The sequence below is a fragment of the Magnetospirillum sp. genome (assembly GCA_027532905.1).
Taxonomy (GTDB): domain Bacteria; phylum Pseudomonadota; class Alphaproteobacteria; order CACIAM-22H2; family CACIAM-22H2; genus Tagaea.
In genome coordinates, this window is sequence record JAPZUA010000001.1 from 226,638 (window position 1) to 284,308 (window position 57,671).

Sequence of the window (57,671 nt, forward strand, 5' to 3'; positions counted from 1 at the left end):
CCATGTAGAGGATCTTTTGGTTGAAGCGGGTCGCCGCTTTCTCGAATTCCGGCCGCAGGAACCCGTGCAAGGTCCGAAGTTCAGTCTGCGATTTGACCAGAAACGGAACGCCCTCCGTGCCGAACAGCGGTTCGTCGCCGACCTGTTGCGCAGTCAAAATGTCGGCCATCGGCACCAAGCCGTCGCGCACGGCACGCAGCTGCTCGGGCCCTTTGAAGCCAAGCGAGCCGCCCGCGCGGATATTGATCACGACGTCGCCGTTCGTGGCCTTCTCGACCGTCTCGGCAAACTTCTTGGCATTGCGGACTTGGAAATTCGAATCCGGCAAAACGCTCGACAGGTTCAGCGTTGTTGCGGCGCGCGCAATGCGGATTCCGGGAGCGCCGATCGCGAGACCGGCACCTGCAGCTTTAAGGAGAGTGCGACGAGCGATTTTCATTGGGAGCCTCCTGTTTTGTTTGCGGTTCTGTTTTTTGGCGTCAGTCAGCGCGGCGTTCGAAGTTCAGGCCGCCGGGAACCTGAAATGTCGGAAGTATCTCGATATGTCCGATGTTGACGTGGCGCGGCGCTTCGAGTGCATAGGCAAAGGCGCCGACGATGTCTTCGACCTTCAGCGATTCATACCCATCGTAGAATTCGCGTTGCGCGCGCTCCATGTCGCCGATGACCTTCCCGAAAATCTCAGTTTCAACGCGGCCTGGGCAGATCTCCGTCACACGAACCCGCTTGCCGTAGGCGGCAACCCGCAATTGGCGGGACATCATGTGGAGGGCCGCCTTCGTCGCGTGGTAAACGGTGTTTCCGGCGAAGTTGTAGACGCCGGCGATCGAGCTTACGTTGACGATGTGGCCCCGATCTCGTGCGACCATTCCGGGCATCGCAAGCCGAACCAATTGGAGAACGGCTTCGATATTCACCTCGACCTGCTCTTCGACGCCGGATCTGTCCATCGACAGGATGTCGCCTGCGCGCGAGACGCCGGCGTTGTTCACAAGAATGTCGATGTTTTGAAGCTCGGCGAGCTGTTCGAGTGCATCCGTATCGCGGATGTCGAGTACATGGGGAATGCAACCCGTCTTGGCAGAGAGTTCCGCCAAGCGCTCGCCGTTGCGCGCCACCGCATGGACTTTGATTCCCCTGGAAGCGAGCCACGCGACGATGCCAGCGCCGATGCCGCCGGACGCCCCCGTCACAAGTGCTGTGGTGTAATCCGAAATCACGCGACGAACACCTGTCTGCAAGCGTTGATGATTGTGACGGTCCGATGATCCTTTATGATCGCGTTCGACACAAAGACAGGTTCGGCATAACATCATAAGATATGTGCATAGATAGAAAGGCCCGACCTTGGTCGATACCCGTCGCCTGCAGTCTTTCGTGAAGATCATCGATACAGGCAGCCTCACGCGGGCTGCCGATGTCCTTCACATTGCCCAGCCGGCGTTGAGCCAACAGATTGCAGCCCTCGAGCAGCAGTTCGGCCAACGCCTTTTGATTCGCAGCAAGCGCGGCGTAACCCCAACCGAAGCCGGCCGTGCGCTCTATCGGCACGCGCAGCTGATCTTGCGCCAGATCGCCCAAGCACAGTCCGACGTGGCGCAATCCGGCAGCCAGTTGTCGGGCTCGGTTTCGGTCGGTCTTGCGCCCTACAGCACGGGAGCCATGCTCGCCGTCCCGTTGCTGCGCCTTGTGCGCGCGCGCTATCCCAACATCGTCTTGCACATAAACGAGAATTTCGGGGGCGTGATCAGCGAAATGGTAATGACGGGCCGAATGGATTTGGCGCTGATCTACGACCCCGGGGTCATTCGCGGCGTGAAGTTCAAACCAATGTTCGTCGAATCCCTCTTCTTGGTGGCGCCGAAATCGACCGAGATAAACGGCGGCAATAGCGACACAGTCCCCCTCTCCGCTCTCGCCGAAATTCCGCTGATGCTGCCCAGCCGAATCCATACGATCCGCCAGGCAGTCGATGCCGCTTTCGCGCGCGCGCGAATAGGCAACAGGCTCGTCGCGGAAATCGAATCGGTCGCGACGCTCGCCAGTGCCATCGATGCCGGCGTTGGCGCCACCATTCTTCCCTGGTCGTCGGCGCGCCAAGTTGCCGCATCTGAGGGCGTGCTCTTGCGCCGGATCGTCCGCCCTGGGATCGAAGTCAAAGTTTCGCTCTGCACGCCGGATCAATTGACGGTGTCCGATCCCGCTCTTGCGGTTCGGGATCTGTTGTTCGAACTGCTCGAGACTTCGCCGATCTTCAGCGATCTTCAAGGCATCGCCCGCATCCCCGACGCCTGATCGAGGTCTGATCTACGCAAAGCACGTGACGCCGCCTTGACGTTGGTCTACCCTTGTCATAATCAGAATGCATATTTGAAGAAGGGGAGACGTCGATGTCGCCAGGCGAAAAGATGCGCGCTTATCTTGCTCAACCAGGTTTCGTTGTGATGCCCGCGGTGTGGGACGGGCTCAGTGCCAAGCTTGCCGCCAATGCAGGCTTCAAAACGGCCTTTCTCTCCGGCTCTTGCGTGGCGGCGAGCCGATTGGGCGGGCCCGACCTCGATCTCGTCTCGTTCGGCGAAATGACCGATTCCCTTTCGATGGTGCGCAATGCCGCACCCGAGACGTTCGTGCTCGCGGACGGCGACCACGGCTACGGCAACGCGATGAACGTGCACCGCACAGTCGCGACCTATGGCCGCGCGGGCGCGGCGGCCGTGCTGATCGAAGACAAAATCACGCCGCGTGCACTGACCGCTGCCGGCAAACCATGCCTCCCGTTCGAGGAGGCGCGCATGAAAATTCGCGCGGCAGTCGCTGCGGCGAAAGAGTCGGGCATTCTCGTTATGGCGCGAACCGATTGCCGTCCGACCCAAGGCATCGAGGAAGCCGTGGCGCGCATTGAAATGTATGTCGCTGAAGGTGCCGACATGCTTTTTCTCGACTCGCCTGCCGACGACAACGAAGTTCGCCGCGCCGTCGCCGCGGCAAAAGGGCGCCCCTCCTTTGCCGTATTGTCGCCCGGCGCGCCGCGCGCGACCCCATCGCAGAAGGACGCGGCGGCGTTGGGCCTGAAAATCGGAACCCACCCGACCGGCATGCTGTCGCCCGCAATCGCCGGCATCCAGGCCGGTCTTGCCGCATTGCTCGCCGGCGAGGCGCAAGCGACGAGTGCATTGGCGCCCAAGGCGCTGCGCGAAGTGCTCGGCTACGAAGACTACGATCGACGCGCAAAGCCCTACACTTTGGGAACGTGAGCGGAAAAGGAATGCAGACCATGGCAACCAATCCGCTTTTTGATCTCTCAGGAAAAACGGCGCTGGTGACAGGCTCCACCCGCGGCCTTGGCCGCGCAATGATCGAGGGGCTTGCGCGCGCGGGCGCCGCCGTTGTCGTCAACGGGACGAGTCCCGCAGGCGTTGCCGCTGCTGTTGCGGAACTTCGTTCTGCAGGCTTCAACGCGGATGGGGTCGCTTTCGACGTAACCGACGAGGCCGCCATCGTTGCGGCCTTTGAACGTTTCGACAAGGCAGGCACTGCTATCGACATTCTGCTCAACAATGCCGGCATCCAGTTCCGCAAACCGATGTTGGAACTCGCGACAGCCGATTGGCGTCGCGTGGTCGAGACGAATCTTACCAGCGCTTTTGTCATCGGTCGCGAGGCGGCCAAACGCATGGTCGCGCGGGGTACGGGCAAGATCGTCAATATCGGCTCGCTGATGAGCGAATGCGCGCGCGCGACGGTCGCACCCTATACGGTTTCAAAGGGCGGGATCAAAATGCTCACGCGCGCGATGGCGGCCGAATGGGCGGCAAGCGGCATCCAAGCCAATGCGATCGGACCCGGCTACATGGTCACGGAGATGAACAAGGCGCTGATCGACAATCCTGACTTCGACGCTTGGGTCAAAGGCCGCACGCCCTCCAAACGCTGGGGCAAGCCCGACGAATTGGTCGGTGCGGCAGTGTTTCTGTCGTCGCCGGCGTCGAACTACGTGAACGGCCAGATCATCTATGTCGACGGCGGGATGCTGTCGGTCCTTTAAGGGGGGAAATCCAATGCGCGCAGTCGTCATTCACGCGCCCAAAGACCTTCGTATCGACACCGTTCCGGAGGCAGCACTTGCGCCAAACGAGGTGCGCGTGCGGATCGGCGCCGGCGGCATATGCGGCTCCGATCTCCACTACTATCACCACGGGGGCTTCGGCACGGTGCGCGTGAAGGAGCCCATGACTCTCGGGCACGAGATATCCGGCACGATCGCCGCACTCGGAAGCGAAGTCGGCCATCTGCGGATCGGCCAGCGGGTTGCCGTGAATCCAAGCCGCGCATGCGGAAGATGCGCGTATTGCCACGCTGGCGTCCATAACCAATGTCTCGATATGCGCTTCATGGGCAGCGCCATGCGCTTTCCGCACATGCAGGGCGGATTTGCCGAGAGCCTGACGGTCGATGCACGCCAGGCGGTACCGATCCCAGACGACTTGTCGCTTGCCGAAGCGGCGATGGCCGAGCCTTTGGCCGTGAGCCTTCACGCCGCCCGCCAGGCAGGTTCGCTTTTCGGCAAGCGTGTCCTCATCACCGGCTGCGGACCGATCGGTGCATTGGCAGTGTTGGTCGCGAAGAATGCGGGGGCAGTCGAGCTCGTCGTGACCGACATCGCGACGCAGCCCCTAGAGATGGCAAAGCGCTTGGGTGCCACTCTCGTCGTCAATGCGGCCAAAGAGCCCGAAGCCTTGAAGCCTTACGCCGCAGACAAGGGGCAGTTCGACGTGCTGATCGAAGCCACAGGAAATGAGACGGCCATCCGCAGCGCGCTCGAGCTCGTCCGCCCCGGCGGCACGGTTGTGCAACTCGGCCTTGGTGGCGACATTACGCTGCCGATGAATCTGATCGTCGCCAAAGAACTAAACCTCAAAGGCACTTTCCGGTTCGATACCGAGTTCGAACTTGCCGTGCAGTTGATGGCACGAAAGGTAATCGACGTGCGTCCGGTCATTTCGGCACAGATCCCCTTCACCGACGCAATTGCGGCCTTCGAACTTGCGACCGACCGGAACAGAGCAATGAAGGTTCAGCTCGTTTTCTGACGAACCAACCCGGCGGCTGCAAGAGATCGCACTTTGAGATGTGAGACGTAGCCCTGACGGAAACGCAGAAATTTTTATTGGCCAATCGAAATCCAAAAGCGCGCGGAGCCGCACTGGATATGCGGGCTCTGCGGATGGTCGGAGCGAGAGGATTCGAACCTCCGGCCTCAAGGGCCAGAACTATTGGATTTTCCAATAAGATAAATGCCAATGGTAATTTTTTGCGCTCCTTTAGGGGCAAATAGCGCGCGAAAGCCTGCACGATGCGGTTCGTGGATCGTCAGGTCGATCGTCGGCGAGAATCTCCCGCCAACTTCCCGGCTTGTCGAGCGGCAAGAGGAAGAAGATGCCTTTCCACGAGTAACTTGGAGTTCGTACTGCTCGACGGCACGGCGCGTAAATAGAGCTCGGCCGCCGCGCACGGGTTTGCGTACACGAATCGACCCGTCGCTTAGGCGACGTTGAACATGTGCGGCCCCACAACTTGATTGGCCATTCCCGCCGAAACTTCGATTCACCCGCATGCTTCCTCAACGCGTTCTCGATAGTGCTGGCTCAAACGCCATCAATCGCGCGCTCCTTTTCGAGCATGTAGTCGCCTGCGCGAATTGGCATCGCGACCTCTTGCGCATCGCCCGCGACGGGGGCGATGAGCGCGTCGTGATTAGGATGGAGAAAATAGGCGATCGATTGGCGTGCACGCGACTGCGCGCCCGGCGGCGGGTTTGCCACACGGTGGAAGTTTGACGCCCAACGCCCGCCGGTCCAGCGCTCCATCATGTCGCCGATATTGACGACGAACAGTTCGGGTCGGCACGGAACGTCGATCCAATTTCCGTCGCGCAATTTTACCTGCAGACCGTCCCCGCCCGGCGCTTGCGCGAGGATCGTCAGCGCGCCGTAATCGGTATGCGCACCGGCACGCACTTGGCCGGGCAGAGGCGGAGCGGTCTGCGCGGGGTAGTGGATTGTGCTGAGGATCGAGAAATGTCGGTCGATCTTGTCGCCGAACCAGTCAGGTGTCAGTGCCAACGCGCGGGCAAATAGCTGCATCAGTTCCGCACCGAGCCGCTCCATGTGGCCGTAATAAACCGCGAGAGGCACGGCAAGTTCCGGCGGCAGACGATTGGGGCGGTGGAATGCGCGCGCCTCGACCGTAAGGAAATAGGGATCGTCGAGATCGAAGCGCCCCGCCATGAAATATTCGCGCAGATCAGGCGGCTGTTCCACACCCTCTTTGGCCGCGAGGCCCGAGCCTGCGGGTCGATGGTAGCCATGATGGCGTGCACCTAGCGCCGGGGCGAAACCCACCTTCTCGTCCGGCGCTCGAGCAAAAAAACGCGCGGACGCTTCGAAGGCAGCGTCCAGGACCGCAGCCGGAACGCCGTGACCGGCAATCGCGAAGAATCCGACTGTACTGTTTGCCGCGTCGATCGCAGCAGCGGTTGCGGCGATCGAATCGCCGGCGCGAAATCTGGTCAGATCGAATACGGGAATGCTTGGCAGCATGATTGCATTGCCCCCTATGGAAACGGCAAGCGCGCCGGAAGGAACGCCATGGAACTTTATCGCGGCATGGACCGCGCAGCACTCGACGTCGCATACAACAATCGTGCCGTCGTGCCGGATTGGCAGGGCTATCTCGACCGGTGGCGCACGCGCAGCGACGCGCTCTATGCCACGCGACCGGTGCTGCGCGATCTGCGCTACGGGCCAGGTCCGCGACAGCGGATCGACGTTTTCCCGAGCGGCAAGCGGGGTGCGCCCGCGATCCTGTTTCTGCACGGCGGCTATTGGCAATGGAACGACAAAGAAGGTCAGGCCTTCATTGCCGAAGGGCTGCTTGCGCAAGGTTTCGACGTGGCGATCGGCGAATACAGCCTGGCGCCTGAAGCGCCCATGTCGGCGATCTGCGCCGAGGTGCCCGCGATGGTCGACTGGCTTGCCGCCGAATTGCCCGCGCGCGGGCTCGGCGAAGGCGGGCTGTACCTGTCGGGAATCTCGACCGGTGCCCATTTGATGGCGCTCGCACTCGGGCATGCGGCCGTACGCGGCGCGCTGCTCGTCAGCGGCATCTACGATCTCGAGCCGATCCGTCTGTCGGCGCTCAACGACGCGATCGGCATGGACGCGGGCGAAGCGCGCGCCTGCGCGCCGCTGCACGCGGTTCCCTCACGCACGGCGTCCGTAATCCTCGCTTTCGGCGCCGACGAGCGGCCGGAGATCCGCCGCCAGTCGGCGGATTATGCCGCCTGTCTCGAAGCACTCGGTCGCCAAGCGCGTCCGATGCCTATTCCCGGCTGCGATCATTTCTCGGTGCTCGAAACGCTCGCCGATCCGAAGGGAGTTCTCGCCCGCGAGGCCGCCGCAATGACACGCGCTGTGCCGAGCTAGCCCAAAAAACGTCTAGCATTGCATAAAATTTAAGCACCGTTTCGACGTCGCATGCACGCACGCGCGCCGATGAAGCGATGGCATGTCGCTTGCAGCTTTCACCTTCGGAAACAAGGAGTAGCTTTGTCGCAGCAAGTCCGAAGAACGTTGATCGCGGGTGCACTGGTCGTGCGCGCTAAATTGCACGGCTACGCTTGGGAACGCGCCGATCTGCTGATCGACGGCGACAGCATCGCCGCTATCGAAGCGCCCGGCAGCGTCGCACCTGCGCGCGCGGACGAAACGCTCGACGGTGCGCGCCTGCTCGTGCTGCCGGGCCTCATCAACGGCCACGTCCATTCGTGGGACCATTACCTTAAGGGCTGCCTCGAAAATCTGACGACCGAGGTTGCCATGTCGTTGATCCGGCCGCGCAAAGCAGTGCCGATCACGCCACGGCAGATGTATCTGCGCACCGTCGTCGGCGCGCTTGAATCGCTGCGTACCGGGGCAACGACGATCGTGGACGATCTGTCGCTTGGCCAGTTCTTTTCGCGCGAACACATCGACGCAGCCTTCCAGGCCTACGAAGATACCGGCACGCGTGCAATGGTCGGCTTTTCGATGATCGATCGCGCAGTCGTCGATTCCTATCCGTTCGGCGAGGCCGAATTTCCGTCCACGCTGCTGGCCGAATTGCGCGGCCTGCCGCGCCCGACGGCCGACCAGTTGCTCGGCCTCGTGCGCGACCTCGTGCGCGCAGGCAAGCATCCCAAATCTGCGCGCGTTTCGACGCTCGTTTCGCCCTCGGCGCCACATCGCTGTACCGACGGGTTCCTGGTCGCAAGCCGGCGTCTCGCCGACGAACTCGATCTGCCGGTGATGACGCATTGCCAGGAAACGCGCATGCAGCTCATCACTGCCGAAGAGTTCTACGGCCGCTCGCTCGTAGCACACCTGGAAGCACTCGGCTTCCTCAAGACGAATACGACGCTGATCCACGCGACTTGGCTTTCCGAACGCGACATCGAGATCATCGCCCGATCCGGCGCTTCGGTTCAGTACAATCCGTGGAGTAACGCGATCATGGGCTCGGGCCTCGCACCGGTGCGCGCGTGCCTCGACGCAGGCATCAACGTGTCGATGGGCTCGGACGGATGCGGGCTGCTTTACGGCGTCAATATGCTCAATACGCTGGGCACCGGTGCCGTCTTGCCGAAAATCGCCACGCCGGATGCAGCGCTCTGGCCGACGGCCGAGGAAATCTACCGGGCGGGCAGCGAAGGCGGCGCGCGCGCCTTCGGTCTCGGCGATCGGCTCGGCCGGATCGAGCCCGGCTTCAAGGCCGATCTCGTCTGCTACGATCTCGACGCGACGACGCTGACCCCCCTCAACCATCCCGTCCGCCAGATCGTCTATGGCGAGCGCGGGGCCGCGATCCGCGAAGTTTTCGTGGATGGCCGACACGTGATCCGCAATGGACGCAACGCAATGGTCGACGAGACCAAGCTGCTGCGCGAAATGCAGGCCGCGCACGCCGAGATGGCCGACACGCTCGTCTCATCGCAGGCCGATGCGGCCCCGTTCCACGACGCCCTGACACGCGTCTACCTGCGTGCACTCGCGTGCCCGATCGCGCACGACCATTACGCGGCGCTGATGACCGGCAACAATATCGCAGCGAGGCCCGTATCGTGACGGTGGCGGGCGCGAAGCTGACGATCTCGAACATATCGCACGCCTACGCTGGCGTGCCAGCACTGGCGGACGTTTCGTTCGAAGTGCCGGCCGGGGATCTCACGGCGCTGCTTGGGCCTTCGGGCTGCGGCAAGACCACCTTGTTGCGCATCATCGCAGGCTTTTTCCGCCAGACCCAAGGCTCGGTGCTTGTCAACGGCGCTCCCATCGACGACTTGCCCGCAGCCAAGCGCAATGTCGGCATCGTGTTCCAGAACTACGCCCTGTTCCCCCACTTGGACGTCGCGCGCAATGTCGGCTACGGGCTGCGGGCACAAGGCGCAACGGGGCCGATGGTTGAGGCGCGCGTCGAGGAAATGCTGGGTCTCGTCAAGATGACCAAGTTCGCCAAGCGCCTGCCGGGCGAATTGTCGGGCGGCCAGCAGCAACGCGTGGCGTTGGCCCGCGCCCTCGCCGTCTCGCCACGCATTGTACTGCTCGACGAGCCGTTCTCGGCACTCGACAAGGCGCTGCGTCTCGACATGCAGATCGAGGTCAAATCGCTGCTCAAGCAGTCCGGCGTGACGTCGATCATCGTCACCCACGATCAAGAGGAGGCCCTGTCGATGGCCGACCGCATCGTGGTGCTGAATCAGGGCCAGATCGAGCAGATCGGCAACCCGTCGGAGCTTTACGACGCGCCCCGCTCGCTGTTCGTCAATACCTTCATCGGTCATGTGAACGTCGTCGAAGGCCGCCTGCTGGGTCGCGAAGGCCCTGCACTCGCCATCGACGTCGCGGGCGTGGGCCGGATCGCCGTGCCTACGGAAAAGAACTATCCGCAAGGTCAGGCCCTGACCGTCACCGTCCGGCCCGAGAATCTCGTTCCCGATCCGGAAGGCCCGTTCGCCGGAACGGTTCGCCAGATCCTGCCGCTCGGCCCGGTCGATGTCGTCGAAGTCGTGCTGCCGGACGGGACAGCGCTCAAGGTTTCGCTGCCGCACGCTGTGGGCGGCGTGGCGCTTTCGCCGGGTTCCGCGTTGTGTCTGGCGGTGCGCGATCCCGCCGGCTGCGGCGTGTTCTCCACTGCAAGCATTCCGCAAGTCGCTTGAATTCCACTCGAAGCAAGGAGCCAAATGCCATGAAACTCAACCGCCGTTCGATGCTGGGTCTTGCCGCAGGCGGTCTCGCCGCCTCGGCTTTCGACGCGCGCGCGCAAGCCCGCGAATTGTTCGTCGTAACCTATCCCGGGTCCGTCGATGAAAGCTTCAAGCAGGTGGTCGGACCGCAAGTCCGCAGCCGGCTCGGGGCAGCTCCCACCTTCACGCCGCTGCTGAACGCCGAGGTCATCGGCCGTTTGCAGGCCTCGGGTGCGAACCCGCCCTTCGATGTCGGCATGTGGGACAACGGACCGCTGATCCTCGCCAAGGAAGCGGGTCTGCTCGAGAAGTTCCCCCAATCGGCGATGAACAACATGCGCGGCCTGCCCGCCCAATTCGTCGATCCGGACGGCTACGGCCCCGCCTTTGCCGTAACGATGATCGGCATCGGCTACAACCCCAAGCGCATCGCCGGCAAGCCTACGTCGTGGGAGGATTTCTGGAAGCCCGCGAACAAGGGCAAGGTCGGCATTGTCGGGCCCGCTTCCAATCTCGGCACGGCGTTCCTTGTCGAGATCGCCAAACTGCGCGGCGGCTCGCCCACCAATGTCGAGCCCGGGTTTCGGGCACTGCAGCAGCTTTTGCCGAATCTTGCAGCTATTCCGGCCAACCCGGGGGCGCTCTCGACTGCGTTCCAGCAGGGCCAGATCGATATGGCGCCGATGTACTTCAACAACGCCGCCGTGCTGAAGGCGCGCGGCGTGGACATCGAATTCGCCATCCCCGATTCCGGGATGCAAATTCAAACCATCACGCTGTCGCTGATCAAGAACGCCAAGAATCCCGAAGCTGCGGCGCGGTTCATCGACATGATGCTCGATCCGGCGATCCAAACGCAGCTCGAAGCCGCCCCATGGACGACCTTCCCGGCCAAGCCCGGCGTGGCGCTGACCGGCGCCAACAAGGAGCTCGTGCCCGATCTCGCCACACTGATGACCAAAGGCTCTTTCCTCGACTGGAAGACCTTCATCGGCAACCGGCCGCAATGGGTCGAACGCTTCAACCGCGAGATTCGCGTCTGATGCGGCGGGCGGGCGGCAAAGCGGCGGCGTTCCTGCCGGCAGCGCCGCTCGCCCTTTTTTTCGCGGTCGCCTACCTGCTGCCCATCGCAATCCTGGCAGCAGTTTCGTTCCGCCCCGATCTCCGCGCGAGCGGCTGGACGACTGCGCACTATGCCGCCTTCCTCGGGGACGGATTCACTTTATCGATCCTGCTCGATACGCTTTGGCTCGGGCTGCAGGTCGTCTTCGTCACCTTGCTGATCGCCTATCCGCTCGGCCTCGTCTACATGCGCGCGGGCCCGCGGATGCGGGCCTTGCTCGTGTTCCTCATCTTGCTGCCGCTGCTGACCAACACGGTCGTGCGCACCTTCGCCTGGATGGCGATCCTGGGGCGCAACGGTCTGGTCGATACTTTCGCCGCCGCGCTCGGCCTCGCAAGCGAACCGCTGCGGCTGCTCTATTCGCGCACCGGACTTGTGATCGCGTTGGCGCAGATATATTTGCCGCTGATGGCGCTGCCCCTCAACAACAGCCTCGTGAAAATCGACGGCAATTTGCTGCGCGCGGCCGAAGGCCTCGGGGCCTCCAGCGCCCATCTCTTCCGCACCGTGATCCTGCCGCTGTCGCTGCCAGGCGCTGTTGCGGGCTGCCTGCTGGTCTTTGCCGGCGCCACCACGGCCTTCATCACCCAGACATTGGTCGGCGGCGGCCGCCAGATTTTCATGCCGCTTTTCATCTACCAGCAGGCGCTCGGCGTGCAGCGCTGGGCCTTTGCCGCGGCTGCGTCGGTCGTCTTCGCGCTGACTGTCATGGCGATCGTCTATGCGTTCAACCGCTTCGCGCGCAAACACCTGCGAGGCGTCGATGCGTGAGGCGCGCAACATCCCCTTTGACCTCCTTGTATGGATTGCGGGCGCTCTGGCCGTGGTGCTGCTCGTCCTGCCCACGCTGGTCGTGGTGGCGATGTCGTTCACCAACGAGTTCACGCTTCGCTTCCCGCCGCGCAGCTGGTCCGCGCGCTGGTATCTCGAGCTGTTCTCGAATTCGCCGCAGATTCTCTCTTCGGCGCTCGCGAGCCTGAAGGTCGCGGCGATAGCCACGCTGGTCTCAACCGTGCTCGGCACGCTTGCGGCCGTCGCCCTTGCCGGTCGCAAGGACCGGCTCTCCGTTGCACTCGATGCCTTTTTCATGTCGCCGATGGTTTTCCCGGCTATGTCGCTGGGCTTGGCGCTGCTGCTTGTGCTTTCGCTTGCCGGGATACGCCTGTCGATTCTCACGCTGGCGATCGGCCATGTCGTGATCGCCACCCCGTTCGTGATCCGGATGGTTTCGGCTGCGGCCCAGCAGATGAACCCCGCCCTGCTCGATTGCGCGGCCAGCCTCGGCGCATCGCGCGTCCACGCGTTTTTCACGATCACGCTGCCGCTGATCCGCTCGGGCGTCGTCTCCGGCGCCATCGTCGCGTTTCTCACGTCGATCGACCACGTGCCGGTCTCGTTGATGCTCTCCGACCCGCGCACCGAAACGCTGCCGATCCATCTGTGGGCGATCCTCGAATCCAATCTCGACGTCCGCGTCGCGGCCGTATCGGGCGTGATCGTTGCCGCGACAGTGGCGGTGATGCTGGTCGTCGACCGTCGAATGTTCGTGCCCGGCCGCGCGGGGCGTTGATCGCATGGCGACAGCACTGTCCTTGATCGACATTTCGTGCGTACGCGAAGGGGATGCGAGCGCCAAACGCGCGGCCGCCTCAGCACTCGACACGGCCGCACGCGAATTGGGCTTTCTCGCCGTCGTCGGCCATGGCGTTCCCGATAGCTTGTTTACGGCGGCGATGGCCGAAGCGCGTGCGTTCTTCGCGCTGCAGGAAACGGCAAAGCGGGCCTGCGCGCGGCCCAGTCGCGAAGAAAGCCGCGGCTACGCAGCGATGGGCGGCGAGGCCCTCGGCAAAAGCCTCGGCGCAGAGGCTGCCTACGATCTCAAGGAAACCTTCGCGATCGGCCCCATCGAAACCTATGCGCCGGAGGAAATCGGCGAGCACGCCTACCCGCACTATACGCACAATGTGTGGCCGGCCGAACTGCCGCGCCTGCGGGCCGTATGGGAAGACTACTATCGAGAGATGCAGCGTGTCGCTGACGAGCTATTGCGCCTGCTCGCGATAGCGCTCGACCAGCCGGAGACCATGCTCGTCGCCAAGACCAGCCGCTGCTACTCGAATCTGCGGGCCCAACACTATCCGCCGTTGGCGGCGCCGCCGCGACCGGGCCAACTGCGCGCCGGCGCACACACCGATTACGGCGCCGTCACGGTCTTGCGCGGCGACGCGCACGCCGACGGGCTGCAAGTCGAAGTCGAATCTGGAGAATGGCGCGACATTGTCTTTCCAGAGGGCGCCTATGTGGTCAATCTCGGCGACCAACTCGCCATGTGGTCGAACGACCGCTGGCGTTCGACGCTCCATCGCGTGGTCGTACCCGAAGATGCGAGCACGCGCGGCCGGGGGCGTCTGTCGCTCGGCTTCTTCCACATGCCGGACGCCGCCGCGACAATCGAATGCCTGCCGAATTGCGCCAGTCCGGAGCGGCCATCAAGGTATCCGCCCATCTCGGCAGGCTGGCACAAGCGCCTCAAATTCGCGATGGCGAACGGGCTCGACGATGTCGTCGCATCGGCGCCCGAGAGCGCGCGCCGCGCCGTTGCGGCGTGGCGATGACGGGTGGCTTGCGAAAGTTGCGCGATGCGCTCGCGCGTCGCGAACTTACCGCGCGCGCAGCCGTCGAAGCGAGTCTCGAAACGATCGCGCGGCGCGATCCCGCCTTGTGCGCGTTCTTAACCGTATCGGCCGAGTCCGCACGCGCCTCGGCCGATGCGCTCGACGCGCGCAAGGAAATCGTCGGCCCGCTGCACGGCGTGCCGGTGGCGATCAAGGACCTCGCGGACACGGCAGGCATCCGCACAACCTACGGGTCCATGCTCTATCGCGATCACATCCCCGAGACAGACGATGCCGTCGTCGAAAGGCTCAAGCGCGCCGGCGCGATCATCGTCGGCAAGACCATGACGCCCGAATTCGGCTTCGGCGCCGTCTGCGTCAACGATCTCGCAGGGCCGACACGAAATCCATTTGATCCAGCACTTACCTCGGGCGGCTCGTCGGGCGGGGCCGCCGTCGCCGTCGCTGCCAGCATGGTATTGCTGGCGCACGGGACGGATTTCGGTGGCTCGGTGCGCACGCCTGCGAGCTTCTGCGGCGTGGCAGCACTGCGCCCGACGCCCGGACGCCTTCCCAATCCCGCGCGTGCACTTGGCTGGGATATGCTCGCCACGGCAGGCTTCATTGCAGGGAGCGTCGACGATCTCGCCCTCGCGATCGAGGCCACCGCCGGGCCCGATCCGCGCGACCCGCTCTCGATGCGCAGCTTTCCGCCAGCACCTTCCTCCGCACGGAAGCCGCGCGTTGCGTGGACCGAGGATTTCGGCGTCGCTCCGGTGGCACGCGCCGTCCGCGTGCCGTTCCGTACGGCCGTCGCCAAGCTCGAACGGACCTTCGGCGCGCACGCAGCACATCCGGATTGCGCGAACGCGATCGAAACCTTCCACACACTGCGACCGCCCTTGATCCGCCAAGCCTATCTGCGGCATTACCGCACGCACGGCGAAGCACTGACGCGCACCGTCCGCTGGTGGATCGAGCGCGGTGCTGAGACCAAAGCCGCCGATTGGCTCGCCGCCGAGGCGGAGCGCACAGCGCTCTACCGACGCTTCCTCGCCTTCTTCGACGAATGGGACGTGCTCGTGGCGCCAGCGGCGTCTGTGCTGCCGTGGCCCAACGATGTCGGCGACGTGACCGAAATCGATGGAGAAACGCTATCCACGCTCGTCGACTATCTGGCCGTCACCTTTATCGTGTCGCTGGTCGGTTGCCCAGTCGTGGTCGTGCCTGCGGGCCGCGCCGCGAACGGGCTGCCTGTCGGCATCCAATTGATCGGCGCGCCGGGCAAAGACGCGGCACTGTTGGCGCTCGCCGCCCAAATCGAGGAAGCTTGCGCTTTCCAGCGCGTCGAACCGCCGTGAGGGACGCGTATATGAAGGCCAGTTCACGGACGACGCATCGATTGAGGGAGGGCACGAAATGACTTCGCGCAAACGCGATCTGTACGGCTACGGCTTTTCGGCACCTCGGGTCGTGTGGCCAAACGGCGCGCGGCTCGCCGTGTCGCTCAATCTCAATTTCGAGGAAGGGGCGGAACTTGCCGTCGGCGACGGCGACGCCCGCAACGAGCCGTTCGGTGAGGTGCAGAGCATCGTGCCAGCCGGCCGACGCGACCTTACGCTCGAAGAAGTGTTCGGCTATGGCATGCGCGCAGGCCTGCCCCGATTCTTGACGGCCTTCGAGCGACATCGGACGAAAGTCACGCTGATGATGTGCGGGCGCGCAGTCGAGCGCTCGCCAGAGTGCGCGCGCGCTTGCGTGGCCGCAGGCCACGAGCCCGCGCTGCATGGCTGGCGGTGGATTTCCCATGTCGAATTTGACGACGCCGAGGCCGAGCGCGCGGAAATCCGGCGCGGTCGCGACGCGATCGAACGCATCGTCGGCATCAAGCCGATCGGGTTCATGTGTCGATCCAGCCAGAGCGCGCACACGCGACGGCTCTTGGTGGAGGAAGGCTTCCTCTACGACACCAACGCGCTCGACGACGACCTGCCTTATTGGGATCGCCAATCGGGTGCGCGGCCGATTCTGATCGTTCCTTACGCCTTCGACACGAACGACATGAAGTTCTACCACCCGACCGGCTTCCGCACGCCGGACGAGTTTCTGCTTTATCTGCGACGCGCGCTCGAAACGCTGTTGACCGAGACGGACGCAGGCGCCACACGCCTTATGAATGTCGGCCTGCACTTGCGGATCGCGGGCCGCCCAGCGCGGTTTTGGGCGGTCGAGCGCTTTCTTGAGGATCTGGGAGCACTCGGCGATCGCGTCTGGGTTGCCACGCGCGCAGACATCGCGCGGGCTTGGATCGGCGCGCAGCCAGCATGAGGGTGCTGCTTATCAACCCGAACACCAACCAAGCGACGACGGCGGCGATGGTCGAGATCGCGCGCGAGTCCGACCCACATGCGAGGGTCAATGGCGCAACGGCGCGCACCGGTGCGCCGCTGCTCATCGACGAAGCTTTGCTTGCCCAAGGCGCGCAAGCGGTTGTCGAACTGGTGCGCGCAACGGATTTTTCCAGCTTGGACGGCGGCATCGTCGCGGCGTTCGGCGATCCCGGCCTCGAGGCCGCGCGCTCAATCTGCAGCGTCCCGCTCGTCGGCATCGCGGAAGCCGCAATGGCCGAAGCGGCAACGGCCGGCCGGCGCTTCGTCGTCGTGACGACAACCCCGCTCCTCGTGAGCGCCATCGAACGCCGGGCCGCTGCCTACGGCCACGGTACCGCGTTCGGCGGTGTGCGGCTGACCGATGGCGACATCAATGCTCTGATGGCCGATCCGGCGGCGCTCGAGGCCGCTCTTGCGCGCGCCTGCGAACGCACGATCGCTGAAGACGGCGCCGATGCGATCGTGATCGGCGGCGGGCCCTTGGCCGTCGCCGCACGCGCGCTGGCCCCGCGTTTCGCCGTGCCGATCATCGAACCGATTCCGGCTGCGATACATCTTCTGCGCGCACGGCTTGCACGCATCGTCTAGCAGACCGCCGAAGAACTCGCATTGATTGCGCGCGAGTGCAGCGACGACGCAGCCTACCAATACAGCCGCTGAGGGTTCGTCTCGCGGCTGGCTCGCATTTACGGCATCAGTCCCGGCGGCTATGTTCTAGAATCGTCCGCTTGGACGGTAAAAGGGCTCGTTGCCTAGACCGTCGAGATAGCCGTCGTAGAATTTGTGCACGTGCGGGAATACGTCGCGCGCCAATTGGCGGCGCTCGTTCTCGGCATCTGTAAGCGGACGCGCAAAGCGCACGGCAATCTCGGCCAGCACAGCCTGCCTGTCGACGTGCACGAAGCGGCCGTCGCGATACACGGCCTCGCCCGCAACAAAGACAGTTTTCACCGCCGTCGATTTGGCGCGCTGAACCAGCACATCCACCGGCGGAATATCCGGGCTTTGGTACGGATATGTGACGGCGTCCCAATCGAAGAGAACGATGTCGGCTTCGCGACCGGGCGACAGGCGTCCGATGCGGCCGGCAAACGGCGTGGTGTCCGCACCGCGCTCGGTTGCCATACGCAGGATCTGTGCCGGCGACGGATGGGACGCCTCGATGCCCGGTTCGCGATGCACGCGTAGAGCCAGTCGCATTTCCTGCAGCATGTCGCGGTCATCGTTGATGCCGGCCTCGTCCATGCCGAGGGCGACCGGAATGCCGCGTGCGAGAAAGCGATTGACCGGCGCCACACCGCTCTTGAGCCGAAAATTCGAACTGCAATTGTGGCAGATGTGCGTGCCGCTTTGCGCGCAAAGTTCGATGTCCTGTTCGGTCATCCACACGCCGTGGCCGATCGTAAGGTGCGGCCCCACGAGGCCGAAGCGCTTGATATGCGCAAGTGCCGAGCCGCCGGTACGCTTGGCCGCATAGGCTTTCTGGTAGGGCGTTTCAAGCAGATGCATGTGCATCGGCAGATCGTGGCGCTTCGAAAGTTCGCCCGCGAGCCCGAGGGCTGCGTCCGACAGCCAGTGCAGATTGGCGGGCGCCACCTGCACCGCTAGGCGCCGCTCGCCCACGACAGCGGAAAGCAGCGCTTCGAAAACCGCGCGCTGTTCGGCAAGCGGCAACGTGAAGCGTTCGAAGTAACTGCGCATCGGCGCTTTCAGAGAATCGGGCAGACGCTCCAGGAACAGCGCGTCGTCCTCGTAGACGAGGCGGTTCTGATCGCGAAGCGCCAACGAATAGGAGGCACGCATGCCTATCGTGCGATACGCATCGAGCACCTGCTTGCCCGTCGCGACGATCTGTTCGGGCGTGCCGGGCGCGCGGCTATGCAGATGCTGGACGGTCGTGACACCACTCTCGATCATCTCAAAAGCGGCATACAGGGTGTCGAGCCGCGGATCGACGTCGCGCAGCGCCAAGCGGCTCGCAAACCACAGCTCGAGCGGATGGTCGGGCGAGCCGAGCTGCAGCGGCGTGGTGCCGACATGGTGGTGGGCGTTCACAAGGCCGGGGATCGCGACGCGCCCCTTGCCGCCCTCGTGGCGCGCGGCGGGATAGCGTATGCGCGCTTCGGCCTGCGGCAGAATCGCAGCCACGCGGCCGTCGACAACGACCAGTGCCGCATCGTTGTGCAGCAGCGGCGCATCGTCGGCGGAAAAGCCTTCGAGAATCCAGTCGGCGTCGATAATCGTCGCTTCCAAGGGCCCTTGCCTCGCTTGCCTGCGGCGCGGGCAGTGCTGCCTATTTTTTGCAGCTTGCGCGTCGACCGGTTGCTATGAGATGAATCTTTTATGTCTTATGTCTCGCATATGTCGAGCCGAAACGTCCGCGGCAAATCGCGTGCCCGGATTCGGCTTGGCTGGCGCAGTGCGTCGCGCTCGGCGCGCGCCTATGTCGCTTTCATCGCGGCCGGGCGAAGTCCGCGCATCTGATCCCTCGGCGGTCCCGACCCGGGACCGTGCCGCGGCCGGAGACAGCGTCTCCGGCGGATCGTTTCACCGCCCGAACTAGAACCTTCTTCGAGCCTCGCCGTGCGACGTGCGTCTGCGTTTCCCGCAACGCATCGGTTCCAGCGTCGATTTCCATGTTCCGCTATCCAGCCCAGGAGGATTCCATGATCCGCATTTCCCGTCGCGCCGCACTCGGCGGTCTTGCCGCCGGCACCGGACTTCTCGCCGCCCCGACCCTCGTGCGCGCGCAAGCCGCGCGCGAACTCGTGATCGTCACCTATCCCGGCCGTCTGTCGGAACCGCATCGCTGGCTCGGCGACCAGATGGAACGCCGCCATGCGGGCTTGCGCGTACGGCTGGTGCCGTCGGACAGCCAGGACATCGTCGCGCAGATCAAAGCGGGCCAAGGCCAATCGGCATTCGACGCGATGCCCAACGACGAACCGCCGCACATCACGGCCATGTCCGAGGGCTACATTGCGCGGCGCAACGATGCCGCCCTCAAGAACCTGCCGAGCGCGTTCCCCGACCTGCTCGCCAAGAGCCAGGGCTTCGGCGTGCCGGCGACATATTCGCTGGTCGGCATCGCCTACAACTCGACGCTCGTGCGCAATCCGCCGGAATCCTGGGCCGACATGTGGAAGCCCGAGTTCCGGGGCAAGATCGGCATCGCGCGTACCTCTTCGAATCTGGGGCTCGCCACGCTCGCCATCGCGGCCAAGAGCTTCGGCGGTTCGGAAACCGCGCTCGACGTCGGCTGGGACAAGCTGCGCGAACTCCAGCCCAAGGCCGCACGCTCGCCCGCCATCCTCACGCAAATGCTCGAGCGCGAAGAAATCGCGATCGCCCCATTGTGGAACAACAACACCGCCTCGGCGGCGGAGAAGGGGCTGCCGATCCGCTTCATGATGCCGAAGCCGGGCGCCATCGCGATCATCTCGTTCATGTCGGGCATCACGAACTCGCGCAATCCCGAACTGGTCAACGAATGGCTCGACGGCATCCTGTCGGCCGAATACCAGGCGCGTGCCGCCGCGTCTCCCTACTTCTTCGGCCCAACGGTTCGCGGCGTGACGGTGCCCGAAGTGGCCCGCCCCTACACGCCTTCGACGCCAGCCGAAGTGCTTGCCCTGCAGACGATCGATTGGCCCGCGATTGCGCCGCAGCGCGGGCCGCTGGTCGAGCGTTTCGACCGCGTTTTCGCCCTCTGACGTTCCCCCGCAACCCAGGAGATCAAACATGACAATCCGCAAAATCGGCCGTCGCGACTTCGCGCGCGGCCTTGCCGCCGGCAGCGCTCTGCTCGCCGCTCCGTCCGTCGTGCTTGCCCAGACCGCGCGCGAGCTTGTGATCGTAAGCTTCGCGGGCCAGCTGCAGGAGCCGCACCAGTGGCTCGCGCGCCGCATGGAACAGGCCACGCCGGGCCTGCGCATCCGCCTCGTGCCGAGCGAAAGCCAGGACATCGTCGCCTCGATCAAGGCCGCCCAGGGCTTCTCGCCGTTCGACGCGATGCCCAATGGCGAGCCGCCGCATCTGATCGCGCAGCGCGACGGCTACATCAAGCGTATCGAGCCTGCGCGACTGCGCAACTACGCGAATCTGATTCCGGAACTGAACGCGAAGTCGGGCGGCTTCGGCGTGCCGGCGAGCTACTCGTTGATCGGCATCGCTTACAACGAAAAAGTCGTGCGCAATGCGCCGACCAGCTGGGCCGACATGTGGAAGCCCGAATACGCGGGCAAGATCGGCATTCCGCGCGCTTCGTCCAATCTCGGCCTCGGCGTGCTGGCGATCGTAGCCAAGATCTTCGGCGGCGCTGAAGACAATCTCGAACCGGCATGGACCAAGCTGCAGGAACTGAAGCCGCAGGTCGGCCGCACACCCACGCAGCTCATCCAGATGCTCGAGCGCGAAGAGATCGGCTTGGCGCCGATCTGGAACAACGACGCCGCCGCCTCGGCCGCGAAGGGTCTGCCGATCAAGTTCGTGCAGCCTGCGCCGGGCCCCGTCGCTATCGTCTCGTTCATGTCTGAGATCGCGAATACGCGTCATTCCGATCTCGTGTACCAGTGGATCGACGGCATCCTTTCGCCCGAGTACCAGCAGTTCGCCGCTAACACGCCCTACTTCTTCGGGCCGACCGTGCGCGGCGTGACGATCCCCGAGGCTGCACGCCCCTACACGCCCTCTACGCCGGCGGAAGTGGCGCGGCTTCAGTCGGTCGATTGGGGCAAGATCGCCCCGGTGCGCGGCCAGATCGTGGAACGCTTCGACCGCGTCTTCGCGAGCTGAACGATGACCATGACGACGCCGTCGCCCATGCGCGTAGACATCGCACGCCAACCCGACATGTTGGCGGCGTTCGCCGCGCGCGCCGAGGGCTTCGCAGCTCTTGGCCGCAAGGTGTTGGCGCCGGGCGACGGCGGCCGTCTTTGGATCACCGGCTGCGGCGACGGCTTGTTTGCCGCCATCGCCGCAAGCCGCTGGGCTACCGAATGTGGGCTCGATTGGCGCCCCATTGGGGCAATGGATATGGTTCTGGCAGCCCATCGACTGCGCCCTAGCGACCGCGTCATCGCGATTTCGATGTCCGGCAATGTCGATCGCACGGTCGAAGCTGCGCGCGCGGTCGCGGCCGCAGGCGTAACGATGCTCGCGCTCGTCAACGGCAATGGCGGTCGTCTCGGCGAAATCGCCGGCGCCAAGATTTCGCTCGACCTTGCGGATATCGCACCGTTCCTATGCGGAACGGCAAGCTATACGGCAACACTCACCGCGTTGCTCGCCCTCGCTGCCGGTGCAGCCGGCCGCAACCCGCCCGATCTGGCGGCCCCAATTGCCGCCCAACGTGCGGCACTCGCCGCAAGCGACGACGCATTTGCCGGACTCGCCGTCCCGACCGGCGTGCGCGTTCTGTCGGCCGACAACGATATCGGCACCGCCCAGTATGGAACCGCGAAGTTCGTCGAACTCACGCGCATTCCGGCGTGGTCGGGCGAACTCGAGGAATTCGCGCACAGCCAGTATTGGGCCATGCCCACGCAAGATCTCGTCGTCGTGCTGGCGGGCGATGCTGCACTTGCAGCCTATGCCGACGAAAGCTGTGCCGCCCTCGGCGAGCTTGAGGTCGCCACACTTGCGATCGACACGCTGTCGACGCCTGTTGCGCGCGCCACGCGGCACATTACACTGCCGGACGTGCCGCCTTCTTTGTTCGCACTTGCCGCCTGCGTTCCGCTGCAAATTCTTGCAAACACCCTTGCGCGCGCAAGTGGCCTTGATCCAGACACGCGCACGCATCTCAAATCCGATGCACAGCGCTTCAAAGTGAGCCGCATGCTCACGCGGCGCAGCTTGCTCGGCACCGGCGCATGACGGCGACCGTGCATGTCGTCGGCTATCTTTCGATCGACAGGATCGAAACCGGCCGCGATGCGGGCGACGAAGTGCCGGGCGGTGCTGCTCTCTACGCGGCCTTGGGGGCACGCGCGGCAGGTGCGGCGGTCGCGTTGCACGCGATGTCGGGCGTCGATTTTCGCGCCGAATGGCTGCAGCAGGCGGCCACTCTCGGGATCGATCTCGCAGGCGTTGTCCTGTGCTCGAGTCCCACGCGCCGCGCACGTCTTGCCTATCGCACCGACGAAAGCCGCGACAATGCGCACCACGCGCAGGATGCTTGGTGGGAACGCACGCACACCCTCGTCCCCGCGGTACCTGCCGCCCTCGCGGCGGGCGATGTCGTCGCGCTGATGGCGGTGCCAAGCGCCGTCGCCGCAAAGACGCTGGCAGCTGCCGCAAGGGCGGGAGCACGCGTCGTCATGGATACGAGTGCAGCATTTGCAACGCGCGAACACGATGCAGTCTGCGCAAATGCCGCCAAAGCCTATGTCTTTGCGCCGAGTTTGGAAGAAACGCGGCATCTCTGCCCCGACTGCAGCGACGATGCGGCGGCCTTTGCGCTCGCGGGCTCTGGCTGCAACGTGCTGCACAAGCGCGGAGCGGCTGGTGCTTTTGCCGTCGCTGCCCGTGCCGCCACGGGCCTGCGGCTTGCAGCCCCGCCCGCAACGTTGCGCGACCCGACGGGGGCCGGCGATGCGGTCGTAGGGGCCCTTGCAGCCGGAATTGCCGCCGGGCTCGATTTCACCGCCGGCGCGCGTGCAGCCTTGCAGATTGGCGCGCGTTGCGTTGGCGGCTGGGGGCCTGCAGCCCTTGGGCTACACTTCGAAGGATCGGCCGCATCATGAGCCATATCACGCTCCAGGACATCGCAAAAAGCTTCGGCCCCATGCGCGTGCTCGACGGCTGTTCGGTTGCCGTCGACAAGGGCACGGTGATGACGCTGCTCGGCCCCTCGGGCTGCGGCAAGACTACATTGCTGCGGACGCTTGCAGGTTTCGTCGAGCCCGACAGCGGTCGCGTGGTCGTGGGCGGGCGCGACATCACCGACCTGCCGCCGAACCGCCGCCAGGTCGGGTACGTGTTCCAGTCCTATGCGCTGTTTCCGCATCTCGACGTTGCGGCGAACGTTGCCTATGGGCTGCGCGTGCGCCGCGTGAGCCAGGCTGAAACGCAAGCGCGCGTGCGAAAGGCGCTCGATCTTGTATCGCTTTCGGCCTATGCCGACCGCTTTCCCGCACGCCTGTCCGGCGGGCAGCAGCAGCGCGTGGCTATCGCGCGTGCCCTCGTGCTCGAACCAGAGGTGCTGCTGCTCGACGAGCCGTTCAACGCGCTCGACGCCAAGCTGCGCCTGTCGATGCAGATCGAATTGCGCAAGCTCATCGAGCGCGTCGGCATCACCTCGATCTTCGTCACGCACGACCAGCAGGAAGCCATGACGCTATCTGATCGCGTGGCGGTGATGCGCGCAGGCCGTATCGAACAGGTTGGTGCGCCAATCGACATCTACGACCGACCTCGCACTGCCTATGTCGCGGCTTTCATCGGTCGCGCCAACGTATTGCCCATCGACATACTTGGCGGCCGCGTCACGCGTGATCCGGCGATCGTCGCTGCGCGCGCGGACGGTGCTGCGTGGCTCGTCGTGCGGCCCGAAAATCTGGCGCTCGAACAAGCAGGTGAAGGCCCGGGCTGGCATGGGACGGTCGCATTTGCGACCCCGCAGGGGGCCACGATCGAATACGAGATCGCGATCGGTGCGGCAGAGCCGTTGCGCGTCGTTGCATTGCGCAAGGTCGGCGAACCGCCGGCGGCGATGGGTTCGCCCGTACGCGTGCGCGCAGTCGACCCCGCCGCTTGCGTCGTTCTGGAAGAGGGGCCGGACGGTGTCTAGCGCCCCGCTCCTGCGGCGCATCCTGCACGGGCGCGGCATCTGGCCCGCCGTGCCGGCCCTCGCCTATCTTTTCGTCTTCTTGGCGTTGCCGATGCTTACGCTTCTCGCCTTCGGCTTCGTCACGATCGACCGTGGGCGCATTGTTGCAGATACCTGGACGCTCGGTTATCTCCACTCGGCCCTTACAGACGATCTAGTCTGGCGGCTGATGTGGCGCAGCTTCTGGGTCGCCGCCGTCTCATCCGTACTCACACTGCTGCTCGCCTATCCGGTCGCCTATCTGTTTGCCGAGGCCAAGGGCATCTGGCGTACCCTCATTCTTGTCGCGGTCGTTGCACCGCTGCTGACAAGTGCCCTCGTGCGCGCCTATGCGTGGATCGTGATCCTTGGTGGACGGCGCGGGCTCGTAAACCAGACCCTGCTGTCGCTCGGGCTGATCGACCAGCCCTTGCGGATACTCAACACGGATTGGGCCGTGCTTATCGGCATGACGCAGATTCACCTGCCCTTCATGATCCTGCCTCTGCTCGCCGTGCTTGCCGAGCGCGACCGCCGCCTCGAAGAGGCCTCGCTCAATCTCGGGGCGAGCCAGACGGGTACTTTCTTCCGCGTCGTCGTGCCGATGTCCGTACCGGCCATTTTCGCGGGCCTCGCACTAGTCTTTGCGGTTTCCTACACGAACTTCATCGTGCCCCAGTTGCTTGGCGGCGGCAGCTATTCCACGCTTGCCGTGCAGGTCTACGAGCAGACCATTGTTGTGCTCGATTGGACGCGCGGTGCGGTCCTCGCCACGATCCTGCTGTCGACCTGCTTTGCCTTCGTGCTGGCGATCGTTGCCTTCGGCAATCGCCTCGCGCGCTGGAACGAGTCTGCCGCATGACGAAGAATCTCGCCCCCATCGACCGCATCGGCCGCTTCGTACTCGGCGCCGTCGCCGCTTTCTCGCTGCTGCTGCTTGTGGCGCCAAGCCTCATCGTCGTCGCAATCTCGTTCGAGCCGCGCGGTTTCATCGCCTTTCCGCCGTCGGGCTTCTCGCTGCGCTGGTACGAGCATGTGTTCTCAAACCGGCAGCTCACGGACTCCGTTGTCGTAAGCCTGTGGGTCTCGCTCGCCGTCGCCAGCATCACGCTTGCCCTCGGCGTGCCGGCCGCTTTTGCATCCGTGCGCGGCACCTTTGCGGGCAAAGCGGCCGCAAACGCCTTTCTGCTCGCACCGCAAATGATGCCGGGCATGGTGATCGGCATTGCGAGTCTGTTCTTCGGCGCGTATTTCGCGTTCCGCGCGTCGAACGCAATGCTGATCCTCGCTTTGTCGGTCTTCTGCCTGCCGTTTGTGATCCGCATTGCGATGGCAAGGCTGGCCGGCCTCGACCCACGCCTCGACGAGGCGAGCGCCAATCTGGGTGCGGGCAAGTTCGAAACCTTCGTGCGCGTCACGCTGCCGCAACTGGGCCCGGCACTCGTCGCCGCCGCCGCCTTCACCTTCATCGAGGCGTTCGACAATGTGACGGTCGCCTTGTTCACATCCGACGTACGCGGCAGGCCCCTGCCGGTCGAGCTCTACTATCTCGTGCAATACGACAGCACGCCAGCGATCGCGGCGATCTCGGCACTTGAGATCGGCCTTTCTTTCGCGATCATGCTTGTTTTGGCGCGCACGGTCGGCCTCGAGCGTTTGGGGCGTTAGGATTGAACATGGTCGATTCGCAAGATCCCTATGCTGAGCGCCTGCGTGCCTTGCGCGCAGAACCGTCGCGCGACGTGGCCGGCGACCCTGCACGCCTTCGCCGCGTGGGCTTCACGCGCGACGAGATGGCGGGCCAAGGTGCGGCCATCCGCACAACGCTCGATGCCGAAGCGCCCGCCTTGTCTGCGCTGGCAGCGCGCATCCGCGACCGCAGCTTGGACCATATCGCGATCGCAGGCTGCGGCGATTCCTGGTTCGTGGGCATGGGCGTGCGCCATGCGCTCGAGCTGCTGACCGGGCGCCCGTGCCTTGCCGTACAAGCGCTCGACTTCGCAGCCTACGACCATTGCGGCACGGGGCCAAACGGGCTTGTCCTTGGGCTCAGTGCGGGCGGAAATACGCCGGCCGTAATGGCTGCGTTGCGCATGGCGCGCGCGCGCGGCGCCATGACCGTCGGGCTCTCGAACACGGCAGGCTCGGCGATCCTCTCCGAATTCGACGGCGGACTGCGGGTTCATGCAACGCGACGCGGCTGGCCCACGCAATCGAGCACGGCCGCGATGGCCCTTCTCGTGAAGCTCGGCCTTGCGATCGCGCCGCCTTCGCTGCAACACACGCAGATCGCTGCCGCCCTTGCCGAAGCGCCGGCCCTTGCCGATGCCACGCTGGCGCAGTGCGATGGGGCAGCCGCACAAGCGGCCCGCGCGATCGCCGATGCCACGACCGTGTTTTTTGCCGGTACAGGCCCGCACTACGCCACGGCCTGCTTTGCGGCCGCAAAACTGCGCGAGCTCTCGCCCGTGCATGCCGCTGCCTTCCCGCTCGAAGAGCTGCACCATTACCGGCTGCCAAAAGCAGGCGACGCGCTCTTCGTCGTCGCACCGGACGCCGCAAGCCGCGAACGCGCCCTCGATACGGCTCTCGTCGGTGCGGCGGAAGGGGCTCGGGTCTATGCGCTTCTGTCGGCACCCGACCACGAGATCGAAGCCCGCGTTGCAGGCACAATCCAAGTGCCGCCGGTCGCAGCGTCGCTGGCGGCGATCGTGCATGCGCCGGCAATCCATGCGCTTGCCTATCATTTTGCAATGGCCCGCGATGCGTTGGGGCTTAGCTATTCCGAGCACCGCGCCGAGGTGCGGACGTGACGGTGCGCGCCTTTGCGATCGGCGGCGTGATCGTCGACTGCATCGTCGAAGCGAATGGCACACTGCATCTCGACCAGCTCGGCGGCAACGCGCTGCATGCGGCTTTGGGTGCGCGCCTGTTTCTCGACCGCGTCGGCGTCGTGGGCCGTGTGCCCGCAACGTATTCGTTGGATGCCTTGGCCAAAGCGGCTGGCGACCGCCTCGATCTGTCCGGCATCGGCGTCGAACCGGATACGCAAGCGCAGCCCGAATGGTTCTTCCACAATGCGGACGGATCGCGCATGGACCATCTCCATGCCGCCCCCGCTGAAATGGTCGGATTGGGCCTCGCTGGCCCCGTGCTGACGCCAGAAGAAACGGTACGCTGGCGCGCATATCTCGAAGGTACTGCGCAGGGCCGCACGGGCTACAGCGCGTTTCGCGCCTTGCATCCAGCAAGGCCCGACGACATTCCAAGCACCTATTGGCAGGCGCGCGGCGTGCATATCGGCGCCAATGCGGTCGTACAGATGGTCGCCTGCGCGGCGGCGGCACACACTGCAGGTCTTGTTGCGACAATCGACCCAGGCTTCCAAGCCGCCAATCTGGGGCGTGCCGAGCTCGACGCGATCCTCCGCCATGTCGATGCATTTTTGCCCAGCGAAAAGGAATTGGCCGTGCTGCGGCCAGGTCTCGGCCTCCACGCGGCTTTGGCCGACATTGCGGGAAGTTCGCGCGCCATCGTCGGCGTCAAACGCGGTTCGGCGGGTGCGATCCTGCGCCTGGCCGACGGCCGCTTCGTCGAGGCGGCGGCTCTCGATGTTGCCGCCCGCGATCCAGTCGGTGCGGGCGACGCATTCTGCGGCGGCTTCTTGAGTGCGCGCATCGAAGGCTACGACGGCGAAGCGGCATTGCGGCGCGCGGTCGTCGCGGGTGCCTTCGCCGTCGAGGCGATAGGCATCGCCCATCTGCTCGGCGCCGACTCCAGCCTGCGCGACCAACGCCTTGCGCGCGTTCAAACCACGAGGAGCTCGTCTTGACAGACCCACATCCGCTTTTTGCGACCCATCCGCGGATTATCGGCGCTTTGCATTTGCCCGACCTCGGCCTTGCGCGCGAAACATCCATGGCATGGCTTGAGGACTACACGCTTGCCAACGCGCGGGTCTTCGCCGATGCGGGCTTTCCGGCACTGATGCTTCAAGACCAGACACGCACGACAGCCGACGCCGATCCCGCCACGATCGCGATCGTGACGGCACTCGGGCGGTCGATCCGCCAAGCCTTTCCGGCAATGCGCCTCGGCATCATCGTGCAGGCGCATGACGCGATCGCCCCTCTCGCGATCGCGCATGCAACAGGTGCGGATTTCGTGCGGCTCAAGGTCTTCGTCGGCGCTTCGATGACGGCCGAAGGGCCGCGCACGGCCTTGTGCACGACCGCGCGCACCTACCGGCATAGGATCAAGGCCCAGAAGGTTGCCATCCTTGCCGACGTATTCGACCGCACGAGCGTGCCGATGGTCGATCTGCCGCCCGAGCGCGCGGCCTTGTGGGCACAGTCGATGGGGGCCGACGCCCTTGTTCTGACCGGCGACACGTTTGCAGACTCACTCGCGCGCATTGCAAAGGCGCGGACGGCCGGCGTCAGGGTTCCGATCGTGCTCGGCGGTTCGGTGACGGAAGAGAACGTGGCCATTGCCCTCGAAACCGCCGACGCCGCGATTGTTTCGACAGCCCTGATGCGCAAAGGCACGCACGACGGAGATTTGCTTCGCTGGGATATTGAATCGGCATCGCGCTTTGCGGCCAAGGCAGCTGCCGTCGATATCCGCAAATCGACCTAAATGGATCTCCGCGAGCCTTAAAGTTCCCGCGGAAACGGGCAAGTACGAAGAAGCGCCGAAGCAAAAGAGAACTGCCAGAAACTTTCGCGTCAAGTCAGTGCCGCCCATCGGTTCGATCGAGACGAAACATCCAAAACCTAACGCGCGCGTCTGCACAGATGCGTGCGCGTTACCGGCGCGGACGCGCCGACATGGCGAGCGTGTATTCGTCTCCGCGCGCCTCGTAGGCAATCTCCGCATTGCTGGCCCAAAAATTCGTGTAATGGACCAGTGGCACCAAAGCCGTCTGTTCCATCGCCAAGCGCGTGGCGTCGCGCAGCAGTGTCTCGCGTTTCGCGTCATCGACTTCAACCAACGCCTGACGGATCAACGCATCGACCGCGTCGCTCGAGAACCGGCCACGATTGTTTGCGCCAAGCCCGCGCTCGCGGTCGAAACTATGCACCAAAACCCGCAGCGCTGAGGACGCTTCGCCGCTGACAGCGGCGTAGCCGATCAGGATGAGGCTGAACTCCGGCACTGCCGAACGCGTCAAAAACACGCTGGGCGGCATCGTCTCGACCTTCACCTGAAGGCCGATGCGCGACAGCATCTGCCCAACCGCCTGAGCTGCCGCAATGTCGCCGACATAGCGGTTCGAAGGACCGTGCAGGGTGATGCCGAACCCGTTCGGATAGCCGGCCTCGCCAAGCAGGCGGCGTGCGGTCTCGATATCCTGTGCTGCGGGCTTCAAAGACGGGTCGTGGCCAAAGAAGCCGGCCGACACAAGCTGTGCCGCCGGCGTGCCGACGCCCTCGAGAACGCGATCGGCCAAAGGCTCGCGCGCGATGGCGAGCGACAACGCTTTTCGCACACGCGCATCCTTGAACGGATTGGCAGGCAGCGGATTGCCGGCAAGGTCGGTCGCGAAGGGCGTCTGGTCGCGCGCAGAGTCAAGCGACAGGAACAGCAGCCGATTGGACGGCGCTTCCGCGAGCCGGAAACGCGAATTGGCGCGCAATGTTGCCAGGACCGTGGGCGGCACGCTCTCGATCATGTCGACATTGTCGGCCAGAAGTGCGGCCACGCGCGCGGCGTCGGCCGTGAGGATGCGAAATTCAACACGCGCCCACGGGGCGGGACCGCCCCAATAGGTCTCGTTGCGCTCGATCGTGAGTCGATCGCCGCGCGTCCAGCCGACGATCTTGTACGGACCCGTTCCGACGGCGAGCTTGCCGGATGCAAAATCCTCCTGCTTGGTCTCGGCATGAATTTTCGCCGACAGGATCGCGATGACCGACAGATCGGTCGGCAGCGTCGGGTTGGGTTCACGAGTCGTGATGCGGACGCGCGAGGCGCCGACGCTTTCGACCGCAACGATCGAGCGCAAATAGGGCGCGAAAGAAGACGGGCTGCGCTCGACTTTCCGCGCACGGTCGATCGAGAACGCGACGTCAGCCGCTTCGAACGGCGTGCCGTCGTGGAAGCGCACACCTTGGCGCAAATCGAATTCCCACAAGGTAGGTGCGACCGCGCGCCACGCCACGGCCAAGCCGGGGACCAGACGCTGATCCTTGTCCTGGTGGACGAGCCGATCGAACAGATGGAACCCGAACGCGCTGTTGGGCGCGAACTGGTGGTATTGCGGATCGAGCGAGTCGGGCTCAACCGCGAGACCGACGCGCAAATTCTGCGCATAAGCGGGCAACGCGGCGGCGATGAGGAGTGCAATGCCGAGTATCCGAAACAGGCGACGAAGCTTCATCGGTACAGCTCCCTCTTACGCGATTTGGGTTCGATACATGGTGCGCTCTTCGCCGGGCGGATAGCCGCCGGCCGCGCGATGCGCGGTGCAGCGATTGTCCCAAACGACGAGATCGCCTTTCGTCCAGCGATGCCGATAGAGATACGTCTCCGACGTCGCATGCGCGAAAAGCCGCGCGAGCAGCGCTTCGCCGATTTCCGTGTCCGTGTCGACGACGCGCACGGCATTCGTCTCGTCGATGTAAAGCGCCTTCGCACCGGTCTCGGGATGCTCAAGTACAAGCGGATGCACGACATCGGGCAGCCTTACGCGCTGTTCCGGCGTCAAAGGGGCGGCATTGCCGGGATTGCGTCCGCCCCACGAGAACATCGCCGCTGCGCGGTCCGCCTGCACCCGAACTTCGGGTGCGAGATCGGCATAGGCGCGGGCCGTATCGACGAACAGCGTATCGCCGCCCGAAGACGGTAGGACGACCGCATAGAGGGCTGTCGCCTTGCAGGGCGTGCGCGCATAGGACTGATCCGTATGCCACCCCGTCCCGCGCGCCGCTCCTTTCGGGTCGACGATGCCCGTGCGCGGGTTGCGATTCGAGATGATCGAAACGGCAGGCCATTCGGGATGCCGATATTGGTCGAGCGCATGCTCGACCAGACGGCCGAAGATGCCACCCGCTTTCGCGAACCCGGCGACGTCGAGATGTTGGCCACGAAATACCAGGACTTTGTGCGCGAGGAACGCTTCGGCCACACGCGCGCTTGCCGCCGCATCGATCGGTGTCGCGAGGTCGAGACCGCGTATCGCGGCGGAAAATCCGTCGGAAGCAGGTTCAATTTCGAACGATGCGATCATGGCAGGACCGATCGGAAGATCGCGCGCGCAAGAGGTACGACATCGAGCGTTAACGGATTCATTTTGGCCCCTCCCTGCGAATCTCCCGCGACGCGATAGTGGCTCGAAAAGTAGCAAAGCCCATGCCATTGCTTTTCAGCGATGCAAGACGCGCGCGGTTTCAAACAGTTCGCGGATAGACGAGCGTATCCTCGGGCCGCCAAAACACATCGACACGCGTGCCGGCTTGCGGAATCGGGACAGCCCCTTGCGGCGTCTCTAGAAGAAGGCAGGCCGACGGCGGTGCGCCGAAATGGATCGTGACTTTGGGGCCCAAAAAAATCGTGTCCGACACAACGAGTTCCAGCCGATTGTCGTGCCCCGACTGCGCCGTCAGCGACATGCGCTCGGGCCGAATCCCGAGAGTCACGGGTGCACCGACAAGATAGCTACCGGGACAGCGAATGCGGCCCAGCACCGTTTCGACATCCAATATCCCGTCGGCGTAGGCGCGCACGATTCCGTCAAGGCGCGTCGACAGGCCAACGAAATCGAGCGCAAACGCTGTCGCCGGACGATTATAGAGATCGGCAGGACCGCCGATTTGCTCGATCGCCCCTTGGTTCATCACGGCGATGCGATCGGACATGATGAGCGCTTCGTCCTGATCGTGCGTGACAAAGACGGCCGTCGTGCCGATCTCGCGCAGAAGTCGGCGCAGTTCGATCTGCATCGACTCGCGAAGCTTGCGGTCGAGTGCACTGAACGGTTCGTCGAGCAGCAGCAGTTTGGGCTGCACGGCCAAGGCGCGCGCCACGGCAACACGCTGCTGCTGGCCGCCTGACAACGCGCGAATGGAGCGGTCGGCCAGCGCCTCGAGATGCACGAGATCAAGATATTTGGCGACCGTCGCCGCGATCTCGCCGGCCGGGCGGCGCTGGGCGCGGAGCCCGTACGCGACATTGTCGGCCACGCTCAAATGCGGAAACAGCGCGTAGTTCTGGAAAACGACGCCGACATTGCGCTTATGCGGCGGTTCTGCAGTGATATCGGCGTCGGCAAGGCGCACTGTACCGCGATCCGGCACGACAAGCCCCGCCACGATGCGCAGCAGCGTAGTCTTTCCGCACCCCGACGGCCCCAGCAGCGAAACGAACTCGCCGCGCGCAACGCACAGATCCACGCCCGCCAGCACGACCGCACTGCCGAACGACTTTTCGAGCCCGACAATATCGAGGAATCGCCGATCGTCCTTTAGATTCCCAGCACTCGCGGAAGGATCATTCATGCGTTTTCAGCCAAGCCCGGTTTGACGTAAGCGGGGAATACCCCCACGTCGAAAGCCAAAGCAACGGCTGTGCCGTTCCGAAGATAGGGGCTGGCCTACGCCTTGCGCTTGGTCGGCTGCGGGCGCGCGTAGGCGCCGAGCCAGACATCGACATTGTTGGCGCGCGCCTGGTCGTCGCCTGAAAAACGCAGCTGCTGCTCGTTGATCTGCAGGTGGCTCTGCACGAGGGCGATCGCCTTTTTCGCGTCGCCCTTGGCGATCAGCTGGGCGAGTATGCGATGCTCGTCGATCTGCCGCTTGGTGAAAGGCTGCGGATCGGCCAAAGCGCGAATCAACGCGCAGCGCGGCAGAATCTGGCCAAGCAAATGGCACAGAACGGCGTTGCCGCCGATTTCGGCGATCACAAGATGGAACTCCCCGCGCAGCCGCACGAGCTCGCGCCGGTTTTTCGCCGTCGCCGCCGCATCCTGCCGCTCGATATGCGCAAGCATCGTGCGCATGTCGTTGGCCGTGCAGTAGCGCGCGGCATCGGCAACCGTCTGTGATTCGATCGCGCGCCGTGCCGCGTAGAGATCGGCCGCCATGCGCGCGGTCGGCCGCGCGATCGACGCACCGCGGTTCGGCTCGATTTCGACGATTCCGAGAAAGCGCAGATGCTGCAGCGCCTGGCGCACTGTCGTGCGGCTCGTCTCGAACAGACGCGCCAGCAGCTCTTCGCCGAGCTTGCCGCCGGCCGGCAGATTGCGATCCGACAGCGCGTCGAGCACGGCATCGACGATTCGCAAGGCGGCGGGCGCCAAATGGCTGCGGGCGCTCTCGGCGGGGAGTGCGGTGTCGAACACGGGCGGCTGCGGCCTCTTGCGGCTGGCGGACAGTCAGATTTCGTCTGTAGAATTAACACGCCGCCATTTTGTATACAATATCATCTTTTGTTGCCAATTTTGTAGACGCGTGCACAAACTTTCGCCTTTCACGCGCGCTTACCTTGGCCAAACGCCCTGCGAATGAACGACTTTCGCCATGGCATACGCCTTGCTGTGCCTAGGCTCGTGCCGCCGCGTTTGCGGCAGGGGGGTGCATATGGATCTGCCTTTGATCGACATCTCGGCGTTTCGCACGCGCGACCAAAGCCGCATGCAGTCGATCGCCCGCGAGGTCGATCGTGCCTGTCGCGATGTCGGCTTTCTCGTCGTCGGCGGCCACGGCATTCCGCAAGAACTGTTCGACCGATCCTTCGCGCTCACACGTCGATATTTTGCACGTGGGCATGACGAAAAACTGCGCGACTGCTCGTCCTCGCCGGACGTTTTCCGCGGCTACGAACGCATGGGCACGCGCTATCGCGACGCCGGCCCCGCGGGCAAGAAGGTCGCCGACTACAAAGAAGCCTACATGATCTCGTCGCCCGATTTCGACGCGGCGGATCGCAACCAACCCGTTCCGCGCGGCTTCGAAGGCATGTATGCGCCGAACATCTGGCCCGACGAGGCGGCGGGCGACATTGCGGGTTTCCGCACGACCTTCGTTGAATTCTACCGCGCGGTCGACGCACTCGCGCGCACGATGAACGGCGTATTCGCGGCCGCCTTGCAGCTCCCAGAAGATTTCTTCGTTCCGCATTTTGCGGGCCATGCGAGCACCTGCACCTGGGTCAATTACCCGGCGCAGACCGTGCCGCCCGAACCTGGCCAGATGCGGATACCCGAACATACGGATTCGACGTCGCTGACGGTCGTCGTGCAGGACGGCTCCACGCACGGCCTCGAAATCAAGACGCGCGACGGAAAATGGATCCCCGTGCGCAGCCCCGAGGGGGCCGTGGTCATCAATCTCGGCGACCTCATGGCGCAATGGACGAACGACCGCTGGGTCTCCACGCCGCATCGCGTCGACAATCCGCCGCGCGAGATCGCGATGGCCAATCCGCGTTATTCGCTGTGCTTCTTCCAGAAGCCGCACGTCGATGCGTCGATCGAATGCCTGCCGACCTGCACCGATGCGGCGAATCCGGCGCGCCATGCGCCGATCCAAGCCGGCGCCTATATCCGCCAAAAAATGCTGCGCACCCGTCCACAACCGAGTGCCGCCGAGTGACCGGGACTGCGGTTCGCGTCTTCACCTGATTCATCCGAACGGAGCTGAGCGACATGATCCACACGACATCGAAGACCCGCCGATCCTTCCTCGTCCAAGCCGCAGCCGGCGCAAGTATAGCCCTCGCCGCTCCTGCCCTTGCCCAAGTCCGCCGCAAGGAACTGATCATCGGCGGCCCGGCCGGCATGACCGACGTGCTGAAACAGGACGTGTTCCCGTCCTTCGAAAAGAAATACGGCTGCCGCGTGCTGTTCGACGGTTCGAGCTCGCTCGAGAACCTCAAGAAGATGCAGGCCATCAAAGACCGGCCGCAATTCTCGGTCGTGCTGATGGACGATCCGGTGATGATCGTCGCGCAAGACGAGAAGCTGATCGAAAAGATCGATCCAAAGAACATTCCCAATATCGGCGCGATCGTGCCGAACGCGATCGTGCGCGACGGCTGGTGGCTCTCCTACAAATGGCCGCGCGCGTCGATCGCCTACAATTCGAAGGACCTTCCCGGCGGCACGCCGTCCTGGGCCATGCTCTGGGATCCCAAATACAAGGGCAAGGTCATGATCCCGTCGGTCCGTGCCACGCAGATTCCGTTCATCCTCGCGGCGGCAGCGCATCTCGAAACCGGAAAGCCGATTGCCGAAGCGCAATACGACATCAACGCCGCCTTCAAGAAACTTGCGACGATCCGCTCCAACCTGCTGCTGATCTACAACGGTTCGGCACAGGTTGCGAACCTAATCGAAACCGGCGAAGCCACGCTGGGTGCCGGCATGTTCTCGTCCTACACGCTGTGGCGTAAACGCGCGGGCGCACCCGTCGATCTCGGCTATCCCAAAGAGGGCTCGTTCGCCATGCCGTCCGGCATCGCGAAGGTCGCCAAAGCGCCCGAGCCCGAACTTGCCGATGCATTCATCAGCGAAACGCTAGGGGCCGAATACCAAAAAGTGTGGGCGGAGAAGCTCTACGACACGCCCACCAACCCCTCGGTTCCGCTGCCGCCGGAAGTCGCCGCCGCATCGACGCTCACGGTCATCGACTGGGGCTTCGTCGCTCAGAATCGCAACGAATGGATGTCGCGGTTCGACCGCGAGATTGCGATCTGACCGTGGCATCGCCGCGCATGGCCGCAGCCGGGTGGCTTGCCCTGCCCGCTGCGGCCTGGGCGACGATCTGCTTTCTGCTGCCGCTCGCCATTCTGTTTGCGACGAGCTTCCAGAGCGGCGACGGCGCGCCGTTCGGCGTGTTCGCGCGGATCTTCGGCGATTCCTACTATCGCGACGTCATCGCGAACACGGTCGTCTATGCCTCGGTCGTCACCTTCGCGTGCCTTGTGATCGGCTATCCATTTGCGCTGGCGCTCGTGCGCCTGCCGGGCTGGCTCCAGGCCATCGGCATGATCGCGATCCTGCTGCCATTGACCGCGAGCGCCATCGTCAAGACCTTCGGCTGGACAATCCTGCTGCGCACGACCGGCCTCGTGAACAATCTGCTGATGGCCATCGGCGCCATTGAAGCGCCGATCCGCATCCTGTTCACGCTGCCTGGCCTCTATCTCGGCACGATCAACATGCTGTTGCCATTCATGATCCTGCCAATCTTCGCCGTGATGCGCCGCATCGATCCAACGCTGCTCGATGCGGCCGCCACGCTGCGCTCCGGCCCCGTCGACCGGTTTCTGCGCGTGACCTTGCCGCTGAGCCTGCCGGGCGCTTTTGCCGGGTTTTCGATCGTCTTTTCGCTGGCCTCGTCCGCCTACGTGATCCCCACCCTGCTCATCGGCGAGCGCCACAAGGTGCTGTCGAAAGTCATCGCCCATAACTTCCTCGTCGCAAACGACCCGGCACTCGGTGCCGGCCTTGCCGTCGTGCTGCTCGTCTTCTGCACCAGCATGATCGCCCTAGCCGCCCGCTTCGGGCGCGCGCGCACGGAGAGCTAGATGGCGCGCTTCTTCCTCGTGCTTGGACGGTTCTGGGCGTTGCTCGTGATCGTGTTTTTGCTCGCCCCGATCTTCGTGACAGTCGCGGTATCGTTCTCGCCGTCGGCCGTGTTCGATTTTCCGGTCGATCGCCTGTCGACGCGCTGGTACGAGCGGCTGTCGCGCCAGTCGAGTTTCTGGGAGGCGTTGGGCACGTCCGCCTGGATCGCGTCGGTCTCAACTCTGCTTGCGGTCGCTTTGGCAACCCCGGCCGCGATCGCGATCGCAACGCGCGCGATCCCGGGAGCCCGCACGCTTGCCGGGCTCCTCACCTCGCCTTTGATGATGCCGGGGCTCGTCGTCGGGATCGCGTTTTTGCAGGCGTTCCGCGCGGTGGGCCTCCGCGATGCACAGACGTGCCTCGTGATCGCGCACGTGATCATCACGCTGCCCTATATCGTGCGCACGCTTCTGGCCTCTCTGCATCTGTTCGATTTCTCGCTGATCGACGCCGCCCGCACGCTCGGCTCCACGTGGCCCGGGGCCGTGGCCAAGGTTCTGCTGCCGGCCCTGTTTCCCGCCGTCGTCACAGGAAGTGCGTTCGCCTTTCTCGCCTCGTTCGACAACTACTCAATCTCGCTGTTTCTCGTGGATGTCACGGCGCGCACCTTGCCGATCCAGGTTTTGAACTATCTCGAAACGGGCGCTGACCCGACGATCGCCGCCATCTCGACGATCCTTCTTTGCTTCACCGTGCTCGCACTGCTGCTCGCCGACCGCATCGTCGGCGTGCGGCGGTTGGATCTCGGCTGATGCCGGACGTAAACGCACCGATGCGCCTTTCGCCCGATGCGGTGTTGCTGCCGGGGCAAGCCCACGCCGCGACCGGCCTCGATGTCGTCGTCCGCGCCGGACGCATCGAGGCCATCCTGCCGCGCGGGCAAGGCGATGTGCCAAGCGTGGCCCTGCCGGGCCAGCTTCTGATGCCGGGTGCGGTCAATGCGCACCAGCATGGGCGCGGTGTGACGAACCTGCAGTACGGCTTTCGCGACGAACGGCTCGAGACGTCGCTGCATGCGCGCATGGGCCACGGAAAGCTCGATCCCTATTGGGCGACGATGCTTGCGGCAAGGCGCATGATCGCAAGCGGCATCACGGGCTGCGTGCAAGGCAATGTCCCTTACGGAACCGGCGATTTCGTCGGCGAGACCGCGAAGATTTTGTCCGCCTACGCGGACTCGGGCTTACGAGCCCTCGTCTGCCTCGGCGCACTCGACCGCGCGCATATCGTCTACCCGCATCTCGACGAAGCGGCGTTTCTCGCAAGCCTGCCGGCCGACCTTGCGGCGGCAATGCAAGCACGCCGCAAGCCCCCTTACGCGCCCGATGCTGCGGCGACGATTGCAGCAATGTCGGCGCTGCTTGGCGATTGGGGCAACCATCCGCGTCTTTCGCTGGGCTACGGCCCGGCGGGCCCGCAATGGCTCTCCGACGAAGCTTTTGCCGCCCTTGCGTCCGACGCTCGCAAGCGCGGCTTGATGTTGCACTACCACTGCCTCGAATCCTGGACACAGCGCGCGGCCTGCGACCGGCTCTATCCCGAAGGCTGCCTGGAACGCATGCACCGCCTCGGCGCCCTGCACGACCGCGTCTCGATCGCGCACGGCGTGTGGCTCGACGACCACGACATTGATGTCGCCGCGCAAGCGGATGCCGCACTCGTGCGCTGCGCAGGCTCTAATCTCAATCTCGCCGTCGGCATCGCGCCGACGACACGCTATGCGGCGGCAGGCTTGCGCGTCGCGATCGGCACCGACGGCCGCACGATCGACGATTCGGAAGACATATGGCGCGAAGCGCGCCTTGTCGCGGCCCTCGCCAACGGCGATTCATGGTCCGATCCCGAACCGATCGATGCGGCCGCCCTTTTGAAGATGCTGACCGTGAACGGTGCGCGTGCGGCCGGCTTTGCCGACGTTGGCGAGATTCGCGCGGGCTGGCATGCCGACATGATCGCGGTCGATCTTCCCCTTCTGTCCGGCACCTATGTCGATTCCGATCTTCCAATCCTCGATCTGCTCGCGAAACGCATGACCGCCGAATGCGTGCGTATGACCATGGTGGGTGGGCGTATCCTCTATCGAGACGGAATTTTTGCCGACCCCAAACTCGCGCGCGCCGACAGCGAAGCCGCTGTGCAGGCGCGGCGTGCGAAAGCGACGACCGATCCGGCGGGACGCAGCCTTTCGGCGCGCCTGCGCCCGCATCTCGAATCCCACTACCGAAGCTGGGTCCCAACTTCGCCGACGCGCCACGCCGCCGATGCACGAGCGCACGTGCCAGTCAGCGGGCTTTAGGGGGCAACCGAATGCAGATTCCGAAAATCGACATTTCCGCGTTCGTTGCGAACGACAAAGCAGCCAAACCGCAAATCGCCCAAGCGGTGGCCGCCGCCTGCCGCACAAACGGCTTTTTCCTGATCGAAAAACACGGTCTGCCGGCCGATCTTCTGCCGACGGCCTTCGCGACGGCGCGCGCATTTTTCGAGCTTCCCGTCGAAGAGAAAGCGAAATGCGCGCCGCCGTCGCGCGAAGTGTTCCGCGGCTATTTCGGCCGCGAGATGCGCCGCACGGCGGCCTATCGCGAGAAGGTTGAACATGGCGATCTCAAGGAAGAGTTCCTTGTGGGCACGCCAACACCGCGCCCGCCCGTTCGCCTGCGCATGCCCTGGCCCGAAGAAGACCCCGAAACCATCGACTGGATCGAGGCCGACAATATCTGGCCCGCCGAACCGGCTGCATTCCGGCCCGTGTTCGAGCGCTTCTACGCCGAGATGGACAAGCTCGCTGCCATCATCTGCCGCATCTTCGCGATGTCGCTGGGGCTGCCCGAGACGTACTTCGACGACAAAACGGACCGGCACGGTGCGACGGCGAATTGGGGCTACTACCCGCCGCAGGAAACGTCGCCGAAACCGGGCCAGATCCGCCAAGGTGCGCACACGGATATCGGCGGCTTCACGATCCTTGCCGCCGACCGCGCGCCGGGCGGCTTGCAGGTCCAGGATCCGGACGGCGGCTGGCACGACGTGCTGATCCCCGACGGCGCACTTGCCATCAATCTCGGCGACCTGCTTGAACGATGGACCAACCGCCGCTGGAAAGCCACGATGCATCGCGTCGTCAATCCGCCCGAAGCGCTTCGAAACACGGCGCGACAATCGATGGGCTTTTTCTTCAAGCCCAACGCGGATGCCGCGATCGCGTGCCTTCCGACATGCCGCGACGCGGCAACACCGGCCGAATTCCCCGAAATTCTGGCAGGCGAACACATGCTCTACCGCATGCTCGCCTCGCGCCGAAACATGAGGAAGGCAACCGCATGACACACGCACAAACCCTCGCGAAAACCACAGCCGACGCTGGGGCCGGCCTTCGCGTCGAAACGGTCGTCGACGGGTTCGTTGCACGCATCCGCGGCATCGACATCACGGCGATGGATGACACGATTTTCGCCGCGATCTACCGGAAGTTCCTCGACACACCGGTGCTGGTGTTTCCCGACCAGCCGAAGGATGCAGCGGCGTTTTTCGCGTTCACGAATCGCTTCGGCCAAGTGGTCGAGCATGTACTAAACCAGTTCCACCATCCGAGCGTTTGGGGCGTGTCCTTCATCACCAATGTGCGCCCCGACGGCGCACCCGATCCCGTCGGCTACAAACGATCGCGCGAATGGCATACCGACCGCAGCTACGACACGAGCCCCGGCAAGACGACGGCGCTGCTGGCGCTTGAAATGCCGGAGATCGGCGGCAAGACCGATTTTGCGGACATGTATGCTGCCTATGCGGCCCTGCCCGACGATCTGCGCGTCGCACTCGCCGGCAAGGTCGGCATCTTCCGCTGGAGCGGGCGCAAGGCCGAGGGCTCGGTCAATCTCACGCCGGACCAATCGGCACGGCTCGTCGATGCGACGCATCCGATCCTGCAACTGCATCCCGAAAGTGGCCGCCCGACGGTCTATGTTGATCCCGGCAATCTGATCGGCATCGTCGGCATGACGCAGGCCGAGAGCGAGCCGATCCTGCAGCGTCTGTTCGCGCATTGTCTGCAGCCCGCTTTCCACTATGCCCACAAATGGACAGTGGGCGAACTCGTGATCTGGGACAATCGCTGCTCGATGCATCGTGCCGCCGGCGGCTACGCGCCGACCGAACGGCGCGTTCTCATTCGAACCCAGACCCAGAGCCGGTGAACGGCAGTTCGAAACCGCACCTGCACCTGGCGGCCGTGGGCCAGCGCAAGCCTGCGGACGCGCCGGAGCCGCTTGCCTATCTCGAGATCGGCGGCGTCGCCAAAAGCTTTCGCAACGTGAAGGTCCTCGACGATCTCGACATCTCGATCCGCCGCGGCGAGATCGTTTCGCTACTAGGGCCTTCGGGGTGTGGCAAGACGACGCTGCTGCGCGCGATCGCCGGGCTAATCGACATCGACAAAGGCCGCATCCGCGTCGGCGGCGTCGACATTACGGACCTTCCCACGCATCGGCGCGAAGTCGGCGTTGTGTTCCAGAACTATGCGCTGTTCCCGCATCTCGATGTACGCGGAAACATCGGCGTCGGCCTGCGCGCCAAGGGCCTCGGAAAGGCTGCGATCGCGGCGCGCGTCGAGGAGATGCTGAAGCTCACGCGGCTCGAAGCCTTGGCGAACCGATCGGTCGGCGCATTGTCGGGCGGGCAGCAGCAGCGCGTGGCCGTCGCGCGCGCCCTTGCCGTCTCGCCGCGACTTCTGCTGCTCGACGAGCCCTTCAGTGCTCTCGACCGCAAGCTGCGCGAAACCATGCAAGTGGAGCTGCGCGGGCTGCTTTCGACACACGGCATCACCGCGATTTTCGTCACGCACGACCAAGAAGAAGCCATGGTCGTCTCCGACCGCATCGCCGTCATGCGCGAGGGGCGCATTGAGCAGTTCGCAGACGTCGCCTCCCTCTACAACGCGCCTGCAACACGCTTCGTTTACGAATTTGTGGGTCTATCGACGGTCATTGCCGGAACGGTGCGCACGCAGATCGACGGGATCTGCGACGTGCACACACGCCTCGGTCCGATCCGCGTGCCTGGCAGCTTCATGCGCGGCGCTTCAGTCGTCGTTTGCCTGCGGCCCGAAGCGATTTCGCTGCGCCAATCCACAATGCACGGCGCGCCGATAAAGATCAGCTGCCCGGTCCGCCATGTGTCGTTTTTTGGCTCGCGCGGTCTCGTCTATGGCGACGTGCCGGAGCCGGAGCGTTTCGTCGTCGAACTTGACGCGCAGGATCTTGCGGCCATCCGACCCGGCGAAAGCGTCGATTTTTTCTGCGACCCGTCCGCCGCCCGCCTCTTTCCAGCCGAAACGGCGTCCGTTTGAGCGCTGTTCCTTTCCCTTTGCGACCGAAAAGGAGTTCACCATGAAACGTCGTCGATTTCTCGGCACCGGTATTGCCGGCGGCCTGCTGCTCTCGGCCCCGACATTGGTGCGCGCGCAGACCCGCCAGATCCTGATCGCAGGGCCGTCCGCGCAAGCGAAAATGTTCGAGACCGACGTTCAGCCCATCGTCGAAAAGCGCGTGGGCGTGAAGATCGTTTTCGACGGCTCGATCTCGGTCAAACACCTCCAGGTGCTCGAGGCTGAACGCAGTGCGCCGACCTATTCGCTCGCCTGGATGCCTGACACGGACATGATCACCGCCGTCGAGAAGAACCTTCTCGAACCGCTCGATACGGCGAAGATCCCGAACCTTTCGAAGCTGCTGCCCGGCGCCTTCGATCCGCGCAATCCCTGGGTCCAGATGAAAGTCGCGCGCTTCTCGGTCGGCATCAACACCGATCGCGTCAAGCCCACACTCGCCGCTTGGGCCGATCTCTGGGGCCCGTTCTACAAGAACAAAGTTTTGGTCCCCGCCTTCCAATTGACGCAAGGGCCGATGATGCTGGCGATGGCGGCCCACCTCGAAACCGGGAAGCCTTTGGCGCAAGCGCAGTACGACGTCGATGCCGGATACAAGCGACTGCGCACGCTCAAACCCTCGATCTTAAACGTCTTCTCTGCGTCGCCCCAGGCGATCACGCTACTCGAACAGGGCGAAGCCTATGCGGTGGTCGGTCTCTTCTCGTCGGTCCTCTATCCCCGGATGCGTGCAGGCGTGCCGATCGACCTGCCGATGCCGCGCGAGGGTGCATTCGGCAGCCCAAACTGCCTTGCGCGGATCGCCAAAGGCCCCAACGCCGAGCTTGCAAATGCCGTCATCGACGCGATGCTCGATGTCGACGTTCAGAAGATCATGATGGAGCGCACGTTCGACTCGCCTGTACGCGCCGAAGCGGGTCTCGTTCCCGGCGTGATCGGTTCGGACAAGCTCTTCGCGCTCGACGCTGCCTTCTGGGGCAAAGAGCGCGCGAAGATAGCCCCCGGCTACGCGGCGGCACTCGCTTGAGCACGAGCATCGCTGCACCAAGCGCCGACCGGATGCGCGCCAGCACGACGCTCGCCGCGTCGCTGCTGGCGGTACCGCCGGTCGCATTTCTTGTTGCGGCTTTCGCAGTACCGATGGCGATCGTCTTTCTGCTCGCAGTGCGCGGGCCGGAAGGCTTCACGCTGCAGCATCTCGTCGCGTTCTTCGCGACACCCGCCGGGCGCACGATGGCCGCAAACACGGTCGCCTATGGGATCGGTACGGGCATCATCTGCTGCATACTGGGCTTTCCGCTCGGCTATGTGATTTCACGCGCCGGCCCACGCGGCCAAGTCGTTCTGATCGTGCTGACGTTTCTTCCGCTCTGCACGAGCGTGATCATCAAGGGCTTTGCGATCACGCTGCTTCTGAAGTCGAACGGCATCGTCAATTCAACTCTGATGGCACTCGGCATCGTCGATGCGCCTGTCCGGCTCATTTTCACCGAGGTCGCCCTTTTTGTGGGCTCGGTTAACGTGTTTCTCCCCTTCGCGGTCCTTCCGGTCTACGCCGTCCTCGCCGAACGCGGTCGCGATCTTGAGGATGCGGCCGCCACGCTCGGATGCAGCCCAGCCTTCGCGCTGTTCCGGATCGTGCTGCCGCTCGCACGCCCGGGCTTGCTGGCGGCGTTTTCGATCGTCGCGGCACAGGCAATGTCGGCCTACGTGGTCCCCACCTTGCTGATCGGCGACCGCTTCCGCGTTCTCTCGCGCGGTGCCTACGACGCCTACATCCTGCACGATCCAGTTGGCGCCTCGGTCGCGGCCCTTGTGCTGCTGCTCACGGCACTCGGGATCGTTGCACTTGCCAACCGGATCGGCGGCACGAAGCGAGCCGTCCCATGAAGCACTTCAATCCCGTAAAAGCGATGCTCGGTTTGGCGGCGGCACTGGCACTCGCCTTTCTGCTGGTACCGCTGCTGCTCGTCGTGGCCGTGTCGTTCTCGCCAAGCGTGATCTTCGATCTGCCGTCGCGCGGACTGTCGCTGCGCTGGTACGAGGCGGTCGGCTCGCTCACGTCGTTCTGGCGCGCGCTTCGCGTGTCGATCGAGATCGCCGCCGTCGCGACAGCAGCCGCCGTTATCCTCGGAACCATGGCCGCCTTTGCCATACATTTCGGGCGCTTTCGCGGGGCGGCAGCAATCCAGGCCTTCGTCATGTCGCCGCTGATGCTGCCCGGCATCGTCAAGGGCATCGCGTTGCTGCAGGCGTCGCGCATGTTCGGGCTCTCGGACGCGTTTTTATTGCTCGCGATCGGCCATACCGTCTTGGCGATCCCGCTTGTGGCGCGCACATTGCTCGCAAGCCTTGCGAGCTTCGACCCGTCGATCATCGACGCGGCCCGCACGCTTGGCTATTCCTACTCATCGGCGCTTGCGCGGATCGTCGTGCCGAACTTGCTGCCCGGAATCTTCACGGGCGGCGTCTTTGCGTTTCTTGCATCGTTCGACAATTACTCGGTTTCCCTATTTGTTGCCAGCGTGCGTGCAAGACCGCTGCCGATCCAGATGATCCAGTATCTCGAAGAAGGTGCCGACCCGACCGTCGCTGCCATCTGCACGATCCTGATCGTTGTCACGGCGATCTTGCTGCTGCTGGCCGACCGCGCCGTCGGGCTGCGGCGCATCGCAGCGGGCTGAATGTTCTTCCAGCGAAAGGCAGAGTCCCATGTACGACGAAAAATTCATGCGCCGCGCCATCGAAATCTCGAGAACGGCGATCGATATCCCGGGTGCGGAACCGTTCGGCGCCGTCGTGGTGCGCGACGGCATCGTCATCGGCGAAGGCCTCAATCGCGCGGCCGCTTTGATGGATCCCACCTCGCATGGCGAGGTCGAAGCGATCCGCGATGCGTGCCGGAAGCTCGGCACGCGCGATCTCTCCGCGTGCGAGCTTTACACCTCGTGCGAGCCCTGCACGCTTTGCGTGGCGACGATGCATATCGTCGGCATCTCGGCCCTCTACTACGCGGTTTCGCTGTCGCAGTCTTGGAACGCGCTCAAGCATCTGGGCCAGCATGTCCGGCGCTACACGATCAGTGCCGTCGATCTGCGCACGCAATGCGGATTGCCGGTCCATGAGCGCAAGATGCCGGCAAGCACGCATCTTGCAGAGGTAGCGATCCCTGCAATCGATGCTTGGGCCACGAGCCGTTCTGGCTGACAGCCCGACGCAATAGATTTCAGACCGGAGTTTACAGATGAGTCAAACGACCCGCACAATTCAAATCGCCGTCGAGCCTTTTACCGCCGAGGCTTTCGCCCCTTTCGGCGTCGTGCTCGGCGAACCGCCGCGTACGGCCGAGTTCGGCGGACCCGCGAGTGCGAGCTGGCTCATGCCGTTCGAAGCCGACAGCGGCGTGCAGTTCATGTATTCGCGTTTCAAGTACCAGCCAATGCGTTTCTCAGTCCTCGAACGCCACTTCAACGTCACGCAAGGGTTTACACCGCTGAACGGTAGCCCGCTCATTATGGTCGTCGCCCCGCCGACCGACCGCAGCGGCGCTACCGCTGCACCCGCACTGGAGAGCGTGCGCGCCTTCTATCTCGACGGTTCGACCGGCCTGCTCATGCACAAGGGCACATGGCATGCCCTCGACCGATTCCCGGTGTCGCCGCCGCATATCGACTGTGTTTTCATCACCGATCGCGCAACCCACCAGGAATTGATGCAAGAGAAAGCCGACGGCACCAAGCCGCAACTGACCGAGCTATATGACTTCGAAGCCGAGCGTGGCGTGAAGTTCGAGATCGTCGGTGCCGATGCCGCGATCGTCTGAACTTTTCCGCTGCGCCGCGCGCAGTGCGGACGATCTTTCCGGCCTCGTCGCGTTGTGCCGCGGCGGCTTGGCGCTGGAGTCCGTGCGAGCCATCTGGTGCAAGACCGACGGCACGGGTCTCAGCAACGACTATTCGCGCGCATGTGCGGATGCGGCTTTACGCAGCTTTTTAGCCGAAGCCCTTGGGTGCTCGCCGACGGAAGCAGCCAAGCGCGTTCAGATCGTTGTGTCCGGGGGGTCGGAGGGGATCGTGTCGCCGCATCTTCTCGTACTTGCAGAAACCGAAAGCAGCGCTCCGGCGACGGAGGTCGGGCTCGTGAGCGGAAGCGACCGCCAGCCTTTTCCCAGAGAGGATGCAGGCACACAAGCCCACGCCGATTTTACCGCCGACATGGTGCGGCGGGCCGCATCCCAAGCTGGGCTCGATCGCGCGTCATCCGCTGCCTTCGTGATGGTGAAATCGCCGGCCCAACCTGGATCGAGTTTGGCGGCCATAAAGGCCCGCGCTGCTGTCGCTGCCGGTGTGGGGCTCGCGACCGGTCGACTTGCGGCACTCCCAGCCGCGTTCGATGCGCCGTTCGATGGGCCCGACAATGTCTTTGCCGTCGCCCGAAGCGACGAGACCGACCAGCATGTCGTTGTGCTCGGAAACGCCCCAGGTTCGCGCTCCCGCCAAAGTATCGCAAGCGGTTCACTCGTGGATCCGCTCGACGCGAGCGGCGTCGCGGACGTTGCCGCAGCGCTTGGCTTTGCCGCCGCACCGCAGCTAGGTGCGTCGGAGGCCGAGCGCGTCATTGGCGTGTTCGTCAAAGGCGATCCACCGGCCGGATATATCCGCGGCTTCGCGCACGCGATGGAAACGGACCCGACCTTGCCGTCGCACCGGCAGGGCAGAGCCGCCTATGCGGCAATGGTCGCCGCAATCGTCGGTATTCCCGCTATTTTTGTTTCAGGCGGCGCCGATGGCCACGGTCCGGCACAGGGCGGGCTTGTGGCCATTGTCGCCGACAAGCAGGATCGGCGCGTTTAACGACCCACAGATTCGCCGATGGTCGGAGCGAGAGGATTCGAACCTCCGCCCCCTAGCTCCCGAATTCTCGGAATTTTCAATTAAATCAATGGCAGTTGGAAAATTTCTGGACCGTTTTGGGGCAAGTTACAAAACACGGTCGCCCCGAACGGCGCATGTATCTGGGTCTGCTACAACACCTTTGCAGCCACGATGCATCGAGCAAAATCAAGTTCGCGAAGTTCGCTCGGAATGAACTGACTCAGGAGTGCCTTGCAACACATCTGGTACGTCGATCAGCGTAAGCAGGAGACCCCAATGACTGGAGTTCTAGGAGTCGAGCCGACAGCGTTCTAGAGACAGTACCGATCAGTAAGTCGCGCGCCCGCCCGACAGGTCGAATACGGCGCCGGTCGCAAAGCTGTTCTGCTGCGTCGCGAGCCACACAATCATTTCGGCAGATTCGTCGACCTCCAGGAAACGTCCGCGCGGGATTTTCGAAAGCATGTAGTCGATATGTGTCTGCTGCATCTGGTCGAAAATGCGCGTGCGCGCGGCAGCGGGTGTCACGCAGTTTACAGCGACGTTCACATCGGCAAGTTCCTTGCCCAGCGACTTCGTGAAACCAATGACCCCCGCCTTCGACGCCGAATAGGCGCTGGCGTTGGGATTGCCCTCTTTGCCCGCGATCGAGGCAATGTTGACGATCCGGCCATAATTTCTCGCACGCATGCCAGGCACGACCGCTTTGTTGACATAGAACGTGCCGAGCAGATTGATCTGGACGATCTTCTCGAATTCGTCGATCGGATAATCGGCAACGGGCGCGTTCATGCCGGCGATACCGGCGGAATTCACCAGTATGTCGGCGGCACCGAGTCGCGATTCGGTCTCGGCCAAGGCGGCTTGTATTGAACTCCAATCGGCCACGTCGGCCCGCACGGCGATGGCGCCGCCGCCGATCGCCGCGGCATGGGATGCCGCCAGAGTCGTGTCGAGATCCCACAGCGCCACCTTGGCACCGTTTGCCGCAAGCAATCTTGCAACTGCGCCACCGATCCCTTGGGCGCCGCCTGTAACGATCGCATTCTTTCCAGCAACATCGTATTTGTTCATTTTTTTCGCGCTCCCAGCTATCCGCCAATTCACGTGAGATAACAGTTTCTTTGAACCAACCCCATTGGAAGATTACGACACCATATCGACGTCGAAGAGATTGCCCTGAGCTTGCAAATGAGGTTTTAGGCAGTCACCGCTCTCCCAATCGCAAGCGCGCTCCATGAACAAAGGCGACCACCCAATCTGCGCGGTCAGATCGCCTCCCCTAAGTTTCAGCAAGGAACCGCCGCACCTTGCGCGGCCGCCGACGCAGCGATAGCCGTCGCGACCTGGAGTCCGGCGACGGCGTCCGTGGCCGTCGACTCGGAACCAAGTTCGCCGACCAGTCCGGCGATCCAGCGCTTATGATGGCGTTCCCCGAAATGAGCTCCTTCAAACTTCTCGACTCTCCACTCCCGCTCGCCGTCGCATCGCCAGGCGAGCGCGCCGATCTCACTGCGCACCCAAATGGTTCCGTGGCTGCCGTAAAATTCCAGGCGAAACCGTTCGCAGCCCGCAACCTCGACAAACGACATTTCGTGCGACGCAACGACGCCCGCCTCGCAGCGATAGACGGCCCACGCACTGTCCGGATTTTCGACGGTCACGCACCGCCCGTCGGCAAGCGTGCGGACCGGCTTCAGGATCGCCGTCGTGGCGCTGACGCTGGCGATCTCGCCCGCGACCAGGCGGACCAGGTCGATCCCGTGCACGCCAAGTTGGTGGACAACGCCGCCCGACACGTTCGCGCGTTTGTAGAACCAATCGCCCCAGTCCGGGCCTGGCGTGGCATTGCGAATGCGGATACTCTGCAAGGCGCCAATGGCGCCGTCCGCGATAAGTTCGCGCGCGCGCAGAAACTCGTCGAAATAGCGATGCATGAAACTGACCTGGAGGTCGATCTTAGCCGCAGCGGCACGCGCAACGATACGTCGACACCCGGCCACATCGCCCGCCATCGGCTTTTGCAGCAGCAGCGCCTTGCCCGCAGTGGCCACCTGCGCTGCCAAATCTTCGTGCGTGTTGTCGGGTGTTGCCACGATCACCGCGTCGATATCGGCGCGCGCAAGCACCGCCGCCAGATTCGCGCTCGAAGCGCCAATGCCGTAGCGCTTGGCAAGTGTTGCTGCCTTGTCGGCATTGCGGCCGACGACGCACCGCATCTCCGCGCCCGGAACGGTCCCAATGCCGCCAATATGGTAATCCGCGATCGAGCCGGTTCCGACGATCGCGACACCCAGGCGCCGCGTCATGGCATCGCCTGCCCAATCGCAATGCTGGCCGAACCGTTGGTCGCCGAGGCGAATGCCGCCTCGACAATTTCGACAGACAGCAAAGCCTCAGCAAAGCTGCACGAAACCTTCGCGCCGGTGCGCAGCGACGTCAAAAATTCGGTCGTGATTGCGCCTTCGTTGGGCGCGGCGGCCAGTTCCTCGCGCGCAGCACCGCGCTTGCTGTGCCAACCCATCGTCCAGCCCGTGGGCATCGCCAGCGGACGGCGCAGTTCAATCATGCCGTCTTCGCCGAAGATCCGGATTTCGTCCCACATATGCCAGCCTTCTTCGATGCACGAGATCTGGCACTCGACGCCGGGGAAGCCAATCTCGATAAAACCACCAAGATCGGCGCGGCCCGGCGGGCCCGCGCGCAAGCGGCTGCGCACGTGCGTCGGCCGACTGTCGATCAGCCATGGCACGATATCGGCCATATGCGTGCCGCGCCCGGTATAGGCACCGCCGCCGCCGAGGGCAGGATCGAGAAACCAGCCGCTTCTTTCGTAGCCAAGTTGGATCGTCTGCACGAAGCGAACGGCACCGATCCCGCCCGCACGCACGATGTCGCGTGCCCGCAGACAGCCGACATCCAGGCGCCGGTTGAACGCAACCGCGTTGGCAAGCTTCTTGGTGCTGGCACGTTCGATCAGACGCATCGCGTCCGCGCGCGCCATGACAAAAGGTTTATCGACCAGCACGGCCCAGCCGCGCTCCAACGCCGCTGCCGCATGCCCCGCATGCAACATATGCGGCGTGGTCACTAGGACCGCGTCTGTATCCGGCATATCTTCAAGGCGTGCCACGAGCTTTGCACCGGTTTGTGCCGCAAGCGCCTTGACCGAGTCGCCCGCGTGCGGATCGAAGATCCCGACCAGCTTGACGCCTGCGTCGGCCAGAAGCGTCGGCACGTGGTAGCGGCGCGAAAAACCGCCACACCCGATCATCGCAAATCGAATCATTTTCAAGTCCTCTCCAAATTCCGGCGAAACATTGCAAAAAGGCGCGACCAGACGCGTTCCGCAGCCTGTTTGTGATAGCAATAGCGCTCGGGAAACGTGAAGCCGTGCTCGGCGCCTTTGTGGTGCTCGATGCGATAGCGCAGCCCGCGCGCGGCAAGCCCCGCTTCGACTGCATCGGCATGCGCGAGCGGCGCCACAGGATCGTCCTGCGCCCAGCCGAAGTAACTTTCGGCGTTCGTGCGCGCGATTTGCAGATGCGGCGAGTCGGCATCTGCACTGACCAACCTTCCGCCATGGAGCGAGGCATAGGCCGCAATGCGGTCCGGACACGAAGCCGCTGCCGCCAGCGCATGGCGTCCCCCCATGCAATAGCCGACGGCTGCCGCACGCGCGCCGGCATTTGCATCGCGCGCGGCGAAGTCGAGCATCGCCTTCGTGTCTCTGGCGCTCATCGCCATCGACAGTGCGTCGTTGAGCGCCATCATCCGCGGATCGAGCACGCCGGTCGCCAGCACGCTTGGATCGAAGGACGGGCTGCCGTCGCGGTAGTAGAGATTGGCCAGCATCGTGTAGTAGCCCGCCGACGCAAAACGCCGCGCCATGTCGCGCAGTTCCTCGCGAATACCAAGCGCGTCCATGTAAACGAGCACGACCGGAAACGGACCGCCCTCGTCGGGATGGACAACAAAACACGGCATGCGCCCGTCTGCCGTAGGGATATCGACATTCTGTTCGATCATGTTTGCCCCATCCGAACGAAGATCGGGCTCGACCACGCGTAGGCTCCGTCCCATTGCCGCACGCGAACCCAATAGGCGTTCCAGCCCGGCTGCGGTGCTGGATCGCGCCAGGTGCCTGCCCAGTTCGACGCACCGAGAATCTCGGGCAGACGGCGAAGCTCAAGTTCGCGCAGCGGCTTGCTGTCGCCAAAATGCGCAGGAAGTTTGGCAACCGGAACCGTTGCGGATATCTGCGGCGTGCGGATCGACAGGACGGCGTCGTCTGCCGCCTCGAGCGGCACGACGATGCCGTCCCAATCGCCGCCCGTCATTGAGCGCCAGGTAATGCGTTGGGGCCCCGCTTCGACGATCCCCTCGTCGGGCGTGTCGAGCGCATAGAGCTCGGGCGCGCCGAAACGCCCGTGCGAGAGCGCGACCGAACCGTCCCAGCGCATGCGCGCCTTGCTGAAATTGCCCGGTGCGGTGGCCCCGCGCCATGCGATGCGAACGCGGTTGGACAGTTGGGCGTTTTCGTCGCGCAGCAAAGCCCTATGGACGATCCGTGTGCCGCGAAATATCTCGACGGCCTCGAGCGGGCCGGTGCCGTCGATCCCGATCGACAGCAGCGGCGCATTGTCGGCATCGAACTCGCTTCCCATTGCATGGCCGTCGGCCGAATACTCAAGACGGATACGCGCACCGTTGGTCGCATAGCAATTGCGCGCTCGCAATGCGTCCCACAGCCCCTGTCGCGATAGGCTCGACAGTGGTGCGGCGACAAGACCGCCGCGCACGTTTCGCACCGACTGGCGACCGGGATGGCTCGCCCCCGGCCGGCCGTCGACGCCGTCGCTGCCCGCCGTGACGCCCATGCGATAGCCGCGCTCCAGCGCTTCGAACAAAAACCATTCGGAGGTCGCGTGCGTCGAGTGGACTTCGATCAGCCGTTCGAGCGACGGTTCGTGCCAGCGCAGATCCGTCGTGCGTCCACCGACATGCAGCGCCACCAGCGTGTCGGTGCCGCGATACTTGGCGTGCAAAGCGTCTGCGTCGTCAAGATCACTCGCGGCATCGGACGTGTCGGCAACATATTCGTGGCTGCAGCGTGTGATCGGCGCTTGGGCACTCGGAAAATAGAGATTGCGGTCGCCGCCTTTGGCCGTATCGGCCGACCATTCGAGACCCAATAGTGCTGCAAACCTACCGGTCTCGTTGTAGCGTTCGGTCACGGCTTCGGTTTCGTGCCATTCGGGCGTCGTAACCAGAAAGCAGTTGGCCTGGTGGCTTGCGAAGTCGAGCCGCGCATAATCGCGCGCATGCGCAAAGAAGGCGTCGAGCGTGCGCGCCCCGCAGCCAACCAAGCTTTGGGCATGGATATCGCCCCACTGAATACGCCGCGTCGGCGCGCTTGCATGCACCATCGTCGGGTTCGAGACGATGCGCCCGAACGGACCTGCCTCGGCAATGAGGCGCATGCGACCGCTCGCTGCGAGCGTGATGCGCCAACGAAACACGCCCGGCAGATCGGGCAGTTGTTCGCCGTCGAGAGTCGGGCGTGTTGCGAGCTGGGCTGGATTGCCCCATTCGTCCTCGACGCGCAAAGCGGCTTCGAACGGCTCGCCTGCAACGATGTCGCTCGGCACCACCAGATCCAATCGATGCGCGGGGCCGCCAATAATGCGCACGGCTGGGCGCGCGATCTCAACCCACGCGTTGTCGCCATGCCGCACACGCACCGACAGCGCGCAAGATTCTTCGATGAAAGTCTGCGCGCGCAGGCTGGACGCGATCAAAATTGTCGCGCCGCGCGGCAGTCCACCGATCGTCTCGATCTCGAAGACATGGTCAAACGGATGCCATTCGAGCGAGCGGCGCGTACGCCAGCGAAACGCCGTTGGCGGGTCGATGGAAACAGTCGTGTAGCCTGGCGCGTCCGGCGTCTCGCATTGCGGCGTGTCCCAGTCGCTCGGCCAGCGCCGCACCAACGCAAGCGCGCTTCCCGGCGGCAGGCCGTCGGGTCCGACCGAATAGCGCAGTTCCCAGGGCGCGTGCGCGCCCGCGACGACCGGATCGGGTCCCGTCAAATCGGCGCGGCCCGATATTCCGGACGCGTCGAAAAGGATGGGCAGGCCGCTCATGCCATGCCGATCGGCTGCGGTGGCGGGTCGCGCACGTCTTGCGGGCGGCTGCGGATCATGTCGGAAAGTTCGCGCTGGATCGCTGCCATCGCCGGATCGCTAAATCGATTGTCCATCTCGCTTGGGTCGTTTGCGAGGTCGTAGAACTCGCCCGCACCCGAATCGAGTTCGAGGGTAAGTTTGTGCGTCTTCGTTCGCACCGTGCGCAAACGCAGCGCCACGCCGCAACGCGAGGGATGCAGATCCCATTCGTTGTAGGCGAAGTCGCGGCTTGCCGTACCTTCGATGAGCGGGCGCAAGCTGCGCGAATGCAGCGCCCTTCCTGCCGACAAGCCCGCATAGTCGTAGAAGGTCGAGGCAAAATCGAGCGTGGAGACCGGGTGTTGTACGATCTTGCCCGCCGGCACGCCGGGTCCGCGCACGATGCAGCCCACGCGCAGCAGCCCGTCGTAATGCATCGGCCCTTTGAGCAGCAGGCCATGGTCGCCGAGCCAGTCGCCATGGTCGGTCGAATAGACCACGAGCGTGTCGCGATCGAGCCCGAGTCGTTCGAGCCCGAGCAGGATGCGACCGACATTGTGGTCGATCAGCGAGATCATGCCGTAATAGTTGGCGATCAAATGGCGCAGCTGCAGATCGCTTTGCGCCGGCGTGCGCGACTGTTTGCTGCGAAAGGACTGCAGCTCTGGGTCGGCCAATTTCGGCGTGCCTTCCAAGCTCGCGCGATGCCACCATGGTCGTCGGTCGAGATCGAGCGTGCGATGCACGGGCAGATCGACCGCGTCGGGATGGTGCATGTAGCACCAGGGGCTGGGCGCATCGAACGGATGGTGGGGATCGGGGAACGACGCCCAGGCAAGCCACGGCGTATCTTTGTTCGCCTGGATAAAATCGAGCGTGCGGTCGCCGATCCATGTCGAATTGTGGAAGGCCGAGGGCAACGCGGAATTCCAGGTCTGTGCGGCGCCGACATCTGGCGGAAGCTTGGTCGAAAACAGTTTGTCGAGCCGGTCGCCGCGACCGTCTTTGTGGTACCACGCCTCGTATTGCAGCCCTTGCGGCGGCTTTTGCGGCAAAAACATGTTGTGGCCGGCAATCATCATATCGACATGCTGGAAACCCATATAGGGCCCGGACCAGTCGGCGCCATAATCCTGCGAGCTCGACCGGCATTCGGGCCGACCGCTTGGCTTGAACGTGTGGAACGTCGAGAAATGCGCTTTGCCGATGAAGCCGGTTCGCCACCCGCCGCGAGCAAACGTACCGCCGAAGCCCGCTTCGCCGATGTCAGTATCGAGATCGATGCCGTTGTCCCAGACGCCATGCGTGCGCGGCAGCAGCCCGGTCAAGATCGAGGCGCGCGACGGCTGGCAGACGACATTGGGCGTGATGCAGGCCGAAAAGCGCGTGCCCGACTGCGCCAGCATGTCGAGATGCGGCGTCAGCACTTTGCGTCCTTCGAAGCCGTAGCAGTCGCCGCGCTGCTGGTCGGACGTAATCAGCAGGATATTCGGTTTGCGTGCCATCGTTTCAAGCCTCGATCCGCGTTGCAAAAACGGGCTTCTGCCCCGGTGCGGGCGAATAGCCAAAATCGCCCCGCTTGATCAACGCATCGACGCCGCCGAACCGCGCGATCTTTGCTTCCTGGTCGGCAAAGGCGCGCGCGTTGACGGCCTCTGGATCGAGACGTTTGCGCAGTTCCGCCTCCATCGCCGCCAGCGTTTCGCGATGCGACGGGTCTTCGCTCAGATCCATGGTTTCGCCCGGATCGCTTTCGAGATCAAATAGCTCGGCGCGATAACCGACATGGTGGATGTACTTCCAGCGCCCCTTGCGTACCATGTACATCGCCGTGATCGAGCCGGCAGCGTGATACTCCCCCAACGCGACGCGCTGCGCATCGTAGGATTCCTTCGCGATTGCAACTAGTGACCTGCCGGGAAGCTTTTCTTCCAGCGCGTCCGGTACCAGCCCTACGCTCTCGATGATCGTTGGATATACGTCGACCAATGTTACAGGCGTAGCACAGGTTTTTCCCGCAGGCACGCCGGGCCCGGCCACGATCATCGGTACGGCGGCCGCTTCTTCGTAGTGGATCGACTTGCCCCACATATGGCGGGTACCAAGATTGTCGCCATGGTCGCTCGAATAGACCACGCGCGTGCTGTCGCCGAGCCCGGCGGATTGGAGTGCTGCCAAGACGCGGCCGATATTGTCGTCGAGGAAACTCACCATTCCGAAGTACGCCGCAAGCGCCACGCGGACCTTCTCGGGCGTGAAAAAGTCGTCGTAGTTCATGCAGGCGCGTAACGCTGCGACCGAGGGATGTTTGGGATAGTCGTTTGGACCGGCAAGACGCGGCATCGGCAGCGTCTCGGGCGGATACATCGCATAGAACTCGGGCGGCGCGATCAGCGGAAAATGCGGCTTGACGAATGACACGAACAGGCACCACGGCTTGGTCTGGCGTGCAGCGTGGTTGGTGAGCCACTCGACAGCACCGTCGCGAATGTTGCGGTCGTACGCCGCGTATGTCGATTCGCCCGGCCCCGCCGCCTTGGCAAGATCGGGCATCCCGCCGCGCTTCGCGGCTTTGGGGCGGCGAATGAGTCCCAATAGATCGCCTTCGCCGTCCACCACATGCAGCGGGACAATCTCCTCGACGAATCCGTTGTCGTCGCTCTGCGCGCGGAAATGCAGCTTGCCGATCGACATCGTGTGATGACCCGCCGCCTTCAAGCGATGCGCCCAGCTTCGTATCGAGCCGTCATAAGGATGCGCGTTGTCCCAGCACGCATTCTCCGCGACATATGTTCCGGTATGCAGGCTCGCGCGCGCGGGCACGCAAATCGGGCAGTTGGTGTACGCGGCCGTAAATTTGGTGCCGCGTGCCGCCAGCGCGTCAAGATGGGGCGTCTTGACGATTTTATGGCCGTAGCACCCGGCGACATCGCGCGTGTGCTCGTCCGACAGAATAAAGAGAACGTTGGAGGCTGTGCCGCTCATCGGATCCTCGGAAGCGAAGTGACAAAAGGCCCGCCGACCGGCTGGTCGGCGCGCTCGGGAAATTCGTCGCGCAGCTGCGGTTGGATCGCGTCGATGCGCTTGTCGAAGTCTGCGATACTTGCTGCGCCGTCGATGGCCGACAGCGTCGTCGTATAGACCCGCGATTCGCCATGCTCAAGCCATACGGTCTCGTTGCGCGCATCCGCGCCAGCCCGGTCGCCCCATCGTGTCGATGCTGGCTCAACTGCAAAGCCGTAGATGCCGTCGGCCAAACACTGCCATTGCTGCAAGCAAATGAAATTGTCGGCGCCGTATTCGACGCCAAATCCGAGCCCAAGTCGTTCGTTGAACAAAGCGGTCGGCACGCGGCCGTTTTTGTCGGCCACAGCTTCGTGGTCGAAAACCTGTTGGACAAAGCGCGCGCTCGGCGCTGCTTGCGTCCGATAACCGCTTTGCTGGCTTTCGCGCGGCATGTTGGCGGCCAAAGTGCGCTTGATGGGTGCTACGAACCTGGCTCCTTCGTCGAGCAACGGCCAACCGACATTGATATGGTAGAGCAGCATATGCGGGGTCTTCGAGAATCCACGATTCTCTATGCGATCGACGATGCGCACATCGCTGCCGCCGACAGCGACTTCAATGCGCCGCACGAGCGCCAACGACTCGCCCATGGCCTGCGCCTGTACAACTGTGCCCTCGCACCACAATGTGCACTCGTCGCCGTCCCAGCGCGCGCCGTATCCGTCGAGACGGGCGGGCTGAAACGCGCCGCGCCCGTGCATCGGATAGGCAATTTCTTTGCGCAACGGCAAATCGAAGTGCGCCGCCGAGCCTTTGTCGGGCTGGCGTACATGGTCGAAACCGCACGTGCACAGCAGCCCCGAAAAGCCGCGCATAAAACCCGTGCCGCCGTCGCCCATGGGATCGAGAAACGCCGGACTGCGGAAGCCGGTGGGCGACTGCCACGCAAACGGCACGCCTCGATAGTCGAAACGACCGATATCGAGCGAACGGTCGATCAGCACCGTAAACTCGAGCCCCGAGCCCGTGCGGAACTCGAGCGTGCGCACGCCCCGCTCGGGACCGTCGGCATATTCGAACAGTTCGACGCCCGCAATCTGGCCGAGCGTGCCCGAGCGACGTTCGAATTCGTGGCGCGTGAGTTTCTGACCGTACAAGATGGGCATGTCTATTTCACCGCACCAGCTGTGAGACCTTTGACGATGTAGCGCTGCCCGAACAGCAGGAACGCCAAGGCCGGGACCAGCGACAACGCGGCCGTGGCCGCCATCTCGCCGTATTTGATCTCGTAGCCTTGCGCGAATTTGGCGATCGCAACCGGGATCGTGGCGGTCTGCTTCGCGGTCAAGTTGAGTGCGACGGCAAATTCGTTCCAGCTGAAAATGAACATTAAGATCGCGGTTGCCGCCAAGCCCGGGGCAACCAGCGGCACGACGATGCGCCAGATGAGGAAAGG

Annotated in this window: 55 protein-coding genes (2 of these 55 cut by a window edge); 38 read left to right on the top strand and 17 right to left on the bottom strand. The window is 63.9% G+C overall.

The genetic code is table 11. The features are described from left to right. Window positions 1–439, bottom strand: the beginning of a protein-coding gene (locus O9320_01130) for a TRAP transporter substrate-binding protein (GenBank protein MCZ8309425.1). It extends 566 nt beyond the left edge of the window; 439 of the gene's 1,005 nt are visible here — the first part of the coding sequence; its start codon is at window positions 437–439; the stop codon falls past the left edge of the window. Between the two features lie 40 nt (window positions 440–479). After that, window positions 480–1,241 (bottom strand): SDR family oxidoreductase, encoded by a 762-nt coding sequence (locus tag O9320_01135; GenBank protein ID MCZ8309426.1) that lies wholly within the window; start codon window positions 1,239–1,241, stop codon window positions 480–482. Window positions 1,242–1,347: 106 nt separating this feature from the next. On the opposite strand from O9320_01135, the gene nac reads away from it, so the two are divergent. The 4 genes from nac to O9320_01155 all read left to right on the top strand — a co-directional run bounded on the left by nac (window position 1,348) and on the right by O9320_01155 (window position 5,090). After that, window positions 1,348–2,295: a nitrogen assimilation transcriptional regulator NAC gene (gene nac, locus O9320_01140; protein ID MCZ8309427.1), complete on the top strand. Its 948-nt coding sequence runs from the start codon at window positions 1,348–1,350 to the stop codon at window positions 2,293–2,295. A gap of 113 nt (window positions 2,296–2,408) precedes the next feature. Further along, a complete protein-coding gene (locus tag O9320_01145; GenBank protein ID MCZ8309428.1) occupies window positions 2,409–3,254 on the top strand; it encodes an isocitrate lyase/PEP mutase family protein in 846 nt (281 codons plus the stop codon). 65 nt (window positions 3,255–3,319) lie between these two features. Then, complete coding sequence (locus O9320_01150) at window positions 3,320–4,045, top strand: SDR family oxidoreductase (protein ID MCZ8309429.1); 726 nt, start codon at window positions 3,320–3,322, stop codon at window positions 4,043–4,045. A 13-nt stretch (window positions 4,046–4,058) separates the two neighbouring features. Beyond that, entirely contained in the window at window positions 4,059–5,090 is a 1,032-nt protein-coding gene (locus O9320_01155) for an L-idonate 5-dehydrogenase (GenBank protein ID MCZ8309430.1), read from the top strand. A 555-nt stretch (window positions 5,091–5,645) separates the two neighbouring features. On the opposite strand, the gene O9320_01160 is transcribed toward O9320_01155, so the two are convergent. Next, window positions 5,646–6,599: a hypothetical protein gene (locus tag O9320_01160; GenBank protein ID MCZ8309431.1), complete on the bottom strand. Its 954-nt coding sequence runs from the start codon at window positions 6,597–6,599 to the stop codon at window positions 5,646–5,648. 48 nt (window positions 6,600–6,647) lie between these two features. Here O9320_01160 and O9320_01165 point away from each other — a divergent pair, with 48 nt between their 5' ends. The 10 genes from O9320_01165 (at window position 6,648) to O9320_01210 (ending at window position 16,995) form a co-directional block, all read left to right on the top strand. Beyond that, window positions 6,648–7,484 (top strand): alpha/beta hydrolase, encoded by an 837-nt coding sequence (locus O9320_01165; protein ID MCZ8309432.1) that lies wholly within the window; start codon window positions 6,648–6,650, stop codon window positions 7,482–7,484. A gap of 147 nt (window positions 7,485–7,631) precedes the next feature. Further along, on the top strand, window positions 7,632–9,161 hold the full coding sequence (locus O9320_01170; GenBank protein MCZ8309433.1) for an amidohydrolase family protein: 1,530 nt from the start codon (window positions 7,632–7,634) through the stop codon (window positions 9,159–9,161). After that, complete coding sequence (locus tag O9320_01175; protein MCZ8309434.1) at window positions 9,158–10,252, top strand: ABC transporter ATP-binding protein; 1,095 nt, start codon at window positions 9,158–9,160, stop codon at window positions 10,250–10,252. Before O9320_01170 ends, O9320_01175 begins: the two co-directional genes overlap by 4 nt. 29 nt (window positions 10,253–10,281) lie before the next feature. Then, window positions 10,282–11,322 carry an extracellular solute-binding protein gene (locus tag O9320_01180; protein MCZ8309435.1) on the top strand — a complete coding sequence of 347 codons (1,041 nt, stop codon included), beginning with the start codon at window positions 10,282–10,284 and terminating at the stop codon, window positions 11,320–11,322. Then, window positions 11,322–12,173, top strand: a complete 852-nt coding sequence (locus tag O9320_01185; protein MCZ8309436.1) for an ABC transporter permease — start codon at window positions 11,322–11,324, stop codon at window positions 12,171–12,173. The genes O9320_01180 and O9320_01185 overlap by 1 nt, the downstream gene beginning before the upstream one ends. Next, window positions 12,166–12,972 carry an ABC transporter permease gene (locus O9320_01190; GenBank protein ID MCZ8309437.1) on the top strand — a complete coding sequence of 269 codons (807 nt, stop codon included), beginning with the start codon at window positions 12,166–12,168 and terminating at the stop codon, window positions 12,970–12,972. The genes O9320_01185 and O9320_01190 overlap by 8 nt, the downstream gene beginning before the upstream one ends. Before the next feature lie 4 nt (window positions 12,973–12,976). Continuing rightward, on the top strand, window positions 12,977–14,017 hold the full coding sequence (locus O9320_01195) for an isopenicillin N synthase family oxygenase (GenBank protein MCZ8309438.1): 1,041 nt from the start codon (window positions 12,977–12,979) through the stop codon (window positions 14,015–14,017). A gap of 8 nt (window positions 14,018–14,025) precedes the next feature. Then, window positions 14,026–15,378, top strand: coding sequence for an amidase (locus tag O9320_01200; GenBank protein ID MCZ8309439.1), 1,353 nt, complete (start codon window positions 14,026–14,028; stop codon window positions 15,376–15,378). A gap of 58 nt (window positions 15,379–15,436) precedes the next feature. Next, window positions 15,437–16,345, top strand: a complete 909-nt coding sequence (locus O9320_01205; protein ID MCZ8309440.1) for a polysaccharide deacetylase family protein — start codon at window positions 15,437–15,439, stop codon at window positions 16,343–16,345. Next, window positions 16,342–16,995 carry an aspartate/glutamate racemase family protein gene (locus tag O9320_01210; protein ID MCZ8309441.1) on the top strand — a complete coding sequence of 218 codons (654 nt, stop codon included), beginning with the start codon at window positions 16,342–16,344 and terminating at the stop codon, window positions 16,993–16,995. The genes O9320_01205 and O9320_01210 overlap by 4 nt, the downstream gene beginning before the upstream one ends. A gap of 126 nt (window positions 16,996–17,121) precedes the next feature. On the opposite strand, the gene O9320_01215 is transcribed toward O9320_01210, so the two are convergent. Beyond that, window positions 17,122–18,660: an amidohydrolase family protein gene (locus O9320_01215; GenBank protein MCZ8309442.1), complete on the bottom strand. Its 1,539-nt coding sequence runs from the start codon at window positions 18,658–18,660 to the stop codon at window positions 17,122–17,124. Window positions 18,661–19,073: 413 nt separating this feature from the next. Here O9320_01215 and O9320_01220 point away from each other — a divergent pair, with 413 nt between their 5' ends. The 10 genes from O9320_01220 to O9320_01265 are packed head-to-tail and all read left to right on the top strand — an operon-like array spanning window position 19,074 to window position 28,855. Next, complete coding sequence (locus O9320_01220; protein MCZ8309443.1) at window positions 19,074–20,120, top strand: extracellular solute-binding protein; 1,047 nt, start codon at window positions 19,074–19,076, stop codon at window positions 20,118–20,120. 28 nt (window positions 20,121–20,148) lie between these two features. Then, on the top strand, window positions 20,149–21,201 hold the full coding sequence (locus tag O9320_01225) for an extracellular solute-binding protein (GenBank protein ID MCZ8309444.1): 1,053 nt from the start codon (window positions 20,149–20,151) through the stop codon (window positions 21,199–21,201). A 3-nt stretch (window positions 21,202–21,204) separates the two neighbouring features. Further along, the gene (locus tag O9320_01230; protein ID MCZ8309445.1) at window positions 21,205–22,284 is read left to right on the top strand and encodes an SIS domain-containing protein; all 1,080 of its coding nucleotides are present in this window, start codon (window positions 21,205–21,207) and stop codon (window positions 22,282–22,284) included. Beyond that, window positions 22,281–23,153: a PfkB family carbohydrate kinase gene (locus O9320_01235; GenBank protein ID MCZ8309446.1), complete on the top strand. Its 873-nt coding sequence runs from the start codon at window positions 22,281–22,283 to the stop codon at window positions 23,151–23,153. Before O9320_01230 ends, O9320_01235 begins: the two co-directional genes overlap by 4 nt. After that, on the top strand, window positions 23,150–24,199 hold the full coding sequence (locus tag O9320_01240; protein MCZ8309447.1) for an ABC transporter ATP-binding protein: 1,050 nt from the start codon (window positions 23,150–23,152) through the stop codon (window positions 24,197–24,199). The genes O9320_01235 and O9320_01240 overlap by 4 nt, the downstream gene beginning before the upstream one ends. Further along, on the top strand, window positions 24,192–25,079 hold the full coding sequence (locus tag O9320_01245; GenBank protein ID MCZ8309448.1) for an ABC transporter permease: 888 nt from the start codon (window positions 24,192–24,194) through the stop codon (window positions 25,077–25,079). The genes O9320_01240 and O9320_01245 overlap by 8 nt, the downstream gene beginning before the upstream one ends. Then, entirely contained in the window at window positions 25,076–25,885 is an 810-nt protein-coding gene (locus O9320_01250) for an ABC transporter permease (GenBank protein MCZ8309449.1), read from the top strand. Before O9320_01245 ends, O9320_01250 begins: the two co-directional genes overlap by 4 nt. Before the next feature lie 8 nt (window positions 25,886–25,893). After that, window positions 25,894–27,030 (top strand): SIS domain-containing protein, encoded by a 1,137-nt coding sequence (locus O9320_01255; GenBank protein MCZ8309450.1) that lies wholly within the window; start codon window positions 25,894–25,896, stop codon window positions 27,028–27,030. Continuing rightward, entirely contained in the window at window positions 27,027–28,049 is a 1,023-nt protein-coding gene (locus O9320_01260; protein ID MCZ8309451.1) for a PfkB family carbohydrate kinase, read from the top strand. Before O9320_01255 ends, O9320_01260 begins: the two co-directional genes overlap by 4 nt. Then, entirely contained in the window at window positions 28,046–28,855 is an 810-nt protein-coding gene (locus O9320_01265; GenBank protein MCZ8309452.1) for a BtpA/SgcQ family protein, read from the top strand. The genes O9320_01260 and O9320_01265 overlap by 4 nt, the downstream gene beginning before the upstream one ends. A 169-nt stretch (window positions 28,856–29,024) precedes the next feature. On the opposite strand, the gene O9320_01270 is transcribed toward O9320_01265, so the two are convergent. From O9320_01270 to O9320_01285, 4 genes are all read right to left on the bottom strand, one after another. Then, complete coding sequence (locus tag O9320_01270; GenBank protein ID MCZ8309453.1) at window positions 29,025–30,599, bottom strand: ABC transporter substrate-binding protein; 1,575 nt, start codon at window positions 30,597–30,599, stop codon at window positions 29,025–29,027. Window positions 30,600–30,614: 15 nt separating this feature from the next. Then, a complete protein-coding gene (locus O9320_01275; GenBank protein ID MCZ8309454.1) occupies window positions 30,615–31,448 on the bottom strand; it encodes a TauD/TfdA family dioxygenase in 834 nt (277 codons plus the stop codon). A gap of 160 nt (window positions 31,449–31,608) precedes the next feature. Beyond that, entirely contained in the window at window positions 31,609–32,715 is a 1,107-nt protein-coding gene (locus O9320_01280; protein MCZ8309455.1) for an ABC transporter ATP-binding protein, read from the bottom strand. Window positions 32,716–32,810: 95 nt separating this feature from the next. Further along, complete coding sequence (locus O9320_01285) at window positions 32,811–33,557, bottom strand: GntR family transcriptional regulator (protein ID MCZ8309456.1); 747 nt, start codon at window positions 33,555–33,557, stop codon at window positions 32,811–32,813. Window positions 33,558–33,795: 238 nt separating this feature from the next. On the opposite strand from O9320_01285, the gene O9320_01290 reads away from it, so the two are divergent. Genes O9320_01290 through O9320_01355 form a run of 14 tightly spaced genes read left to right on the top strand, consistent with a single transcriptional unit; the run spans window position 33,796 to window position 47,021 of the window. Next, complete coding sequence (locus O9320_01290) at window positions 33,796–34,809, top strand: hypothetical protein (protein MCZ8309457.1); 1,014 nt, start codon at window positions 33,796–33,798, stop codon at window positions 34,807–34,809. A 53-nt stretch (window positions 34,810–34,862) separates the two neighbouring features. Further along, window positions 34,863–35,912, top strand: coding sequence for an ABC transporter substrate-binding protein (locus O9320_01295; GenBank protein ID MCZ8309458.1), 1,050 nt, complete (start codon window positions 34,863–34,865; stop codon window positions 35,910–35,912). A gap of 17 nt (window positions 35,913–35,929) precedes the next feature. Next, a complete protein-coding gene (locus O9320_01300) occupies window positions 35,930–36,745 on the top strand; it encodes an ABC transporter permease (protein MCZ8309459.1) in 816 nt (271 codons plus the stop codon). Then, complete coding sequence (locus O9320_01305) at window positions 36,746–37,537, top strand: ABC transporter permease (GenBank protein MCZ8309460.1); 792 nt, start codon at window positions 36,746–36,748, stop codon at window positions 37,535–37,537. Then, window positions 37,537–39,081, top strand: coding sequence for an amidohydrolase family protein (locus O9320_01310; protein MCZ8309461.1), 1,545 nt, complete (start codon window positions 37,537–37,539; stop codon window positions 39,079–39,081). Before O9320_01305 ends, O9320_01310 begins: the two co-directional genes overlap by 1 nt. An 11-nt stretch (window positions 39,082–39,092) precedes the next feature. Then, window positions 39,093–40,109, top strand: coding sequence for a hypothetical protein (locus O9320_01315; GenBank protein MCZ8309462.1), 1,017 nt, complete (start codon window positions 39,093–39,095; stop codon window positions 40,107–40,109). After that, window positions 40,106–40,978 (top strand): TauD/TfdA family dioxygenase, encoded by an 873-nt coding sequence (locus O9320_01320; GenBank protein ID MCZ8309463.1) that lies wholly within the window; start codon window positions 40,106–40,108, stop codon window positions 40,976–40,978. Before O9320_01315 ends, O9320_01320 begins: the two co-directional genes overlap by 4 nt. Beyond that, on the top strand, window positions 40,975–42,129 hold the full coding sequence (locus tag O9320_01325; protein MCZ8309464.1) for an ABC transporter ATP-binding protein: 1,155 nt from the start codon (window positions 40,975–40,977) through the stop codon (window positions 42,127–42,129). The genes O9320_01320 and O9320_01325 overlap by 4 nt, the downstream gene beginning before the upstream one ends. A gap of 40 nt (window positions 42,130–42,169) precedes the next feature. Beyond that, window positions 42,170–43,195 carry an extracellular solute-binding protein gene (locus O9320_01330; GenBank protein ID MCZ8309465.1) on the top strand — a complete coding sequence of 342 codons (1,026 nt, stop codon included), beginning with the start codon at window positions 42,170–42,172 and terminating at the stop codon, window positions 43,193–43,195. Then, complete coding sequence (locus tag O9320_01335; GenBank protein ID MCZ8309466.1) at window positions 43,192–44,058, top strand: ABC transporter permease; 867 nt, start codon at window positions 43,192–43,194, stop codon at window positions 44,056–44,058. Before O9320_01330 ends, O9320_01335 begins: the two co-directional genes overlap by 4 nt. Beyond that, window positions 44,055–44,852, top strand: coding sequence for an ABC transporter permease (locus O9320_01340; protein ID MCZ8309467.1), 798 nt, complete (start codon window positions 44,055–44,057; stop codon window positions 44,850–44,852). The genes O9320_01335 and O9320_01340 overlap by 4 nt, the downstream gene beginning before the upstream one ends. A 28-nt stretch (window positions 44,853–44,880) precedes the next feature. Next, entirely contained in the window at window positions 44,881–45,375 is a 495-nt protein-coding gene (locus tag O9320_01345) for a nucleoside deaminase (protein MCZ8309468.1), read from the top strand. A 37-nt stretch (window positions 45,376–45,412) separates the two neighbouring features. Further along, the gene (locus tag O9320_01350) at window positions 45,413–45,991 is read left to right on the top strand and encodes an ureidoglycolate lyase (GenBank protein MCZ8309469.1); all 579 of its coding nucleotides are present in this window, start codon (window positions 45,413–45,415) and stop codon (window positions 45,989–45,991) included. Then, window positions 45,975–47,021 carry a hypothetical protein gene (locus tag O9320_01355; GenBank protein ID MCZ8309470.1) on the top strand — a complete coding sequence of 349 codons (1,047 nt, stop codon included), beginning with the start codon at window positions 45,975–45,977 and terminating at the stop codon, window positions 47,019–47,021. The genes O9320_01350 and O9320_01355 overlap by 17 nt, the downstream gene beginning before the upstream one ends. A gap of 348 nt (window positions 47,022–47,369) precedes the next feature. Here O9320_01355 and O9320_01360 read toward each other — a convergent pair whose 3' ends face one another. The 9 genes from O9320_01360 to O9320_01400 form a co-directional block, all read right to left on the bottom strand. Continuing rightward, entirely contained in the window at window positions 47,370–48,116 is a 747-nt protein-coding gene (locus O9320_01360; protein MCZ8309471.1) for an SDR family NAD(P)-dependent oxidoreductase, read from the bottom strand. Window positions 48,117–48,331: 215 nt separating this feature from the next. Next, window positions 48,332–49,351 carry a Gfo/Idh/MocA family oxidoreductase gene (locus O9320_01365; protein MCZ8309472.1) on the bottom strand — a complete coding sequence of 340 codons (1,020 nt, stop codon included), beginning with the start codon at window positions 49,349–49,351 and terminating at the stop codon, window positions 48,332–48,334. Further along, entirely contained in the window at window positions 49,348–50,331 is a 984-nt protein-coding gene (locus tag O9320_01370; protein MCZ8309473.1) for a Gfo/Idh/MocA family oxidoreductase, read from the bottom strand. The genes O9320_01365 and O9320_01370 overlap by 4 nt, the downstream gene beginning before the upstream one ends. Window positions 50,332–50,333: 2 nt before the next feature. After that, window positions 50,334–51,071, bottom strand: a complete 738-nt coding sequence (locus O9320_01375; GenBank protein MCZ8309474.1) for a dienelactone hydrolase family protein — start codon at window positions 51,069–51,071, stop codon at window positions 50,334–50,336. Beyond that, window positions 51,068–53,188 (bottom strand): DUF3604 domain-containing protein, encoded by a 2,121-nt coding sequence (locus O9320_01380; GenBank protein MCZ8309475.1) that lies wholly within the window; start codon window positions 53,186–53,188, stop codon window positions 51,068–51,070. Before O9320_01380 ends, O9320_01375 begins: the two co-directional genes overlap by 4 nt. Further along, entirely contained in the window at window positions 53,185–54,714 is a 1,530-nt protein-coding gene (locus tag O9320_01385) for a sulfatase-like hydrolase/transferase (protein MCZ8309476.1), read from the bottom strand. Before O9320_01385 ends, O9320_01380 begins: the two co-directional genes overlap by 4 nt. A 4-nt stretch (window positions 54,715–54,718) precedes the next feature. Beyond that, complete coding sequence (locus O9320_01390) at window positions 54,719–56,194, bottom strand: sulfatase-like hydrolase/transferase (protein ID MCZ8309477.1); 1,476 nt, start codon at window positions 56,192–56,194, stop codon at window positions 54,719–54,721. Further along, window positions 56,191–57,381: an aldose 1-epimerase family protein gene (locus O9320_01395; GenBank protein MCZ8309478.1), complete on the bottom strand. Its 1,191-nt coding sequence runs from the start codon at window positions 57,379–57,381 to the stop codon at window positions 56,191–56,193. The genes O9320_01390 and O9320_01395 overlap by 4 nt, the downstream gene beginning before the upstream one ends. 2 nt (window positions 57,382–57,383) lie before the next feature. After that, window positions 57,384–57,671, bottom strand: the final stretch of a protein-coding gene (locus O9320_01400; protein ID MCZ8309479.1) for a carbohydrate ABC transporter permease. The gene runs 543 nt beyond the window's last position; the window shows 288 of its 831 coding nt (coding positions 544–831); its start codon lies beyond the right edge, outside the window — the gene reads right to left on this strand; the stop codon is at window positions 57,384–57,386.

Bases quoted from the DNA above. Each gene is read 5' to 3' on its own strand.
- O9320_01160 (MCZ8309431.1), bottom strand. From the start codon at position 6,599: ATGCTGCCAAGCATTCCCGTATTCGATCTGACCAGATTTCGCGCCGGC.
- O9320_01390 (MCZ8309477.1), bottom strand. From the start codon at position 56,194: ATGAGCGGCACAGCCTCCAACGTTCTCTTTATTCTGTCGGACGAGCAC.
- O9320_01345 (MCZ8309468.1), top strand. From the start codon at position 44,881: ATGTACGACGAAAAATTCATGCGCCGCGCCATCGAAATCTCGAGAACG.
- O9320_01165 (MCZ8309432.1), top strand. From the start codon at position 6,648: ATGGAACTTTATCGCGGCATGGACCGCGCAGCACTCGACGTCGCATAC.
- O9320_01190 (MCZ8309437.1), top strand. From the start codon at position 12,166: ATGCGTGAGGCGCGCAACATCCCCTTTGACCTCCTTGTATGGATTGCG.
- O9320_01310 (MCZ8309461.1), top strand. From the start codon at position 37,537: ATGCCGGACGTAAACGCACCGATGCGCCTTTCGCCCGATGCGGTGTTG.
- O9320_01270 (MCZ8309453.1), bottom strand. From the start codon at position 30,599: ATGAAGCTTCGTCGCCTGTTTCGGATACTCGGCATTGCACTCCTCATC.
- O9320_01315 (MCZ8309462.1), top strand. From the start codon at position 39,093: ATGCAGATTCCGAAAATCGACATTTCCGCGTTCGTTGCGAACGACAAA.
- O9320_01395 (MCZ8309478.1), bottom strand. From the start codon at position 57,381: ATGCCCATCTTGTACGGTCAGAAACTCACGCGCCACGAATTCGAACGT.
- O9320_01240 (MCZ8309447.1), top strand. From the start codon at position 23,150: ATGAGCCATATCACGCTCCAGGACATCGCAAAAAGCTTCGGCCCCATG.
- O9320_01275 (MCZ8309454.1), bottom strand. From the start codon at position 31,448: ATGATCGCATCGTTCGAAATTGAACCTGCTTCCGACGGATTTTCCGCC.
- O9320_01280 (MCZ8309455.1), bottom strand. From the start codon at position 32,715: ATGAATGATCCTTCCGCGAGTGCTGGGAATCTAAAGGACGATCGGCGA.
- O9320_01255 (MCZ8309450.1), top strand. From the start codon at position 25,894: ATGGTCGATTCGCAAGATCCCTATGCTGAGCGCCTGCGTGCCTTGCGC.
- O9320_01210 (MCZ8309441.1), top strand. From the start codon at position 16,342: ATGAGGGTGCTGCTTATCAACCCGAACACCAACCAAGCGACGACGGCG.
- O9320_01220 (MCZ8309443.1), top strand. From the start codon at position 19,074: ATGATCCGCATTTCCCGTCGCGCCGCACTCGGCGGTCTTGCCGCCGGC.
- O9320_01250 (MCZ8309449.1), top strand. From the start codon at position 25,076: ATGACGAAGAATCTCGCCCCCATCGACCGCATCGGCCGCTTCGTACTC.
- O9320_01370 (MCZ8309473.1), bottom strand. From the start codon at position 50,331: ATGATTCGATTTGCGATGATCGGGTGTGGCGGTTTTTCGCGCCGCTAC.
- O9320_01180 (MCZ8309435.1), top strand. From the start codon at position 10,282: ATGAAACTCAACCGCCGTTCGATGCTGGGTCTTGCCGCAGGCGGTCTC.
- O9320_01205 (MCZ8309440.1), top strand. From the start codon at position 15,437: ATGACTTCGCGCAAACGCGATCTGTACGGCTACGGCTTTTCGGCACCT.
- O9320_01330 (MCZ8309465.1), top strand. From the start codon at position 42,170: ATGAAACGTCGTCGATTTCTCGGCACCGGTATTGCCGGCGGCCTGCTG.
- O9320_01295 (MCZ8309458.1), top strand. From the start codon at position 34,863: ATGATCCACACGACATCGAAGACCCGCCGATCCTTCCTCGTCCAAGCC.
- O9320_01290 (MCZ8309457.1), top strand. From the start codon at position 33,796: ATGGATCTGCCTTTGATCGACATCTCGGCGTTTCGCACGCGCGACCAA.
- O9320_01145 (MCZ8309428.1), top strand. From the start codon at position 2,409: ATGCGCGCTTATCTTGCTCAACCAGGTTTCGTTGTGATGCCCGCGGTG.
- O9320_01375 (MCZ8309474.1), bottom strand. From the start codon at position 51,071: ATGATCGAACAGAATGTCGATATCCCTACGGCAGACGGGCGCATGCCG.
- O9320_01225 (MCZ8309444.1), top strand. From the start codon at position 20,149: ATGACAATCCGCAAAATCGGCCGTCGCGACTTCGCGCGCGGCCTTGCC.
- O9320_01355 (MCZ8309470.1), top strand. From the start codon at position 45,975: ATGCCGCGATCGTCTGAACTTTTCCGCTGCGCCGCGCGCAGTGCGGAC.
- O9320_01300 (MCZ8309459.1), top strand. From the start codon at position 35,930: ATGGCCGCAGCCGGGTGGCTTGCCCTGCCCGCTGCGGCCTGGGCGACG.
- O9320_01195 (MCZ8309438.1), top strand. From the start codon at position 12,977: ATGGCGACAGCACTGTCCTTGATCGACATTTCGTGCGTACGCGAAGGG.
- O9320_01305 (MCZ8309460.1), top strand. From the start codon at position 36,746: ATGGCGCGCTTCTTCCTCGTGCTTGGACGGTTCTGGGCGTTGCTCGTG.
- O9320_01380 (MCZ8309475.1), bottom strand. From the start codon at position 53,188: ATGAGCGGCCTGCCCATCCTTTTCGACGCGTCCGGAATATCGGGCCGC.
- O9320_01155 (MCZ8309430.1), top strand. From the start codon at position 4,059: ATGCGCGCAGTCGTCATTCACGCGCCCAAAGACCTTCGTATCGACACC.
- O9320_01350 (MCZ8309469.1), top strand. From the start codon at position 45,413: ATGAGTCAAACGACCCGCACAATTCAAATCGCCGTCGAGCCTTTTACC.
- O9320_01360 (MCZ8309471.1), bottom strand. From the start codon at position 48,116: ATGAACAAATACGATGTTGCTGGAAAGAATGCGATCGTTACAGGCGGC.
- O9320_01235 (MCZ8309446.1), top strand. From the start codon at position 22,281: ATGACGGCGACCGTGCATGTCGTCGGCTATCTTTCGATCGACAGGATC.
- O9320_01185 (MCZ8309436.1), top strand. From the start codon at position 11,322: ATGCGGCGGGCGGGCGGCAAAGCGGCGGCGTTCCTGCCGGCAGCGCCG.
- O9320_01320 (MCZ8309463.1), top strand. From the start codon at position 40,106: ATGACACACGCACAAACCCTCGCGAAAACCACAGCCGACGCTGGGGCC.
- O9320_01340 (MCZ8309467.1), top strand. From the start codon at position 44,055: ATGAAGCACTTCAATCCCGTAAAAGCGATGCTCGGTTTGGCGGCGGCA.
- O9320_01365 (MCZ8309472.1), bottom strand. From the start codon at position 49,351: ATGACGCGGCGCCTGGGTGTCGCGATCGTCGGAACCGGCTCGATCGCG.
- O9320_01230 (MCZ8309445.1), top strand. From the start codon at position 21,205: ATGACCATGACGACGCCGTCGCCCATGCGCGTAGACATCGCACGCCAA.
- O9320_01385 (MCZ8309476.1), bottom strand. From the start codon at position 54,714: ATGGCACGCAAACCGAATATCCTGCTGATTACGTCCGACCAGCAGCGC.